Source organism: Paenibacillus alvei DSM 29, assembly GCF_000293805.1.
In the GTDB taxonomy this organism is placed as follows: Bacteria; Bacillota; Bacilli; order Paenibacillales; family Paenibacillaceae; genus Paenibacillus_B; species Paenibacillus_B alvei.
In genome coordinates, this window is sequence record NZ_AMBZ01000010.1 from 115,344 (window position 1) to 173,014 (window position 57,671).

At 47.7% G+C, this 57,671-nt stretch carries 54 protein-coding genes, 1 pseudogene and 1 other annotated feature (1 of these 56 only partly in view); of the genes and pseudogenes, 15 read left to right on the plus strand and 40 right to left on the minus strand.

The annotated features are described in order from the left end of the window. Positions 1 to 63: 63 nt before the first annotated feature. From PAV_RS26200 to PAV_RS26265, 15 genes are all read right to left on the minus strand, one after another. Positions 64 to 3,051 carry an AfsR/SARP family transcriptional regulator gene (locus PAV_RS26200; protein ID WP_005551115.1) on the minus strand — a complete coding sequence of 996 codons (2,988 nt, stop codon included), beginning with the start codon at positions 3,049 to 3,051 and terminating at the stop codon, positions 64 to 66. Next, positions 3,048 to 3,413, minus strand: coding sequence for a hypothetical protein (locus tag PAV_RS36580; RefSeq protein WP_005551116.1), 366 nt, complete (start codon positions 3,411 to 3,413; stop codon positions 3,048 to 3,050). Before PAV_RS36580 ends, PAV_RS26200 begins: the two co-directional genes overlap by 4 nt. Positions 3,414 to 3,516: 103 nt before the next feature. Next, a complete protein-coding gene (locus PAV_RS26205) occupies positions 3,517 to 5,181 on the minus strand; it encodes a class I adenylate-forming enzyme family protein (protein WP_005551117.1) in 1,665 nt (554 codons plus the stop codon). Next, on the minus strand, positions 5,150 to 6,331 hold the full coding sequence (locus PAV_RS26210) for an acetyl-CoA C-acetyltransferase (RefSeq protein ID WP_005551118.1): 1,182 nt from the start codon (positions 6,329 to 6,331) through the stop codon (positions 5,150 to 5,152). The genes PAV_RS26205 and PAV_RS26210 overlap by 32 nt, the downstream gene beginning before the upstream one ends. Positions 6,332 to 6,638: 307 nt before the next feature. Beyond that, entirely contained in the window at positions 6,639 to 8,618 is a 1,980-nt protein-coding gene (locus PAV_RS26215; RefSeq protein ID WP_005551119.1) for a methyl-accepting chemotaxis protein, read from the minus strand. A gap of 247 nt (positions 8,619 to 8,865) precedes the next feature. Beyond that, on the minus strand, positions 8,866 to 10,515 hold the full coding sequence (locus PAV_RS26220) for a putative polysaccharide biosynthesis protein (protein WP_005551120.1): 1,650 nt from the start codon (positions 10,513 to 10,515) through the stop codon (positions 8,866 to 8,868). 143 nt (positions 10,516 to 10,658) lie between these two features. Beyond that, positions 10,659 to 11,144 carry a DUF456 domain-containing protein gene (locus PAV_RS26225; RefSeq protein ID WP_005551121.1) on the minus strand — a complete coding sequence of 162 codons (486 nt, stop codon included), beginning with the start codon at positions 11,142 to 11,144 and terminating at the stop codon, positions 10,659 to 10,661. Between the two features lie 45 nt (positions 11,145 to 11,189). After that, positions 11,190 to 11,924, minus strand: coding sequence for a Cof-type HAD-IIB family hydrolase (locus PAV_RS26230; RefSeq protein ID WP_005551122.1), 735 nt, complete (start codon positions 11,922 to 11,924; stop codon positions 11,190 to 11,192). Positions 11,925 to 12,177: 253 nt separating this feature from the next. Then, positions 12,178 to 13,062 (minus strand): metal ABC transporter permease, encoded by an 885-nt coding sequence (locus PAV_RS26235; RefSeq protein ID WP_005551124.1) that lies wholly within the window; start codon positions 13,060 to 13,062, stop codon positions 12,178 to 12,180. Continuing rightward, positions 13,059 to 14,012 carry a metal ABC transporter permease gene (locus PAV_RS26240; RefSeq protein WP_005551126.1) on the minus strand — a complete coding sequence of 318 codons (954 nt, stop codon included), beginning with the start codon at positions 14,010 to 14,012 and terminating at the stop codon, positions 13,059 to 13,061. The genes PAV_RS26235 and PAV_RS26240 overlap by 4 nt, the downstream gene beginning before the upstream one ends. A gap of 5 nt (positions 14,013 to 14,017) precedes the next feature. Next, the gene (locus tag PAV_RS26245) at positions 14,018 to 14,788 is read right to left on the minus strand and encodes a metal ABC transporter ATP-binding protein (RefSeq protein ID WP_005551128.1); all 771 of its coding nucleotides are present in this window, start codon (positions 14,786 to 14,788) and stop codon (positions 14,018 to 14,020) included. A 48-nt stretch (positions 14,789 to 14,836) separates the two neighbouring features. Beyond that, on the minus strand, positions 14,837 to 15,835 hold the full coding sequence (locus PAV_RS26250; RefSeq protein WP_005551130.1) for a metal ABC transporter solute-binding protein, Zn/Mn family: 999 nt from the start codon (positions 15,833 to 15,835) through the stop codon (positions 14,837 to 14,839). 281 nt (positions 15,836 to 16,116) lie between these two features. Next, a complete protein-coding gene (locus PAV_RS26255) occupies positions 16,117 to 18,081 on the minus strand; it encodes a peptidoglycan D,D-transpeptidase FtsI family protein (protein ID WP_338010919.1) in 1,965 nt (654 codons plus the stop codon). Positions 18,082 to 18,320: 239 nt separating this feature from the next. After that, positions 18,321 to 19,499: a transglutaminase domain-containing protein gene (locus PAV_RS26260; RefSeq protein WP_005551133.1), complete on the minus strand. Its 1,179-nt coding sequence runs from the start codon at positions 19,497 to 19,499 to the stop codon at positions 18,321 to 18,323. Next, positions 19,496 to 19,936 carry a hypothetical protein gene (locus PAV_RS26265; protein ID WP_040736937.1) on the minus strand — a complete coding sequence of 147 codons (441 nt, stop codon included), beginning with the start codon at positions 19,934 to 19,936 and terminating at the stop codon, positions 19,496 to 19,498. The genes PAV_RS26260 and PAV_RS26265 overlap by 4 nt, the downstream gene beginning before the upstream one ends. Before the next feature lie 147 nt (positions 19,937 to 20,083). On the opposite strand from PAV_RS26265, the gene PAV_RS26270 reads away from it, so the two are divergent. Beyond that, positions 20,084 to 21,262: an MFS transporter gene (locus PAV_RS26270; protein ID WP_005551135.1), complete on the plus strand. Its 1,179-nt coding sequence runs from the start codon at positions 20,084 to 20,086 to the stop codon at positions 21,260 to 21,262. Positions 21,263 to 21,744: 482 nt separating this feature from the next. Beyond that, complete coding sequence (locus tag PAV_RS26275; protein ID WP_040736939.1) at positions 21,745 to 22,095, plus strand: toprim domain-containing protein; 351 nt, start codon at positions 21,745 to 21,747, stop codon at positions 22,093 to 22,095. Between the two features lie 4 nt (positions 22,096 to 22,099). Here PAV_RS26275 and PAV_RS26280 read toward each other — a convergent pair whose 3' ends face one another. The 3 genes from PAV_RS26280 to PAV_RS26290 form a co-directional block, all read right to left on the minus strand. Beyond that, the gene (locus PAV_RS26280; RefSeq protein WP_005551138.1) at positions 22,100 to 22,699 is read right to left on the minus strand and encodes an SCO family protein; all 600 of its coding nucleotides are present in this window, start codon (positions 22,697 to 22,699) and stop codon (positions 22,100 to 22,102) included. A 64-nt stretch (positions 22,700 to 22,763) separates the two neighbouring features. Further along, entirely contained in the window at positions 22,764 to 23,696 is a 933-nt protein-coding gene (gene cyoE, locus PAV_RS26285) for a heme o synthase (protein ID WP_005551139.1), read from the minus strand. Between the two features lie 156 nt (positions 23,697 to 23,852). Next, entirely contained in the window at positions 23,853 to 24,143 is a 291-nt protein-coding gene (locus tag PAV_RS26290; protein ID WP_005551141.1) for a hypothetical protein, read from the minus strand. Positions 24,144 to 24,257: 114 nt separating this feature from the next. Between PAV_RS26290 and PAV_RS26295 the strand changes: the two genes are divergently transcribed. After that, on the plus strand, positions 24,258 to 25,241 hold the full coding sequence (locus PAV_RS26295; protein ID WP_005551142.1) for a metal-dependent hydrolase: 984 nt from the start codon (positions 24,258 to 24,260) through the stop codon (positions 25,239 to 25,241). 172 nt (positions 25,242 to 25,413) lie between these two features. Here the strand turns inward: PAV_RS26295 and PAV_RS26300 are convergent, their stop codons facing one another. Further along, complete coding sequence (locus PAV_RS26300) at positions 25,414 to 25,632, minus strand: alpha/beta-type small acid-soluble spore protein (protein WP_005551143.1); 219 nt, start codon at positions 25,630 to 25,632, stop codon at positions 25,414 to 25,416. Between the two features lie 120 nt (positions 25,633 to 25,752). Here PAV_RS26300 and PAV_RS26305 point away from each other — a divergent pair, with 120 nt between their 5' ends. Next, positions 25,753 to 25,953, plus strand: coding sequence for a DUF5325 family protein (locus tag PAV_RS26305; RefSeq protein WP_005551144.1), 201 nt, complete (start codon positions 25,753 to 25,755; stop codon positions 25,951 to 25,953). 28 nt (positions 25,954 to 25,981) lie between these two features. Here PAV_RS26305 and trpS read toward each other — a convergent pair whose 3' ends face one another. Next, entirely contained in the window at positions 25,982 to 26,968 is a 987-nt protein-coding gene (trpS, locus tag PAV_RS26310) for a tryptophan--tRNA ligase (protein ID WP_005551146.1), read from the minus strand. Between the two features lie 64 nt (positions 26,969 to 27,032). Beyond that, positions 27,033 to 27,320 (minus strand) — a binding site (T-box leader). 219 nt (positions 27,321 to 27,539) lie between these two features. Here trpS and PAV_RS26315 point away from each other — a divergent pair. Both PAV_RS26315 and PAV_RS26320 read left to right on the plus strand, forming a co-directional pair. Further along, entirely contained in the window at positions 27,540 to 28,505 is a 966-nt protein-coding gene (locus PAV_RS26315) for an aldose 1-epimerase (protein WP_005551148.1), read from the plus strand. A 147-nt stretch (positions 28,506 to 28,652) separates the two neighbouring features. Continuing rightward, complete coding sequence (locus PAV_RS26320) at positions 28,653 to 28,886, plus strand: alpha/beta-type small acid-soluble spore protein (protein ID WP_005551150.1); 234 nt, start codon at positions 28,653 to 28,655, stop codon at positions 28,884 to 28,886. Between the two features lie 132 nt (positions 28,887 to 29,018). Here the strand turns inward: PAV_RS26320 and PAV_RS26325 are convergent, their stop codons facing one another. Then, the gene (locus PAV_RS26325) at positions 29,019 to 29,417 is read right to left on the minus strand and encodes a hypothetical protein (protein WP_005551152.1); all 399 of its coding nucleotides are present in this window, start codon (positions 29,415 to 29,417) and stop codon (positions 29,019 to 29,021) included. Positions 29,418 to 29,655: 238 nt separating this feature from the next. Between PAV_RS26325 and PAV_RS26330 the strand changes: the two genes are divergently transcribed. After that, positions 29,656 to 30,912, plus strand: a complete 1,257-nt coding sequence (locus PAV_RS26330) for a methyl-accepting chemotaxis protein (protein WP_005551154.1) — start codon at positions 29,656 to 29,658, stop codon at positions 30,910 to 30,912. Positions 30,913 to 31,060: 148 nt separating this feature from the next. On the opposite strand, the gene PAV_RS26335 is transcribed toward PAV_RS26330, so the two are convergent. Together PAV_RS26335 and PAV_RS26340 are read right to left on the minus strand one after the other, a co-directional pair. Further along, positions 31,061 to 32,245, minus strand: a complete 1,185-nt coding sequence (locus tag PAV_RS26335) for an MFS transporter (RefSeq protein ID WP_005551155.1) — start codon at positions 32,243 to 32,245, stop codon at positions 31,061 to 31,063. Positions 32,246 to 32,310: 65 nt separating this feature from the next. Then, positions 32,311 to 34,101, minus strand: a complete 1,791-nt coding sequence (locus PAV_RS26340) for a M3 family oligoendopeptidase (RefSeq protein WP_005551156.1) — start codon at positions 34,099 to 34,101, stop codon at positions 32,311 to 32,313. Positions 34,102 to 34,232: 131 nt separating this feature from the next. Here PAV_RS26340 and PAV_RS26345 point away from each other — a divergent pair, with 131 nt between their 5' ends. Together PAV_RS26345 and PAV_RS26350 are read left to right on the plus strand one after the other, a co-directional pair. Beyond that, the gene (locus PAV_RS26345) at positions 34,233 to 34,412 is read left to right on the plus strand and encodes a YycC family protein (RefSeq protein ID WP_005551157.1); all 180 of its coding nucleotides are present in this window, start codon (positions 34,233 to 34,235) and stop codon (positions 34,410 to 34,412) included. Beyond that, entirely contained in the window at positions 34,409 to 34,639 is a 231-nt protein-coding gene (locus tag PAV_RS26350; protein WP_005551158.1) for a hypothetical protein, read from the plus strand. The genes PAV_RS26345 and PAV_RS26350 overlap by 4 nt, the downstream gene beginning before the upstream one ends. 91 nt (positions 34,640 to 34,730) lie before the next feature. Here the strand turns inward: PAV_RS26350 and PAV_RS26355 are convergent, their stop codons facing one another. Then, positions 34,731 to 35,426, minus strand: coding sequence for a DUF2225 domain-containing protein (locus PAV_RS26355; RefSeq protein ID WP_005551161.1), 696 nt, complete (start codon positions 35,424 to 35,426; stop codon positions 34,731 to 34,733). A 105-nt stretch (positions 35,427 to 35,531) separates the two neighbouring features. Then, entirely contained in the window at positions 35,532 to 35,921 is a 390-nt protein-coding gene (locus tag PAV_RS26360; RefSeq protein WP_005551163.1) for a globin domain-containing protein, read from the minus strand. 537 nt (positions 35,922 to 36,458) lie between these two features. Between PAV_RS26360 and ylbJ the strand changes: the two genes are divergently transcribed. Together ylbJ and PAV_RS26370 are read left to right on the plus strand one after the other, a co-directional pair. Then, positions 36,459 to 37,742, plus strand: coding sequence for a sporulation integral membrane protein YlbJ (gene ylbJ / locus PAV_RS26365; RefSeq protein WP_051135233.1), 1,284 nt, complete (start codon positions 36,459 to 36,461; stop codon positions 37,740 to 37,742). Positions 37,743 to 37,862: 120 nt separating this feature from the next. Beyond that, positions 37,863 to 38,699: an NAD kinase gene (locus PAV_RS26370; RefSeq protein ID WP_005551167.1), complete on the plus strand. Its 837-nt coding sequence runs from the start codon at positions 37,863 to 37,865 to the stop codon at positions 38,697 to 38,699. Between the two features lie 136 nt (positions 38,700 to 38,835). On the opposite strand, the gene PAV_RS26375 is transcribed toward PAV_RS26370, so the two are convergent. Further along, positions 38,836 to 39,441 (minus strand): YutD family protein, encoded by a 606-nt coding sequence (locus PAV_RS26375; RefSeq protein ID WP_040736942.1) that lies wholly within the window; start codon positions 39,439 to 39,441, stop codon positions 38,836 to 38,838. Between the two features lie 259 nt (positions 39,442 to 39,700). Then, positions 39,701 to 40,603 (minus strand): annotated as a pseudogene (gene lipA / locus PAV_RS26380) (lipoyl synthase); the annotation flags it as partial. Positions 40,604 to 40,761: 158 nt separating this feature from the next. On the opposite strand from lipA, the gene PAV_RS26385 reads away from it, so the two are divergent. Next, positions 40,762 to 41,859, plus strand: a complete 1,098-nt coding sequence (locus PAV_RS26385; RefSeq protein ID WP_005551172.1) for a M23 family metallopeptidase — start codon at positions 40,762 to 40,764, stop codon at positions 41,857 to 41,859. A gap of 166 nt (positions 41,860 to 42,025) precedes the next feature. Here the strand turns inward: PAV_RS26385 and yunB are convergent, their stop codons facing one another. The 9 genes from yunB to PAV_RS26430 form a co-directional block, all read right to left on the minus strand. Beyond that, positions 42,026 to 43,009: a sporulation protein YunB gene (yunB, locus tag PAV_RS26390; RefSeq protein ID WP_005551173.1), complete on the minus strand. Its 984-nt coding sequence runs from the start codon at positions 43,007 to 43,009 to the stop codon at positions 42,026 to 42,028. A gap of 99 nt (positions 43,010 to 43,108) precedes the next feature. Further along, positions 43,109 to 43,507 carry a DUF3021 family protein gene (locus PAV_RS26395; RefSeq protein WP_005551175.1) on the minus strand — a complete coding sequence of 133 codons (399 nt, stop codon included), beginning with the start codon at positions 43,505 to 43,507 and terminating at the stop codon, positions 43,109 to 43,111. 3 nt (positions 43,508 to 43,510) lie between these two features. Continuing rightward, positions 43,511 to 43,966, minus strand: a complete 456-nt coding sequence (locus PAV_RS26400) for a LytTR family DNA-binding domain-containing protein (protein WP_005551177.1) — start codon at positions 43,964 to 43,966, stop codon at positions 43,511 to 43,513. Between the two features lie 319 nt (positions 43,967 to 44,285). After that, positions 44,286 to 45,887 (minus strand): S-layer homology domain-containing protein, encoded by a 1,602-nt coding sequence (locus tag PAV_RS26405; protein WP_268599806.1) that lies wholly within the window; start codon positions 45,885 to 45,887, stop codon positions 44,286 to 44,288. A 269-nt stretch (positions 45,888 to 46,156) separates the two neighbouring features. Further along, positions 46,157 to 47,008 carry a hypothetical protein gene (locus PAV_RS35585; protein WP_193373016.1) on the minus strand — a complete coding sequence of 284 codons (852 nt, stop codon included), beginning with the start codon at positions 47,006 to 47,008 and terminating at the stop codon, positions 46,157 to 46,159. Between the two features lie 101 nt (positions 47,009 to 47,109). After that, positions 47,110 to 48,549 carry a fibronectin type III domain-containing protein gene (locus tag PAV_RS35590; protein ID WP_005551182.1) on the minus strand — a complete coding sequence of 480 codons (1,440 nt, stop codon included), beginning with the start codon at positions 48,547 to 48,549 and terminating at the stop codon, positions 47,110 to 47,112. Between the two features lie 407 nt (positions 48,550 to 48,956). Further along, positions 48,957 to 49,127, minus strand: coding sequence for an alpha/beta fold hydrolase (locus tag PAV_RS36585; protein WP_238555926.1), 171 nt, complete (start codon positions 49,125 to 49,127; stop codon positions 48,957 to 48,959). Between the two features lie 291 nt (positions 49,128 to 49,418). Next, a complete protein-coding gene (locus PAV_RS26425) occupies positions 49,419 to 50,252 on the minus strand; it encodes a TrmH family RNA methyltransferase (protein ID WP_005551183.1) in 834 nt (277 codons plus the stop codon). Further along, on the minus strand, positions 50,249 to 50,917 hold the full coding sequence (locus tag PAV_RS26430; RefSeq protein WP_040736995.1) for a potassium channel family protein: 669 nt from the start codon (positions 50,915 to 50,917) through the stop codon (positions 50,249 to 50,251). The genes PAV_RS26425 and PAV_RS26430 overlap by 4 nt, the downstream gene beginning before the upstream one ends. Before the next feature lie 282 nt (positions 50,918 to 51,199). On the opposite strand from PAV_RS26430, the gene sspI reads away from it, so the two are divergent. The 3 genes from sspI to PAV_RS32780 all read left to right on the plus strand — a co-directional run bounded on the left by sspI (position 51,200) and on the right by PAV_RS32780 (position 53,525). Beyond that, the gene (gene sspI, locus PAV_RS26435) at positions 51,200 to 51,394 is read left to right on the plus strand and encodes a small acid-soluble spore protein SspI (protein WP_338010920.1); all 195 of its coding nucleotides are present in this window, start codon (positions 51,200 to 51,202) and stop codon (positions 51,392 to 51,394) included. Positions 51,395 to 51,580: 186 nt separating this feature from the next. Next, entirely contained in the window at positions 51,581 to 52,648 is a 1,068-nt protein-coding gene (locus PAV_RS26440; RefSeq protein ID WP_005551185.1) for a MerR family transcriptional regulator, read from the plus strand. Between the two features lies 1 nt (position 52,649). Then, positions 52,650 to 53,525, plus strand: coding sequence for a class I SAM-dependent methyltransferase (locus tag PAV_RS32780; protein ID WP_005551186.1), 876 nt, complete (start codon positions 52,650 to 52,652; stop codon positions 53,523 to 53,525). A gap of 26 nt (positions 53,526 to 53,551) precedes the next feature. Here PAV_RS32780 and PAV_RS26450 read toward each other — a convergent pair whose 3' ends face one another. From PAV_RS26450 to PAV_RS26465, 4 genes are all read right to left on the minus strand, one after another. Beyond that, complete coding sequence (locus tag PAV_RS26450) at positions 53,552 to 55,138, minus strand: peptide chain release factor 3 (RefSeq protein WP_005551188.1); 1,587 nt, start codon at positions 55,136 to 55,138, stop codon at positions 53,552 to 53,554. Positions 55,139 to 55,382: 244 nt separating this feature from the next. Then, a complete protein-coding gene (locus PAV_RS26455; protein ID WP_005551190.1) occupies positions 55,383 to 55,841 on the minus strand; it encodes a hypothetical protein in 459 nt (152 codons plus the stop codon). Positions 55,842 to 55,964: 123 nt separating this feature from the next. Further along, entirely contained in the window at positions 55,965 to 56,954 is a 990-nt protein-coding gene (locus tag PAV_RS26460; RefSeq protein WP_005551192.1) for an ABC transporter ATP-binding protein, read from the minus strand. Then, on the minus strand, positions 56,951 to 57,671 hold the 3' portion of the coding sequence (locus tag PAV_RS26465; protein ID WP_005551194.1) for an ABC transporter ATP-binding protein. Its footprint extends 293 nt past the window's final position; only the last 721 of its 1,014 coding nucleotides appear in the window; its start codon lies off the right edge, out of view; its stop codon occupies positions 56,951 to 56,953. Before PAV_RS26465 ends, PAV_RS26460 begins: the two co-directional genes overlap by 4 nt.

Consider the following 57,671-nt stretch of genomic DNA (forward strand, 5'->3'; position numbering starts at 1 on the left):
GCACATTTGCTGTTCGCTTTATCTAGTCATGTAAAACAAGCAGTATTCAGCAGCAGTACCCTCTTATTCATAGGGAAGCCCGCCCGATATTTCCAGAATAAGCGCTTGGATATCCTTCATCGGCTCAATGCCAAGTTCTTCTTCCAGCGCCTTGCGGCACTTCTGATACCAGCGCAAAGCTTGATTGCGATTGTTCATCTGCAAATAGCAAGCTATCAAAATCCGATATGCCTCTTCCCAGCAGCGATCCTTACCTACCATCGACTCTGCCCATCGGATGGCCTTGTCGAACGTGTGCATGGCAGCATAATGGCAGGACAATCTTTCTGCCCCGCGCATGAACAGCACCTGAAGCCGTTCTCGCTCCTCGATGCACCAATCCTCATATCGCCGTTCAGGCATATAGTCTCCTTCATAGAGAAGGAGCCCTTCTTCGAGCAGTCCAATCGCCTGCTCTGCTTCATCCGCTTCAAGTCCTTGCTCGATTAATTGCTCGAAACGAGTCGCATCCATTATCCACCCTGCGTTCGGATTCAGTTGGTAGGTCGTTCCTCGCCTAATGATGTAATACGGGGTTGAACGAACGCGACGATGCGGCTCCAAGGCGGTATTCAATGCATTAAGCGCTACCTTGAAGTCCCGATTGGCCGCCTTCTCTTCCGCTTGGGGGAATAACGACTCCAATAATTCCTCCTTCGTCAGCGGGCGATTACGTCTAGTCACAAGAAGCTGGAACAACTCCTTTGCTTTCCCTCGCTGCCAGTCCTTGTCGGATAATTCAATATCGCCAAGCTGAACCGCGAAGTTGCCAAGCGTGTGGATATACAGTGTATATCCAGGATGGTACGTAAGCTGATCCAATCCCAGTTCTGTCAGCAGCATAGATGCATAGGAGCGGCCTATATCAAGCCGAACCGCCTCAATGAGCAGTGGTATAAGCTGCTGCGTGTCACTAGGCCCGAACAAAGTACGACGCGTAATAAGAAAAGCGTAGCCTTCTCGCTCCGTCCGTGCCAAAAAGCGCTCCATTGCGACCGCAAACTTACTGTTCTGCCCTGTCCGATACGCACATAAGGCCAGCCACATCTCTACGGCGGCACTGCCGAATCCATCCCCGCAAGCAAGGAAGCGCTCGCTGCACTCACGGAATACATCCTCTGCCTCTGCATACCGATTCGCATTGAACAGTCCCATGCCCATGCTTAGCCGAATGAGCGAAGTAAGCCAGCCATCGTTGGCATATTGTGTCTTTTCCCACGCGTGATGTCCGTACCGCAGTGCCGTATCGGCGGAACGGGCCCGGCCGAACAACAGACACAGCCCCATGTACGGTTCTGCACTGCCGCGCTTTACATCAAGTCGTTCCATAATGGACAATGCCGCTTGGTAGCAGTCTGCAGCCACTTTTGCATCATACTTGCCGGTCAATTGTGCAGCATGCCCCATTCGCATCCACCCGCAGGCTTCAACGAAGGGCGCCTTGAGACGAATGCCCTGCATCATCCCCGCTTCCGCAGTCTGCTTCGCCGCAATCGGCTCGCCGCATATACTGCTAATCAGCGACAACAGCAGGTCGATCTCACGATGTGAGCGGGACAGCGTCTTCGAATGGTAGCTTAGACCACGGAACAGCGAGCCCTGCTCCTGCTCCATCGCCTGGGCCTGCATCAGCCTCGCCTTCGCCTTATGCAGCCTGCCTGTACGCAGGAACAGCCTTGCCTCCAGCAGCCAGTCCCTTCCCTCTGTGTGAATATGAATGGCACGGTCATACCAGAGCTGCGCCTCCGTACCTCTGCCCGCATTAAGCATATTTTCAGCCATCAGTGTATATAAACGACCTAAACGCTCACACTCCCCGGTTCGCACTTTCCTGCCTGCTTCATGGATAGAAGCTCGCAAGTGAACACTTTCAATTCCATTTATTTGCGCAGCACGCCCTCCATAAAGCGACTCTGCAAGTGCAATGGCTCGCTCCAGCAGCGGCTCTGCCTTGCCAGGCTGAATCGTATCCAAGAACAAGAGAGCCTGCCCTTCAAGCGCCATCATCTGAACGATACGATTCCCGGCACTATCCGCCTCATACTCCGCTATGCGATATTGGACAGAGGCCTCCTCATACTGGCAGCGGTAACGCAGGATGTCCCCATGGAGCACATGCAAATAAGGATGCCTGCGCATCGTACGCTCTGGAATCGTCAGCAGGGATGCATGGACAAATTCCAAATGACCTCCCTGAATCAGCTCTTCGCCCCCATCCTGCAGCAGAAGCGCCGTCTCCTCGGCATCCTGTAGCACCATTGCCTGCGCCATCGCCAAATCATAGCGGCTGTGCGACGCGAAAATGTGGATCGCCTGCTTCGCCAGTGATACGTATCGGTCTTGCTGTCTTCTGAGTTGATCCAGCAGGAATTCACGGAACAATGCATGGTAGCGAAATTGTTTGTCGTCGACTGCCGTCAGGAAGCCGCCTCCGCATAGATCGGACAGCAGCGCGTGCGACCCGCTTCTTCCGCATACAGCATCACACCACTCGCCTGTAAGCTCGTCAAAGATGCTCGTCTCCAGCATGAAGGCGCGCATCGATAAGGATTGCTTTTGGAACAGCTCCAAGGCAAGGAATTGGAACAACTCCTCCATCGTATCTCTTGGCGCCCGCAGAAGCTCTTCCAGCGAGCCATTGGAAGACAACTGCCGCTGCCATATGAGCTGCACTGCAATAATCCAACCCTCCGTCTGTCTATATATCCGCTCAAGCTGCCGCTTAGTAAGCGGGTATCCATAATAATCACTATAGAGTACATCAATTTCTTCTTCATTGAATGCAAGCTGTTCCTTGCCGATTTCCAGCACATGACCTCGGATGCGCAGTGCTGCAAGGCCATCCCACTGCGGTCTAGCGCGTGAAGAGATGACAATGCCCAGCTTGTCGCAATCCGGCAAATAGGACACGACATACTGCATCCACTCGTCAACGCTTGTATTCGGCTCGACAAGGTGGTAATCATCAATGATAAGCACCGTTTTCTTTGTAAGCGATACCAATTCATTCAAAAAATATCCGCCAATGCAATGATGTCCTCACTGCTGTTCCGATTTCCGCCGCTATGCAGCTCAGCAAGCAGCGATTCCCCAAATTCAGAAACCGACTGCCGCAACGTATAAATGATATGGGAAACAAATGGGATGAAGTCGTTATCTTGAGGAGATGCTCCGTACCATGCATACGTCATGTCCGAGGAGCGCAGATAGGCAGAGAGCGCCGTCGTCTTGCCGAATCCCGGGCCAGAGGTCAATATTGTAAGCGGGAAGTCCATGATGCGGGATAATACCTTGGCAAGGCGAGGACGATGGAGCAGCTGCTTCTTCAGAGGGGGCGGCATTAATTTCATTTTCAGCACGCGGCCTTCTTTCATGCAGAACCTCCAATTCCTCCATTTTCCAATGTTGTCCTGACTATTGTATCATAGTTGCATTCGCTTCAAGCATTTTTACAAAAAAATGAGCGGCTGACCTCGGTCAACCGCCAAACCATACCTTCATTTCCTTTTTGTCAAGCTTGCCAACCACCGTCTTCGGGAGCTCTTCCGCGAGAACGAATCGCTTAGGCACCTTATATTTTCCAATTCTCGCTAGACAGAATTGCTTGAGCTCTTCCTCCGTCAATTGCGCAGCTTCTCCCGTACCGACCGCAGCCACGACAACCTCGCCCCATTTCGGATCTGCGATCCCAAGCACCGCAGCCTCCAGCACCTTCGGGTGACTTTCGAGAATCTGTTCTACTTCAAGCGGATACACATTCTCGCCTCCAGTAATAATCATGTCTTTCTTTCTGCCCACAATATAGTAATAGCCTTCCTCATCCCTTCGGGCCAGATCCCCAGTCAAGAACCAGCCATCCCGCATCGCTGCCTCTGTAGCTTGGGGATTGTTCCAGTAATGAGAGAACAAGTGACCACCCCGGAGTGCAAGCTCACCCACTTGCCCCTTTTCCAGCACATAGCCGCCATTGTCTATAATTCGGGCTTCTCCAAGCAGCATCGGCATTCCGACCGATCCCGGCTTTGCCCGCGCTGCTCCCGGTTCTATGACGAAATTGTTCGGGCCAGTTTCTGTCGCGCCATATCCTTCTTTGAAGGGCAACCCTCTGGCATGGAATGCTTCATACACCGGGAGCGGACATGGAGCTCCGCCAGAAAGGAAGGTGCGCATATTCGGGAACGTCTCATTTTGAAAAGAGTCGCATTGGACAAGTAGATGATACATCGTCGGTACCATCAACACGATCGTACAGCGCTCTTCTCGGAGGAGCCGAACCATATCATTCGCTTGAAAGCTTCGTACAAGCACAACCGTCCCCCCAGCCATAAGCATAGGGAGAGTCAGCGCATTAATCCCTCCTGTATGGAACATGGGCAGGATGGTTGCCGTGACGTCCAATTCGTTCAATTGCCAGCTGATCACGGTATTCGCCGCATTCCAAAATACAGAGCCATGTGAGAGGACAACCCCCTTTGGCTTCCCCGTTGTCCCTCCGGTATAGATCATGAGCCACGGATCGGCAAGGAGGATCGCGGCCTGCGCAATTGCCTCGCCAGGCTGTACATGCTCAACTGTTGAGACTCCGACGGCAATCTCTGCCGCAGCTTCATCCATAGTCTTGTCCCCTGCATTTACACGCTGCTCGTAACTAACGTCGGACTGTGCATACAACGGAATCGATACATCCAAACGTTCAATTGTATCCCCCTGAATAGCTTCAGAAATGACAGCAAGCGAAGGATCAGTTCCGTCATAGAGCAGCACCTTGGGAGAGCAATCGCGTACAATTTCATTAAGCTCTGATTCGGCAAGCCTCCAGTTCATCGGAACGGCAATCGATCCAAGCAGCCGGCAGGCAAGCAGTGCATCCACCATTTCCACTTGATTCAGCAGCAGCACAGCGACGCGATCTTCTGCACCGACACCATGATGCTGAAGGACAAGAGCCAGCCGCCTTGCGCGAAGGGCAAGCTCCCGATACGTGCACCGCTCCCCCGTATGAACATCTACAACTGCGATTTTATTCGGCGTCTTCTCACATCGATGCTCGAACCAGTATGCGGCGCTGTCTCCTTGTTCAAGGAATCGCCCGAGAACTTGACGTTCATGTTCAGCCCCGTTCGACGATGACTGCGACACCATGACCGCCTCCTACGCAGAGCGCAGCCGCGCCGTATTTCACATTTCTCCGTTCCATCTCATGAAGCAGGCTCACGAGCACTCTTGTTCCACTGGCGCCGATCGGATGGCCGAGAGCAATCGCCCCGCCGTTCACATTGAGGTTCTCTGTATCAATGCTCAGTTCCTCGGCAACAGCCAGCACCTGTGATGCAAAAGCCTCGTTAATCTCGAACAGTTCAATGTCCTGCATGCGAAGTCCCGCCTTCGCAACTGCCTTTTTCAGAGCCGAGACAGGCCCCAACCCCATCCATTCCGGCTCCACGCCAACTGCCGCGTAGCCGCGAACAATAGCAAGCGGGGACAGGTTCCGCTTCACACCTGCTTCTGAGCTGCACAATACAACTGCCGCGGCCCCATCATTGATACCTGATGAATTGCCTGCCGTAACTGTTCCATTCGCGATGAATGCGGGCTTCAGCTTACTTAACGCCTCAAGTGTCAGCCCATTGCGAGGGTGTTCATCTATATCCACTATCCGGTACGTTCCCTTGCGTTCAGGCACACGAACATGAACCAGTTCCGCCTCGAATTTCCCTGCACGCATTGCAGCTTCTGCACGCTGTTGGCTGCGCAGCGCATAGTCATCCTGCATGTCGCGCGTAATCTGATAGCGCTCAGCAAGCCGCTCCGCTGTAACGCCCATCGGCTGCTTTAAGAAAGCACAGGTCAGCCCATCATGCAGCACGGTATCCAATAGCTCGCCATGCCCATACTTATATCCCTGTCGCGCTTGCTTCAGAATGTAAGGGGACTGCGTCATATTTTCCATGCCGCCGGCTACAACGATGTCCGCATCTCCTGTCCGGATATTCTGCACGCCGAGCATGACTGTCTGTAAGCCGGAGCCGCAGACAAGGTTCACCCCTGCGGCAGGCGCATGAATCGGGATACCTGCCTGCAACGCAGCTTGACGTGCTCCATTCTGCCCAACGCCAGATTGCAGCACCTGTCCCATCCACACTTGATCCACCTGTTCCCCCGCTACGCCAGCGCGACTGCAAGCTTCTTGAATCGCAATGGTTCCCAATTCCACTGCGGTAACCTCTCGATAACTCCCTTGAAACGATCCAATCGGGGTGCGCGCTGCACCCGCTATCCACACCTCATTCATCTGTTCCACCCCACGTTCAGGACTTGGATTGACGCTTGCTAGAGCAGGTCAACAACATATTCACAACTCAGAATTACATGCCATTAGTCATTAGACCGTGCATGAAACCTGATTTTGGATCGTGCACCCGCAAGCCTGTATATCCACCATTTCCAGTAAACGCGATAGCAGTTACAAATCAGTTGCATGGAACAGATTTCCCATTCGAAATAACAAAAAGCACCTGACCCGCAAAAGCGAGTCAGGTGCCGTATCAATGCAGTATTTCATTCTCGTTCCAATTATCAGGGGATCCCCATATCAACAGTTATGCCTTGAATCTAGCAGCAAGCTGCTGCAAATCATCGGCAATCGTAGCAAGATGGTTGGCGTACGAAGCCATTTCCTGCATGGCTGCATTTTGCTGCTCGCCCGCCGTCGCTACATTTTCCATCTCAAGCAGCGTCGTATTTGTCATTTCACTTGCTTCATCGAACGAAGACACTATTGTGCCATTAGCTTGAGCAAGCTGTGTGCTCATTTGAGCAATATGAGTTAACTGAACGTTCATTTCATCGACTGCTGCGAACATATCGGCAAAGCTGCTCGTCACTGTCTTCGTGACCTGCTGACCTTCCTCTACGGAAGCTGAACCGTTCTGCATCGCAGACCATACTGCTTCAGAACGCTCATGCACATGCTGAATCATGCCTGTAATTTGTCCTGCAGCCTCATTGGTCTGCTCTGCCAGCTTGCGGACTTCGTCAGCTACTACCGCGAAGCCCCGTCCATGTTCGCCCGCATGCGCAGCCTCAATGGCTGCATTCAAGGCAAGCAGCTTTGTTTGCGCGGACAATTCTTGAATGAATACGACAATGCGGCGAATATGCTGCGATTGCTCCATTAGCTGTTCTGTCTCATTTTTAGCCAGCTCTGTATGCTCCGTGATGGCATTCATTTGCGAGCGTACATTGCTCAATGCCTGCTCGCCTCGCACTGCCCATTCACTCATATCATTAGCAGCCTCGGAGGACAGACTTACCAGCTCAACAACTTCCTTCAGTTGTCTTCCTGATTGGTGGGCATCGGATCGTACTACCTTCAGTCTATCATTCAATAGTGACGATTGGGCTGACACCTCTTGATAAGAAGCTGCAACCTGCTGCAGGGAAGCTACATTTTCCTCTGTATTAGCAGAAAGCTCCTCAGCAGAAGCGGCAACTGTCTCGGATACTTCGCGAATACGCAGCAAGACATCGGTCAAAGACTGCGCCATTCGATTGAAGTTTTTCTCCAAACTGCCAATCTCATCACTGCGATTCGATTCTTTAATCCGCTCTGTAAAGTCGCCTGCTGCAATTCGTTCCGTCAATTGCTGCACACGTACAACTGGACGAATTATGCTCGTTACAAATCGCCATAAAAATAATCCCATTAAAGCAATAAGCACCGCAAGGAAAATCGAAGCGATGAGAAAGATGTTATTCGCTTGACTGTTAATTTCCGACAATGCGACAACAGATACGATGTTTAATCCCATTTTGTTCCGTTTATCGTAGCTGACGAACTCATTGCGGCCGGCCGCATTCGACTTATAAGAACCGTGGTCGTTTGCCGTTACCAATTCACCATATGTTGCTTCATCTAGAACCGTTCCCTGCTTGTATACCGGATGCGTTACGACCTGATTATCCTTGTCAACAAGGCTGATATAACCGCTTTTTCCTACTTTGTATCTCTCTACGGCCTTGTTAATCCGATCGATTGCCACATCAATGGCAACAACCCCGTTCTTCTGTGGGAGCTCCTGAGCGAACGTAACGACCAAATCATTCGTTATCGCATCGCGATACGGCTTTGTTACAATGACTTTGCCGCCGTTATTCATTGCCTGCTGATACCAGCCCCGCTTCTTCGCATCAATCGTCTCATCACTGTCATTAGAACTGTGTATGTATTGATTATTTACGAAGACATATGCCGCATAGATATTGTCAATATCTTTGGCAGTATCCAGCATCCGCTCACGGATCCAGTCCTTCTGTTGCGACTTCTTGCTAATGCTTTCAGCCAGACTGTTCACCGTATAGGCATTCGAATCATACATGTCATCCAACATGCCGACAATAGATTCGGTAGCCTCATTCACTTGATTGTAGAACATGTCCTTCGTATTGCTAGCTGCCGTTCCTGTTAGGATAATAATAAGAATGATCGTCGGAACGACAATAAATAGTGCAAGCAAGCATATTATCTTTTTGTGCAAGGAACGTTGTATTCCTGCAGTCCATTGAAAAGTCCTCTTCATGCTGACTCTCCTTTACCGATTCTCGTTGGCAAAATACGTTTGGTATATCGGTATAAAACGGTAAAAGATTAATACATTGTTACAAAATCAGCGCATGGTAATTCACACCAAACTTCTTTTGGCTTAAAATAGCAGGGTTTGCAATCTCGTGAACAAAGCCAAATATAAAAAAGCCCATTGGGAGCGATGTACAAAATATGCACATTCCTCCCAATGGGCTTATCATGCTTTTATAAATGAATATGGACTATCCTCGTTCTCCCTGCAATCTCATTAATGGTCGCAGTACCTTTTGAACCGCACGCGGATACCCAGACAATTCATCATATCGAATTACACGGAAGGCAACTAACCCAATTACAAATAAGGCCACGACCACGACAGCTACGATTCCAGCGGTAAACATAAAGGCCAGCTTAGCCGGCAATATGCTTACCAACTGCTCTCCCAGCCATTCGCAGGCATACCCGACTCCACCTGACAGCATAATTGTTAGCAGGAAGCCTATCCAGCTATTGCCCAGCACGGAAAACGGAACAACCTTCTTCATGACACGAAGATTGAGCCACGTAATGAGCAGGAAGCTTAATGCAGTTCCCCCAATAATTCCGTAAATGCCGAAGAAATGAACAAGCGAGAAGCTGGCAATAAGCTTGATAATAATACCTAATGTTACACTGATCATGGCGATATAAGGTTTGCCAAGACCAATTAGAATCGAGCTTGACGTCATCATCGTTATCTGGAAAATCGTGCCGAGCGTTAATGCCGCGATAATTCCTGCGCCGTCCAACGTACTGAACAGGAAGCCGTTCACGGAGTATGCCGCTACCGATAATGCCAATACGATCGGCATGCCGCTCAATACAGAAATTCGCATCGCCAGAGTTGTCTGCCGCTTCAAGTGAACCATATCCCGCTTTGCGAAAGCCGCGGAAATAACCGGGATGAGCGACGTGCTTAACGCTATCGCCAGTATTGGCGGAATGCCAGCGATCGACTGTGCGCGCTGACCCAGGATACCATACAGATGCTTCGCCTCATCTAATCCTACTTCTGGATTCAGCAATGGGATCGTTATGGAAGTATCAATAAAGTTAACAGCCGGCACGGCAAGCGATGATAATACAATCGGTACGGACATGGCAAAAATGGAACGGAAAATATCAGTAAGCGGTACTTTCTTCGCACCTCTGCGCCGCGCGCGCACGCCCGCTTCGCGATCTGCCTGCCGCAGCTTGCGCAAGTAATACAGCATAATGATGAAGGCACCAATGCTTCCCAATACTCCGCCGAAGGAAGCTCCAGCTGCGATCCATTCTTGGGTCTGCCCCGTACTCATCAATATATAAGCAAGGCCAATCGCCGTAAAGACACGCAAAATCTGTTCTACAATTTGCGATACACCGCTTGCCTGCATCATATTGCGTCCTTGCGTATAGCCGCGCATCATGGCAATGACCGGGAACAGCAGCAGCGCTGGGGCCAGTGCGCGAATAGCAAGTGCGGCTTCCGGCAATTGAATCATGTCCGCATACACGCCTGCAAACGCGATGAGCAGCAAGGTTGTGATCACACCAGATATGAGACCGAACAGCAGTGCAGCATAATAGACCCGCTCTGCTTCGCGCACCTTGTTCAGCGCATAGCGTTCGGATACCATCTTACTTAATGTGCTCGGGATACCCGCTGTCGCTATTGCAAGTATCATCAAATAGACTGTCTGTGAGGCAGCAAAAGAGGCGTTACCCACAGAACCGAGCATATGCTCAAGCGGAACGCGCTGGAATAGCCCTAAGACGCGAGCGACGAGGGTAGCCGCTGCAATAATGAGCGTTCCTTTAATAAATGATTCCTTTGCCAAACGTTTCCCTTCTTTCTGTATGCTAGCCCGCATCCTTATCAGTCCGAACATACTTCATTCATTTCTATTCATCGTGGCAGCTGCCACTATACCTTCACCATAAAGAAGGAAAAAGCTGCTCCATAAGACAAGCCCTGTCTCATTCAGACAGCAGCCGTCTTATGGAACTTTTACTATTAGAACACAAACAACCAGAGGAAGAACAGGACAATCATCACGATTTGCAGCGCAAATTTGACGACAATACTTGTAAATAGACCGACAACCGCCCCGATGGCTGATTTTGTCGATCTTTCCATACTCGCTCCTGTTATGATCTCTCCGATGAACGCGCCTAAGAGAGGCCCGAGAATAAGACCGAACGCCGGAATGACGAATGGGCCAATGATGACCCCTATCGTACTTCCGATGATCGATGCTCTTGAGCCTCCGAACCGCTTGACGCCCCAAGCATTGACAACGTAGTCGGCTATAAACAGCACGGCTACAATCAGCGTCTGAATCGTCCAGAACCAGAATCCGAATGGTTCAAAGCTAATGCATAGTCCATACACAAAGAATGCTGCATAAATTGCCAGCGCACCAGGCAAAATCGGATAAATTGCCCCTGCCATCCCGACAAGGAACAACACAATCACACTAATCCAACCAAAAATAACCATCCGTTCCACCACCTTGCACGAGGATAACCGCTCGTGAACAACCTTTTACAGCAAATACTCTTTAATCACTTGAGCAACACCATGCTCGTTGTTCGTTCGTACGACGACATCCGCAGCTTGCTTTACTTCGTCCTGCGCATTTCCCATTGCTACACCAAGCCCAGCGGCTTGAATTGCCGCCATATCATTCAAGCTATCCCCTACAGCAACCGCTTGGGATATGTCGCAGCCTATAAGCTCGCATACTGTCTGTATCCCTGTCGCCTTATTAACGCCGGCAGGGTTAATCTCAATATTATGCGGCGAGGAATTCGTCAATTCCAAGCCTCCCATGGCACGCAGCTCGCGCCAGAGTATTTCGCGCACATGATCGTCTTTTGTAAAGTAACCGAACTTGAGCCATTCCTCCGCTTCAATATCCGCTCCCCAATTCTCCTTGTTGTACAGCCGTTCCGTCGAATATGCCCAGAACCAGACATCATGCTCTTTAGACATCGCGTACATGCGCTTGATGGCCTCGCGATCCAAAAGATGGCGCAAGTGCAATTCACGAGGATTTTTCCACACTTCACTTCCATTCACTGTGATCATGGGAGAATCCAATCCCAGTTCTGTCGCATAAGGAAGTGCGTTAACGAACGCACGGCCAGTGGAGAACATAACCGTTATTCCCGCATCGCAAGCACTGCGAATTGCATCGGAATTTTCCTTCGAAATTCGCTGATCATCATCCAATACCGTTCCATCCATATCGAGAGCCAATAGTCTATATTTAGTCATCTCATCCGTCACTCCTGTCCCTGATGCGTTCTGCTTCAGACGAGTTGTGATTCGTTATTTGTCGAAGCTTGTAACACTAATGTCATTCATTGTCATGCACAAAATTTGCATAACGACATTGTATCATACGGAGGCATTTACAACAAAGAATTCCTTTCCTTCACCTGTGTCGATTCAGGCATTCTTTTTCTTGCGAATATAACAAAAACACCCCCATCTCCGAATTCAGGAGCAAGGGGGTGTCTACAGGCAGCTACATTGCCGTCATCTCAGCTATGCGGCGGCGCTTCAGCAGTCGAGCAAGCATGCCGTGAGACGGGGACAACACAAAGGCAAGCACGAACAATGCACCAGCCACCGTTACCATCATCCCTGCAATTGAGGCATCCAACAAGGAGGACAAATAGTATCCCGCAATTGCGCATATAATCCCAATCGCCACACTGTACATAATCATGAGACTCAGGCGCTCTGTCAGCAAGTAGGCCGTAGAAGCCGGGACGATAAGCATGCCGACGACAAGGATAGCACCCACACTTTCAAATGAAGCCACCGTCGTCATGGACACGAGCCCCATCAGTAAATAGTGGAACAGCACGACCGGAATGCCGCAGGCAATGGCCATCGCCGGATCGAAAGCACATATTTTGAATTGCTTATAGAACAGCCCGATAACGAGCAAAATCACAAGCAGTGTAAAGCCGAGTATCCACACTGCCTTTGGCACAATGTCAATGCCGAACAAAGTCATCGTATTCCAATGAACATACGCAATTTCACCAAAAAGGACACAATCCAAATCCAGATCCACATTGCGTGCATTCAAACTTACGAGCACCACTCCAACCGCGAACAATGCGGTAAACACCACACCGATCGATGCATCGGATTGGACACCGTTATGCTGGAACAGCTGAATAAGAAATACAGTTAGTAATCCTACTGCGGATGCGCCAAGCAGCATGATGAATGAGTCACGCGAGCCGCTCATTATGAATGCAATGACGATGCCCGGGAGAACCGAATGACTAATTGCATCCCCAATCATCGACATTTTGCGAAGTACAAGGAAGCAGCCCAATATGCCGCAAGTTGCAGCCACTAGCGCTCCGGTTAGTATAATCCATAGGTCTGTCACAGAGACGCCTCCTTTCGCAATCGAGGTTCCGTCTCCTCCAGACGGATTCGCTCCTCCATCCGAATCGTTTGATGATTGCGGATTCGACGAATCCATTTCGCAAGCACACCGCGGCGCGGTGCGATTATTACCGAGCAGCAGAAAACAAAGGTAGCAGCCAATACACTGAGCGGGCCAGTAGGCAAATTGCTCGTCGTCGTACTAACTAGCGTACCGATAATACCACTGACCGCTCCAAACAACCCGCTTAGCAGTACCATCAATCCGAGCCGATCTGTCCAATAGCGCGCAGATACCGCAGGCGTAATCAACAGTGCCGCAACAAGCACAACGCCAACCGCCTGAATGCCAACAACGACAGCAATTACGGTAAATAACATGAGCAGCTGCTCCAGTACGCCGACCGGAAACCCAAGCCCGCGCGCAAATCCTGGATCGAAGCTAAGCAGCTTGAACTCTTTAAACAACAGGCTGCATGCAACAATGATAAACACCGACACACCCGCCATTGTGTACACATCACTTTGTATCATAGAGGCCGCTTGTCCAAAAAGGAACTTGTCGAGTCCGCTTTGGTTCCCATAGCTGGAATGCTGAATTTGCGTCAGCAATACAATGCCTACACCGAAGAACACCGACAGCATGATGCCCATTGCCGCATCCGCTTTAATGCGCGTATAGCGCGTCACAACCGAAATCCCCGCTGTCGCCAGCATCCCGGACAAAAAAGCGCCGAAGAAGAATAATGGCAGTGACTTGACCCCTGTCAGCATAAAAGCAATACATATGCCCGGAAGGGCAGCATGGGCGAGTGTATCTCCAACCAAGCTCTGCTTCCGCAAGTAAGCAAAGCTGCCGACGATGCCGCTCATCAGACCGAGCAGCAAACAGCCAACGAGTATCCATTGCGTATTCGGATCGCGCAGTATATCCCAAGATATTCCGAACATTGTACTCACCTCGATCCTACCATGACGGCGCCCGCATTTTGATCCAGCACGGTAAGTCTGCCGCCATAGGTTTGCTGCAGCATGCTTGTGTTAAATATTTTCGCTGTTTCTCCACATGCAACCAATTCCACATTCAGCAGCATCACCCAGTCGAAATATTCCTTCACCGTTGCCAAGTCGTGATGAACAACGAGAACGGTTTTTCCCTGACGCTTCAATTCATTTAATAACGTAATGATTGCCTTCTCCGTCATCGCATCCACACCGACAAACGGCTCATCCATAAAGTATAAATCCGCATTTTGGGCAAGCGCCCTTGCTAAAAATACACGCTGCTGTTGACCGCCGGACAACTGGCTAATTTGCCGATCCGCAAAGTCCGCCATCCCTACCTTTGCTAAACAATCCAGCGCGATCGCCTTCTCCTTCGCCCCCGGACGCTTGAACCATCCTAAGTGACCGTAGCGGCCCATCATTACGACATCAAGTGCATTCGTCGGAAAGTCCCAATCCACAGATTCACGCTGTGGGACATAGCCTACCCGTTTGCGGCTTTCCGAATAAGGTTTGCCGAATATGCTCACCTCTCCGCTAACTCTAGGAATCAGACCGAGGACGGATTTGATAAGTGTCGATTTTCCTGCACCGTTCGGTCCAATAATACCGATCAAATTGCCCTCCGGTATCGTAAAGCTCACATTGCGTAAAACTGGCTTCTTCTGATAGGCCACAGTCAAGCCGCTCACGCGAAGCGGCGAGTTCCCCTTCTCTTTCATTCTTATTCGCTCCTCTCCTGCTGCGTTATCCAATTGAAGTTATGTACATTACTTCAGCGCATCCACAATCGTGTTGACGTTAAAGCGAACCATGCCAATATAAGTACCCTCTTCTGTTCCAGGCTTGCCCATTGCATCCGAGAACAATTCGCCGCCAATGGCGACATCATGTCCCTTTTTCTTCGCTCCTTCAATGACCGCTTCAATCGCCTTCTTCGGCACGCTGGATTCAATAAATACGGCCTTAATCTTATTGTCTATCAGATAATCGCGAAGATCGGATACATCCTTACTTCCATACTCAGATGCTGTACTAATTCCTTGAAGCCCCATAACCTTCATACCGTATGCCTTGCCAAAATATCCAAACGCGTCATGTGCAGTAACGAGCACACGGCTGCCTTCCGGAATTTCTGCTATCCGCTTGTGCACATACGCATCAAGCTCCTGCAGCTTGTTTACGTACGCCTCTGCCCGCTGCTTATATGCTTCAGCATGTGCTGCATCGTATTCAACTAGCGTGTCACGGATGACCTCGGTCGCCTTGATCCAATTTTGTACGTTGAACCAAATATGCGGGTCATGCGATTGAGCTAATGTCGGATCCGCCAGCAGCTCAGTTTCTGGAATCGTTTTGGAGACAGGAACCGTCGTCTTGCTGCCGCTCATTTTCTCCAAAATATCGACCATCTTGCCTTCCAAATGCAAGCCATTGTAGAATACGATATCCGCATCATCTAGCTTCTTAATGTCCCCTTGCGATGCCTTGTATAAATGAGGATCAACCCCTGGTCCCATCAGACCAATCACATCAACGCGCTCACCGCCCACTTCCTTCACTGCATCGGCGATCATTCCAATTGTAGTCGTTACCTGAATCGGCTGATTTGTATCCTGCTTATTTACATCTTCCTTCTTGCCTTCGCTTGTACTGCTGCACGCAGCCAGACCTAAAGCGACGCTCAAAAACAATATGGTCATCACCAATCGCTTTAACGCCGAGTTCATTTTGAATTTTCCATTCGGTCTTACCACTGTCTTCGCCATCTTTTGTCCCTCCCATATGATAACCTGCCACTTTTTGTAATGATTACGTTTATCAATGATCATGTTTAATATACACAAATATGTTTCCTTAATGCAACTATTTTTGTATAAAAAAATTCTTTCCCCAAATAATCATTTTTGCAAAAAGAAAAGACTTTTCCTTATCGTATGCAGTGTATGCCTCCATCGGTGACACCATGTACGATATGAAAAAGTCTTAAAAAAAGGTTCAATACGTTCGGACTTCTAGCTCTTGTCCAAACGCATGAACCCCATTTCGTTTATTGATTATTTCCGCTCTCATCCGTAGACTCATTAGCTGCATTATGATTCTTCGGCTTCGGCGTTCCAGTCAAACCGTATACTTCATCGTACGCATCGAACATAGCACGCGCGATCGGCGCTGCTCCGTAGGAGCCGTATCCACCTTCCGGCACGACAACAGCAACCGCAAGCTTCGGCTTATCTGCCGGCGCATACGCGATGAACACCGCATTTTCCAATGTTTTGCCCGCTATACTTTGCTGCGACGTACCTGTCTTTCTGTAAAACGGGTAAGGGAAACCATCGAAGCCATGAACGTTAACCTTGGACATCCCTTCTTCGACAACGCGCCAGTTCGTATCGTCGAACTTTGTTTCGTTCAACACTTCACGTCCGAAGGTTTTTACTACCTTGCCATCGCCATCCGTAATTTTGCTTACGAATTGCGGCTTAATGCGCTGGCCATGGTTCGCTAAGGTAGCAGCATATTGAGCAAGCTGCAAGGTTGTATACTTCCCTTGCTGTCCAAAGGAGGCATATACGAGTGCGGACTGTGCGTTATTGCGCTCCGCCTCCACCAGATAGTCCTTCAATCCGGCGGATTCACCAGGCATACCGCTTTCCGTCTTCACGCCGAGTCCGAAGGCATCCATATATTTATCCCATAACTCTAATCCATTCCGGTCAGAAAGGGAAAATAGCTTTTTACCGATCATATCGACCATAAAGGCGTTGGAGGATACCTTAAGGGCCTTAGCAGCATCCATATAACCGTAAGAAGTTCGACTCGAGTTCCATACCTTCGTCTCATAACCTCGGCGACCGAACTCCCCGTAGCCCTTATCATAGTATTCTGTCCATGGGCCAAACAGGTTTTCCTTCAGACCAATGAGAACGGACAATGGCTTCATTGTAGAACCCAGGTATACAAGTGACGTAGGATGGCGTCCGCGCTCCTTGTCATCATTGTATGGTCCATAAACCTCGCGAATAGCTCCGTTACCCATGAAATACTGAATCTTTTCATAGTCCTCACTGCTAATTTGACCGTTCCGCCATACGTTCGGATCATAATCCGGCATACTAGCGATCGATACAATATTACCTGTGTCCACTTCCATCGCCACCGCATAGCCAGTGCGTGCATTTGGTGCATACTCGGTACGGTTTGAGGAATTGCGAATCTTCTCCAGCGTTTTAACGATGGACTCTTCTGTTGCCTTTTGAATGTCGCGATGAACCGTTAGATGTATATTATTGCCGCGTTCCGGCTTCGTCAGCTGCATCGGCCCGATAATACGGCCCGCCACGTTGACCGGGAACTTCTTCACCCCGTTTAAACCGCGCAGCTCGTTCTGATACATCAATTCGATGCCATCGACGCCAACATCCTCGTACTCCAGATATTCCTTTTCTGTAGGAAGTTTTTCCTGATTCTCGTACTGTTCCTTATAGAACGGCATCCGCTCGCGAACGCCCTTGAACTTCTTCAAGTAACCGACCGTCTGCACGGCTATTGTATCCTTATCATAGTTGCGGACACTATCCTCGACGATGTCGATTCCTTTGAATTGCGCCTTATGCTCTAAGAAGTAGGCGACTTCTTCCTTCGTCAAACCCGTCTTGATCAGTCGAGGAACGAAGACAAAGTTCATTCGTCCACCCAAGTCCATTCGTTTTAAGATTTCCTCTGCCGTTAATGGCTTATCCTGCGGACTGCCCAGCTTTTTGAAAATCTCCTCAAGATCCTTTGCAAGCTGTTCTACTTCAGTACGGTTCTTCTTCTGCTCATCCGTCATGTTCTTGCTCGGATCCCCATAATTCTTAACCACATTGAAGTAGAGCGATTGTGATGCAGTGGAATAGGCAAGTCGCGTATTCGAAGCATCATATATGGTTCCCCGAAGCGGCGGTATCGCGGTTTCCCGAAATCCCAACTGAGACTCCTTCTCCTTCAGGGCGGGGCCTTCAACGAACTGCAAAATAGCCAACCTTACAATAAGCACGGTAAATATTAAAAACGTAATAAAAAGAATAAGTTCAACCGAAACGAAAAGGTACGTCGGTTCTGTACTTCCCGCTTCTGCGGATCATCCGCATGTGGATGACTCAATGCCAATCATCCTTTCTTGCTAACTTTTGCTGTACAATCTCATTTATTTTACCATACTAATTTGCCTATATTCAAAGGCTCTGCAGCTTCAATTTATATCGCAATGAATTATCTTATCGTCAAAGGCTTATCGGGAATGTGAGTGGCATCGAATTTAGGAGGATTGAACCAATCTCCTGATGATGCCCATGTCGCATCGAGCGGTATCCATTTTTTCTTTTCACTCAACCACACCTCATTCCAGGCATGTGGACCGTAGCCGCCATTTCCGTTATATCCGAGACCGGTAACTACCTTGACTTGGAGACCTGACGAGCGAGCCATAACCGCATATAGACGCGCATAATCGATGCATACGCCCTGCTTGGTTGCAAAGGTATCCTCTGGCGTCTGCTCCTTCCATATTCGCTTCGTCTCATACTGCTTGGCCTTGTCCCAGTCGTACTGAACCCGGGAACCAACCCAATCATACAAGCGCCGGGCCTTCTCTTCATCCGAGTCAGCTCCCGCTGTCACTTGACGCGCAGCCTGCTTCACATCAGAAGAAATCTGATTATCAATCACTTCATATCGGCGCTGCAGCAGTTCGCCCAGCTCCTGCCCCATTTGAGAAGTGAACACAGGCAGGCTCTCTGTAATCAACGAACCAGCAAGCGGCTCGATCACTTGGTTCGCCACTGTCCGATAAGCGGAAGAGGATTGAATGATGTCACTGGCCTTCGTAGCCGGCTGCAGCGCAACATAGACGAACAAAACCATAATGATAATAAAGGCACGTACGCCGCCAATTAAAGCGCCAATGGCACCTCCCGTTAACCAATTGGCCACGCGGCTTATTGCCAACATGACACCAGAGCGAGAAGATGAGCTGCCTTCCTCTTGCACAGAACCAGAAGTCCCATCCCATAACACTGCCATGAGCCAACCTATAAGTCCTCGGACAACCATGTAGACAATACCAAACAAGATCGCAAATCGCAGAAGTGCGAAGTCCCTTATCCCTGTTACTAACGTATAATAAATTCGCTCCCACCAAGCCAATGCATGGGAGGGGATTTCAATACTCCATTCTATGAATTGACGCTGTACAATAGGCGACAGCCACATTGCTGCTGCGAAAGATACCATGAGCGAAACAATTGTGCAGACCGACTGAGCAACAAATAGAAAGAGGTGACGCATGGACCCCGAAGCGCCTCTCGCCACCCCTTGAACTGCGGATAGAAGCACGACCGCAAGCAGCACCAGCGTTATCGCGTTCCATTCCCATTGCAATCCGGTACTCATTTGTTCTGCTTCGCTTCCTTCACGAACTGGCGAATCGTTTCGTTCATGCTCCACTCTCCTAGAGAGACTCCATTGAACGACAGCTTCACCTTATCACTATTGGGTGTTCCTGTAAGCTCCAAATTCGGCGACTTTACCGTATAAGTACCATCCTCATTGCTCTTGAACGTCGCCTTCTTCGCTTCTTCCATCATGGAGGTGAGCGCTTGATCCTTCAGCTTTTGCACCGTTTCATCCTTCACAGTTGTTACTGCGTTATTCACATCATCCCACGTAATTCCGCTGTATACAGCAACAGCAGCGACAATCACGACAACAAGCGCCCATTTGATCATCGTTTTCACGAAGCTAACAATTACGAGCAGTACGATGAGTGCAATAAGGAAAACAAGCCAATTTTGCTTAATAAATTCAAACCACATTTCGAGTTGACTCACTTCTTCGATCACCCTTTCCAAAGCGTATTATACATCATTCCCATATGATGTAACAGTCAGACCCGCCAGCATCATCAGCCAAATTCGGGTACTAAGTTCGTCCGATATGACGTACAAGTATACCATAGCGATCTGGAGGTGACTGGCTTGCGTTCTGTCTTTTGGCTCTACTTGTTTTTATTCGTTGCGTTTTTTGATTTGCATGCGCAATACCCGATTCTGACCCCATTTGCAATTTCGCTTGGTGCCGCTCCATCCTTCATCGGGTTAATGATGGGCATGTATTCATTCACCCATCTTCCTGGCAACGTCATGGCCGGTTATGGCGTCGACCGCTTTGGCAGCCGTATCTTCATCGTGTTCAGTCTCATTGGAGCCGGAATCATCCTCATGTTGCAGGCTCATGTCGTCAATCCGTGGCAACTGCTGATTCTGCGCTCGATTAGCGGATTTGTACTCGCGTTCCTCTCCCCTGCCTGCTTATCCTTGCTTGCACGCATGGCACGCGATCATGTTCATCAAAGCAAGCTAATGGCTGGCAACGGGCTTGTTCATACACTTGCCTCTGTGGTATCTCCTGCCGCTGGTGCTTATCTCGTGTCCAAGATTGGCTTCGTCATGGCATTCCAAGCACTGGGGATTGGCCTTATTCTTGTAGGAGCAATGGCATGGCTGTTTATTCGGGATGTACAGGAGAACTCCTTCTCTAAGACGACAACACCAAGCGTCCCTACGTCAACAATAGCCCCATCACCTGCTATTCCATGGCGCTTTTACTTTATGCCGCTTGCCATCGCCTGTTCGCAGGGCATTTTATTTTTCGAACTGCCATTTATGACTGACGCACTTACCTCCATTATGAAGACAGGCGTACTATTCTCGGCTGTCAGCCTCGGTGCGCTGCTTACGTTAAGCATGCTGTTCTTGAATCAATACTCGGCTTATATGCGCACATGGATCGGCTCCTTTTCATTAGCGCTTCTGTTCTTCGTCCTTGCGGTGCACTGGCCTGTTCCTCTTCTTGTCACCTTATTTCTGATCGGCATGACGAAAGGAATTATTTTACCCGCTTTGTCTGCACACCTCCTGCTGTTGAGTGGCGGTGCTAGATATGGAAGGATCTTTTCCATCTTATCGATTGCTTCTTCCATCGGATCCTTCATTGGACCTATGGTTGCCGGTCAGCTTCGCGGTCATGTATCCCCTTATTTCATAGCCTTTCTCGTGCTCATGCTGGCTGTAACGCTGCTACCTCCAGGCAAGCAAACAACTATTGGCAAGCCTATCCATAGCAGCCGACCGCCAACAACACGTCCAACTATATAACGAATCGAGTAAATGGAGCGCTTCACCCTGTTGCAGCTTGATTACTTCATACAGCATTCGCCCATATTCTCATATATGGGTGAATGCACAGAACAGGATTGTTCCGCTAACATACAATGATTATGAGAAATGACTACCGACGAAAGCGGGTGAATCAAGATGGGTAATTATGTTGAGCCTTACGGTGGCCCAGGGCTGAGATTCAGTTCATGCTTCTGGACAGCAACCACCGTAATTCTCGCCCTATTCATCCTGCTCGTCATCATTTTGCGTGCTCCTCTGCTGTAACCCCCCATCTCGCTCTCTCCTTATACGGCTTGCCTACGGGCAAGCCAATTTTGTTATGCGGCATTCCTCATGGCACTGCAACGGATTTCATCTTTCGTGGTACACTACTGTTAGCCCGAAATCATCCGGCTGATCTTTTCCTTTATCAGACTCGGATATTTTCCGTACCGCTTTATGGAAAGAAGGTGAACACGATGGAAATCGCCCTCATCGTTGAAGGCAAAAACGACCGCAGCCGCCTACGCAGGCTGTTGGCTAACGAGGTGGACATCATGTGTACATTTGGAACACTGAATACCGAACGAACGGAGAAGCTGCGAATGCAGGTTGGGGATAAGCCCGTATACTTATTTATGGATAATGACTCCTCCGGGAAACGCATTCGTGCTGTGCTTCGAGAAACATTTCCTGATGCAGAGCATCTATATACGCGCCGAGGTTATGCAGGGGTAGAAGGAACACCTGATGATTATTTGATTCAGCAATTAGAAAAAGCGGGATTAGACGAATACATCGTGTATCCGGATCTCCCCCCGCTTAGCTAACCAATTACTTAATTAAATTCATAACATCTTCTGCAATCACTTCAGGCGTTGTTCGCTCACGATCATTTGCATTGTACGCTTTGCGAATGTTGCCCTTCTGATCGACAAGTGTGATGACATTCAAATGCGTGAAGTTACCGTCCTGATCCTTCATAACCGCAGAGTCCAACGCTGGCATCATGTTCGCTACGTCCGCTTCTTGACCACGAAGGAAGTACCAGCCTGAGTAGTCAGCGTTGAATTTCTGCGACCACTTCTTAATTGCATCCATCGTATCTCGCTCCGGATCAAATGAAATGGATACAATGCTTGCGTCTTTACCAAACACGCCTTTGTCCTTCAGCAAAGTCTGGACTTCGGACAGCATGAACGTTGTCGGTGGACAGACGTCCGGACAATTCGTGAAATAGAAATAGAAGAGCCTAACCTTTCCGTTCGTACTATCAAGACTTACTGTGCTTCCATCCACATTTTGCATTGAAAAATCCGGTGCCTTTTTGAAATCTTCACGCGGCCAATATAACCATGCGGCAATGACCGCAAATACCACAACCAATGACATTAAGAAGATTTGCAAAGAATATTTCTTCGCCCATTGAGACATCGTTTGTTCCTCCCGGTATGCTCCCATATTGGTCAGGCTGAATTCAAATTTATGAAGTTCGTGATCAAGCTTTCCCCATTGTATCCAAGACAAGAATGAACAAGTGCAGCAACAGCCAATTAATGGAGAATAAGAAATTTCGTTTCGCCCAAGCTTCATCGTCCTTCGCCTTGAAGCCTGAGATGCAGATGTACAACCAAACTAGATTGAGAATTGTTCCTAACGCACTGTAAATCCAGCTAACATATCCATACGCATAGAACAGCCAAGTAACGGGTAGCAGAAGTGCCACATATGGGATCATCTGCTTCTTTGTCCGCTCAATTCCTTTGACTACCGGCAGCAAAGGATAGCCTGCAGCTCGATACTCTTCTACCCGGCGTATACCAAGCGCCCAGAAGTGAGGCGGCTGCCACAAAAATAGGATGAGGAACAGCAGTATTGCCCCGATATCCACTTGACCGGTCACTGACGTGTAGCCCATAACAGGAGGCATTGCTCCTGAAATCGCACCCACGGACGTGCTCCACGTAGATGTCCGCTTCAGCCACAATGTATAAATAACTACATACACAAACATGCCGAGAACGCCAAACCAGCCTGTCAACGGATTCGTCAGCAGGAACAAGACGGATAGACCCGCAATGCCGAGAATAATGGCATACCAGAGTACAACATTTGGCTTCAAGCGTCCTGTCGGAAGCGAGCGGTTGCGCGTTCGCTCCATTTTCATATCGAAGTCTCGATCAAAATAGTTGTTGAACACGCATGAGGATGACATGGTGAGTGCCGTACCAACCATCATCCACAGCAAGGTCACCCATGGAATATCCCACTTGGCGGCCACCCAAAAACCTGCGAACGCAGCCATAAGATTAGAGCGAATAATGCCCGGCTTTGTTAACTGAACAAACTCTTTCCATAAATCCACCCGCATCGGTTCTGGCGACAACGGAACGGAATCGGAAGAAGCCTGATAAGTATATTGTTTATCCAAAATGACCTTATCCTCCTTGTGTAGTACAAACCAAAGCAGAAACGAAGTGTTTCCGCTGTAATTTTCATCATATCAAAAACGTCCAATTGCTGACAATGTATTGCAGCATCGTTCATCATTTTGACAATCTATTGGATCTTCCTCACATTCGAGTAATTATCCTTGCGACGAAATAGATGCAAACTCCCATATATGCAGCTTAGACTTGCCGCCAGGAATACATGCTGTAATCGCATCCCATTCGCTGGAATCCTCCAGTCGAATCCGTTTCAGACGCTTATAATCTTCGGGCGTTGTATTCATCCACTGCTCCACAAAAACGTTCGGTTGATCAGTCCCTTCATATAATACAACTTGTGGAAACTGTTTCAGACGCTCCGTAATTTGCTCTAGATATTGTGCTCGTTGATCCGGATCAACTCGATACTCGACGAATATAATGTTCATTGTTGAATTCCCCCTTGTTTATTAGGTTGCCCCCACTGCATTTACTTGTAAATTGAATTCATGAGTCATATTCTGGTACATAATTGCTCACAATACAAGAGGGTGATTACGAATATGGATACAAGCACACACGCTGTCATTGGATTAGGGCTTGCCGGACTTTCTCATATTGATCCAGCCGTCATGACCCATCCGGCTACGGCTACAGCCGTTTTTTTCGGCGTTCTCCTTGGGTCGCAGGCTCCAGATGCAGATGTAGCGCTCAAGTTAAAGAACAATACTGCCTATATCCGTCAGCATCGAGGCATTTCGCATTCAATTCCAATGATGCCGATATGGGCGCTGCTAATCTCAGGACTTACTACTTGGTTGAGCAAAGGTGCCCTGTTCTGGCATGTGCTGCTGTGGACAGCGCTGGCCGTAGTCATACACGTCGCTACTGACCTGTGCAATGCTTATGGCACTCAGGCTGCTTGGCCCATTACAGACAAGTGGCTGTCCTTTGACTTCATCTCCCTGTTTGATCCAATCATTTTTTCCTCCCACCTCGTTGCTGTTGCCTTGTGGGGGCTAGGTATCGCATCGCCAAGAATTGTGTTTCCCGTTCTGTATGCGCTGCTCGTTGTATATTTCATATGGAGGGCCTCAGTGCACAAGAAGTTGAAGGATCAAATGCTTCTCTTCGATGAAGAATACGTCCCTTCTCAAACGTACACACTCATTCCAACTGTATCCCTTTCCAGATGGAATGTGGTCAAGCCGCTGCCAGAGGGCACATTTCGAATCGGGAATTGGAATCACAACCGACTCCATTGGACGGAGACAGCCTACTGTGATCAGCACCCTGCGGTAGAGGCATCAAAAGAGCATCCTGCTGTCCAGGCACTGCTCTATATTTCAAAATATGCTTGTGCGACAGTAGAGCCAACGGGCTATGGGTATGCCGTCCGCTGGGCTGACGTCAGGTATAGGCATCGCAAGCAGTTTCCTCTTGTAGCAGTTGTCATGATGAACGCCAAGTATGAGACGCTTGATTATTTTGTCGGGTGGTTGAACAAATCCCATACCGGCAAGCGGTTTGGATTGGAGTACGAGTAAAATAAAGTTTTTGGTAAATCAATGTGAGGTGCAGAGTGCTCTGTGTAGACAGAAGGCTATGCACTTTCTTTTTGTACTTGTGTTTTACGATTCCGATGTTTTCAATTGTTCGCAAATAATAAAAGGCTACCCCGCACGCGCGCAGGGTAGCCAAATCATTAGTGCATTTCGATTAGCGGGAACCACCGGAAAGCGATTGTTGTGCCATTTGCACCAAACGCTTCGTCATGTATCCCCCGATAGAGCCAGTGTCACGGGAAGTGTAGTTCCCGTAGTAGCCGTCTTGTGGAATTGGAACACCCAATTCCTGAGCAATTTCGAATTTCATTTGCTGCAATGCAGCAGTAGCTTGAGGAACAACCAAGTTGTTGGAGCCAGAACGATTAGACATAGGTGAATCTCCTTTCGCAATTAGGCGCTTCTAGTTGTGCAAGCTTGCAAACTTATTTTATCCGGCCTTCAAAATGTTATACTTATCTGTAACATTATTTTGCGAAAAGGAGTCATCCCTATGAACAAATGGTTATCTCTATGGTTCGCCTGCTCGTCAATCGCACTGCTAATCGCAACAGCCATATCCATCAGCCACAGTGTCTGGCTTGCTCTCCTCTTTACTGCGCTAGCCATCATCAATATGGGATTAGGCTTCATTGTAAAGGCTAAGCTTCGTCGTCGAGGAGCCGCTCAACAAGAGCGTACAGCAAACCAGTAAGGCTTCAAGGCCGTTAGTCCGTTCACATTTACTGCGGGAGAACAAAGCCCATCCGGCGCTTCACTTCCGTCAAAGTCTGCTCTGCCGCTTCACGTGCTCGCTCAGCACCACGACGCAGCGCCTCGTGATGTTCACCTGTGCGTCTTACCTCATGATAGCGGGCTTGAAGCGGCTCGATGAGCGCAGCTACATGCTCTGCCAAGTCTTTCTTGAAAGGACCGTACATTTGCCCTTCGTACTTCGCTTCAATTTCTGCAATAGACATACCAGCAGCGTGAGCATAAATGCTCATCAAGTTGCTGATTTCCGGCTTATTCGCAGGATCGTACTTCACAAGCGCTTCAGAGTCCGTCTTCGCACGGCTGATCTTCTTGCGAATGACAGCTGGATCATCTAGCAAGGCAATAAAGCTTCCAGGGTTAGGATTGCTTTTGCTCATTTTCTTGGAGGCATCATCCAATGACATAATACGCGCCCCTACTTCTGGAATATAGGGTTCAGGCACCGTCAGGAACTCGCCGAAACGCCCATTGAACCGGGCAGCCAAATCTCGTGTAAGTTCCAAATGCTGCTTTTGATCATCGCCAACAGGAACAAGGTCAGCTTGATATAACAAAATATCTGCAGCCATCAATGCCGGATATACGAATAATCCCGTACCTACTGACTGCTTGCCTTCCGACTTATCCTTAAATTGCGTCATTCGCTCCAGCTCACCCATATAGGAGAGTGTCGTCATCAACCATCCAAGCTCTGCATGCTGATGAACATGAGATTGCAGGAAGATGTTCGATTTGTTTGGATCCAGGCCAGCTGCAATATACAAGGCAGCGACAGCCTCTGTCTGCTCCCGCAGTTTTTCCGGCTCCTGTGGAACAGTTATCGCATGCAGGTCTACAACCATAAAGAAACATTCATGCTCATGCTGCAGCTTCACAAAATTTTGGATTGCTCCAATGTAGTTACCGAGTGTCAGTTGACCGCTTGGCTGAATACCCGAGAGTACGCGTTTCATCACGCAACACTTCCTTTTCTACAAAATATCATTCTTCCTAGAACGCAAAAAAGGCCCTTCATCCGCAAGGGACGAAGAACCGTGGTGCCACCCTAATTCGCCTGCATATTCAATGATACTGCACCCTATCTTACGAGCACAACAAGGAAGCATTCATCAGCAATTGCCGACTTCCTCTCTGCAAGCCTTATACTCAGTAACGCTGAGCTGCGGCCATGTCTACTTCATGTATTTCACAGGTTCAACATAGCTTTCCGAGGCCCATTCCACCTATGCATTCGCGTCGGTTCACAGCAACCACCGACTCTCTGGAGCTACCGCATAGCGTACTTGCCCTCATCATCAATTTCTTTGTTTTCGATTTCGATCCTCACTTATGCGAGCTCTACATAACTAAGAATTAGCCATAAGAATAGCGAAGATTTATCGATTTGTCAATCAATCTCCAGTCTATGCCATGTCTTTGGCAATTCTCCACCCTAATTTAGCTTCAATGACTTTCAAGCATGAATTTGCTATCATGAAAAGTAACTAATCATTACATAACTCCACGAGTAAAGGGGCAAAACGCATGTACCAAATAACGAAAGGCACATGGAACGAGTATGAAACCGTCATTTTGCATAGCGACACACTTGAGGCAACCTTGCTGCCATCGCTAGGCGCTAATCTCATTCGGTTATGGGACAAAGTGCTTGAACGCGACATACTGCGTACACCAGCCGAAAGCGATCTAGATTATTATATGACGAAGCCTTATCACTTCGGCATTCCGATGCTTATGCCTCCAGGACGAATCCGCCGGGGACAATTCCAGTATGCTGGCGTCTCCTATCAATTCGATCAAAATACAGCCAACAACAACCATATCCATGGACTCCATCGCTTGCAGTCTTGGCAAGTTGTCCGAGCTGAAGCCTTGGAGGATCGCGCTATGGTCACCGTTCAATTCCACTCCTCTGATGACAAGCACTGGATGGAGCAATACCCTACTCCGCTCCAGTTCGAGCTTACTTATGAACTAAAGGGGAGCCAGTTGACTCAGCAGCTGCAAGTCACCAATGTCGGCGGTCAGGCTGCACCATTTGGCTTCGGGACACATACCTGGTTCCAGCTTGACGGTGAACCGGAACGTTGGAAACTGCAGGTTCCTGTTACAGGTGTGTACGAACTTGACGAGGAGCTCATTATGACAGGGAATACATTGCCGCTTGGCGATAATGAACAACTGATTGAAGGAATGAACTTAGAGGGGACCGACTTCGATACCGTGTTCAGCATTGGGGAGCATAAGCCTGAAGCTTGGCTATCCCGCGAAGATGGATACCGCATTCGTTATACAGGCAACGAACCATGGTTTAAACATTGGGTGCTCTATACGCGAGGCAATGCCAATGAGATTATTTGTGTGGAACCTTATACATGGCTTCCTGATGCACCTAATCTTCCGTTCGGCAATGATGTTACGGGCCTAATAGAACTCGAACCGAACAAGCCGATTGTTCTTCAATTGGAACTTGAAATTCAGCACCCATAAATGGGAGCGTGTCCGAATATCAACTCACTTTCCGCCATAATGCCAAGTCATCCAGACTTGGCATTATTTACATTCCAAAACGATCACTTCCTCTCGCATATTTCACCTCTATCTCTCCATAATAACTATCACAAGGAGGTGAACAACATGCCAAATCAACAACAAGGAAGCGGAAGCCGCAGCAACAATCTCGTTGTTCCTCAAGCAACAGCAGCTCTTCAACAAATGAAATTTGAGATTGCTCAAGAATTGGGTATTCCAATTTCCCAAGACGGTTACTACGGTAACTATACATCTCGTGATATGGGCTCCATCGGAGGCTACATCACAAAGCGTCTTGTGCAAATTGCTGAACAGCAATTGGCTGGTCGCGCTCGCTAATTATAGCTGTTGAGATTGTAAAGCTACACCCATACTTAACGAAAAAGCAGGAGCGTCCTACTTACAGTAAACTGTCGGAAGGTACTCCTGCTTTGTAGTTGAATAAAGCATTTGTTTTTACTTTTTATTTCATTAGGATACATTTCTGTAAGTATGTAAACTATCTTCCTTCTTCTCCAAAATATGAACCATATTGTAGTTGGATTCAAACCATGTGCTAACTTGCAACTCACCATGCTTCACCGTAAAGTCGTACACAATCTCGCCGTGCGTCCAGTTCTTCTTATGCTTCAAACTCTCAATAGCTGTTTGTAAAAATTGGGATACTTGCTGTCTCGTTAATCCTTGTCGAACCGGCTTAAGCTCCCCACCGCAGCTTTCTAAAGCATCGTGCTTGACTCCGAATTTGCCCACAATATCATTGCGAAGGCACACTACAATTGTCCCACCTGTCAGGCCAATCAGTTCTGATTCTAATTGGTCAAAAACTAGGCTGATTTGCCTAGCCAATGGCATTGAAACAGATTTCATTGATTGATTCCTCCCTTTCTCACAGAAGACAAGCTTCAAATTTTTGGTTCTTTAGTCACAGTATACAGGATTATTTTCCCTTAATCAACACATTCTTACATATCCTTATTTGAACGTTGACGAATTTCGTCTAATCGTGTTGAAATTGCTAACATTTTCATAGACCATCCTCTCCGCCGATGCTATAATAATTCCAAATTCTATATTATGGAATGACAGTGAAAAAAGGAGCGGTCTCATGAACTGGTTCTATCGGTTAAACTTCAAACAAAAGCTGTTGTTCGGCTGTTACGGTATCGTTGGTCTATTCGCATTGGCGACAATAGTCCTACTCCTAGCTGATGTAAGTGTTGCAACCGGCATAATCATTATTGCTATCTTAATCGGCATCAGTTATCCCATCATAAACCTTCTCGAAAACTCATTGAGTGCTCCAATCAAAGACATCGCCCAGTCAGCCCTTCAAGTATCCAAGGGCGACTTCTCCCAAACCCTTACCGTTACGACCAATGATTCACTTGGAGAACTTGGGCATGCATTCAATTCCATGATCATTAAGCTTCGTGAAATTTTGCGGCAAACAACCGATATTACTCGCCACGTATCCGAATCGAGCAGAGAGATGTACCATATGAATCAAAATTTGAGGCTCGTAATGGAACAAGTGACATCTTCATCAAATGAACTTGCAATTGGTGCGACTGAAATATCTGAGGATATTGCATCAATGTCAAATTCCGTCAAGCAAATTGAGCAGAAGGTGGAGTCTTATACACATTCCACGAAGGAAATGAACGATCGCTCCGCTTTCACTGTAGGGCTTGTTACCAAGGGAAGAACCGCAGTAGAGACGCAAAGTGCCGGCATGCAACGCAATATTGAAGCAACTGATCAGGTTGCCTCAACAATCGAAGAACTAGCGAGACAGGCAGAGGGCATTTCCAAGATTACACGAACCATCTCGGATATTGCGGAACAAACCAATTTATTGTCTCTTAACGCATCCATTGAAGCAGCACGTGCAGGTGAACATGGACGCGGATTCGCGATCGTCGCCCAAGAAGTTCGCAAGCTGGCTGAGGAATCGTCTGCTTCGACTAAGGAAGTATTTCAACTCGTAAAAAGCATTGAATCCGGCATCCGCCAAGCAATAACGAATATTCATATCAACGAAGAAGTTGTACACGCTCAAACTGATCTGATTAAAGAAACGGAACGTATATTCCTGGAGATCGTAGACAGCATCCAATTCATCACCGAGCGGATCGCAACCTTTGCCTATGAGAGCGATGCGATGCTTGAAGGCGCTGTTACTATTTCGAGTGCCGTTGAGAACATCTCAGCCATTACCCAGCAATCTGCTGCTGGAACGGAACAAGTATCCGCTTCAATGAATGAACAGATTACATCCGTACAAGCGATGGCCGACGCTACTGAGCAAATGCAGCAAAAGGTCATCCAACTGCAGCGTACCATCCAAGTATTCAAATTCTAATTTACCCCAATCTATCCGGTGAATATAACAAACGGGGCAGCCTTAAGTAGCATTCTACTCAGGGCTGCCCCGTTTTTATTATGATTCCATTTCCCTGCCCTATCGCCATCAGCCTGTTAGGGTAATTTCCTGTCCATTTACATCAATGTTAAATTGCTGCTTCTTGTTCAATTGCAAGTCTACGCTGGCGATCCTTGCGGATCCATAACATGAACCCCACCGTTCCAAGAAGGGCAAGAATGAAGCCAATGCTGTACATGACGCCGCCGCCATACGACTCCTGCAATGCTCCCCCAACAACTCCTCCTGCCAATCCGGACAAGCCAAAGAACACCATACCAAGCATCGATTGTCCTGTAGCTGCTAATTTCTGCGGAAGAAGCTGCACTACGAATTCGATTGCCAAAGCCCAGAAGCAAGCATACGTAATCGAATGCATTCCTTGCAGCGCGATTAGCATCACCGGCTCAGTCGTGATCGAATACAACAGCCATCGAAGCGCATATAACATGCTGACAACGGAAAGCAATGTCAGCATTCGGTAGCGCTTCATGATTCGACCCATAATGAGGAAGCCAAAAACTTCACTGAATCCTGCAACGGCCCACGCAATCGAGATCTGCCCGGAGGTTGCGCCCAAATCGCTCATATGCAGCGACAATAGCGCATCGTTCATCCGGTGAGGCATCCCAATGACAAAAATAAGAGCAAGCAATACTAGCAAGGATGGAATGGTAAGCGCCTTTTTCAAAATGGTCATATTCACCACTTCATCAGTCTCACTATCCTCATATCTCGGTTCCTTCAAAAAGAACATGCCGACAAAAAAGCTGGACCAAACCGGCAAATACATCCAGAATAGCGAATCCACTCCACCCAGCAAATCGAATACCTGCGCTAGCGTTACAGCCGTAATGGTAAAACCAACCGATCCCCAAAGGCGAACGGCTCCATACGATTGCTGCATTGAATTGGCTATTTTAACTGTTAACGTATCAAGCAAGGAAATCGATGGAAGATAGCAAATATACAAAATCAGAATACTAACCGCGACAAGGATACGATCCGTTGTCAAAAAAGCTAATGACGCTGATATTCCCAATACAATCCACAGGCCGATCAATAGGGGGCGAACCTTTCGGATGCGGTCGCTAATCAGACCTGCGGCAGGCTGTGCAAACATCGCCAGAAAAGGCCCCAACATTAATAAAGTGCCTACTTCAAACGGTTCGAAGCCCCGCTCCCGCAATAGGAGCGGCAAATAAGAAAGCAGTACGGCATTCGTTGAGTAAAACAAAGCATGGAACAGCTTAAGAAGCCTAGTTGATGTCACCAAGTTGTTTTCCTTTCTATTTAAGCCTCATTTAACTTGCACGGTCTATCCATTGTCACTCTAATTTATTCAGTCATTTGCAGGAACAATTCCACGTCTTGCAATGTTACATCTATCGCCGATTGCCAGAAATCTGGCTTCGTCAAATCCACGCCAAGGTGCTTCTGTGCAAGATCTTCTACCGTCATTACCGCTGTATCTCTCAGCAACGCATCATATTTCGCTGCGAAGGACTCGCCTTCCTGCAATGCACGCGCGTATAATCCCGTACTGAACAAATAGCCGAATGTGTATGGGAAGTTGTAGAACGGTACACCAGTCATGTAGAAATGCAGCTTGGACGCCCAGAAGTGCGGGTGGTATGAATCCAATGTACCACAGAACGCTTCCTTCTGTGCTTCTTCCATAAGTGAGCACAGTTCCTCTGAGGACAATACGCCTTGCTTGCGCTTCTCATAGAAGCGAGTCTCGAACAGGAAGCGCGCGTGAATATTCATGTAGAACGCAATCGAGCGTTGAAGCTTATCTTCCAACAGCGCCAGCTTCTCCTTCTCGTCCTTCGCCTGCTTCACCGCTGAATCTGCTACGATCATCTCTGCAAATGTGGAAGCCGTCTCTGCCACATTCATCGCATATTCCCGTGCAAATGGAGGCAAGCCTTCCATCACATGCGTATGATAACCATGTCCAAGCTCATGTGCAAGCGTGGACACGTTCGATGGTGTGCCAGCATAAGTCATGAATATACGCGTTTCCTTGCTTACAGGCATTGATGTACAGAACCCGCCTGGGCGCTTGCCAGAGCGATCTTCTGCTTCAATCCAGCGCTTTTCGAAAGCATTCACTGCGAATTCAGCCATGCGTGGACTGAATTTCTCGAATTGCTCTACAATTATACGCGCGCCATCATCATAAGAGATTTTCGATTGCGTGCCGCCAATTGGCGCTTCTACATCACACCATGTGAGTTTTTCCACACCAAGCAGCTTAGCCTTGCGCTCCAAGTACTTCACAAACGCTGGCTTGTTGCGTGTAATGGTTTCCCACATAGCATTCAGCGTCGCCTGCGACATCCGATTGTATGCAAGGGGCTCCTTCAACACATCTTTCCATCCGCGGTTCCCATACAGTTTCAAACGGAAGCCTGCAATGCGGTTCAATGCGTCTGCACAGTAGTCTGCACGCTCTCCCCATGCCTCTTCCCACTTCATAAACATGTCCTCACGGACCGAACGATCAGCATCGGACAGCTTGTTGTCAGCTTGTCCTGCTGAAAGATGCACCGTCTCCCCATTCTCTTCATGCGTGATACGGAAATGGGATACAATTGTATTGTAGTTGGCACTCCATCCGTGATATCCGTCCGTTGCCAAATCGCCTACAAGCGCTTCCTTCTCCGGCGACATTTTCTCTTTTGCCCATTCACGGCGTTCAGTCAAATTGAAGCGAATTCCTTCAATTTCAGGCAGTACAACGAATTCAGACCATACTTGCTCATCCATGCCGCGCAATAGCTCATCATACAACGTATTTAAAGTTACCATTCGGGCACCGATGGAACGTACACGATCCGATAATTGAATCGCTTTCTTATCCTTCACATTTTGTGCCGTCAAACAGCCTATGTAAGCACCAGCCTCACGCAACTCTATAATCAATTGCTGCAGTTGCTCAGTCAATTTGGCAAGCTGTTGCGCCTCTTTAACAGATTGAGGTATCGCCATTGCCTTAAGCTCATTCGTGATCGAAGCAATCTTTTGCTCACTGGATGATAATGAAGCCTTCAGTGCTTCAGATTCTGATCCACCTTCAAAAAAGACATCCAAATCCCATGTTTGACTTAACGGTTGTTTCATCGTGCACACACCTTTCATTTGGCTTAATTTGTCCACCCTATTCAACCTTGCAAAGTTTGAGTTTTGCATCTTGACCGTGTATAACTAAACTATATCAAAATCATATGAACTCGCATAGGGAGGATCGTGAGATGAGACCATTACCAATCTCCGCAGACACCGCTGTCAAACTGTCTAAGGCACTTCATGTTCCCTTAGAGCAGCTCATGCATATGCCGCAGCACATTCTATTGCAAAAGCTTGCTGAACTCAATAAAGCACAACAGAACCCTTCTGATACAGACAAATCACCGGAGAATACCACGGAATGATACCATTTGAAAACACACTGCCGTATGATCATGTCATGGGTGACCTGTACGTGTCTTCCTGTCCATTCTGTCATAAAGACAATGTCCTTCTCCCAATCAAGCCAAGTGAGCTTCCGGATATCCATGACGGCAAGAAAAGGCTCCTTGTATTCCCATGCTGCCGCAACCGTCTCGTTATTGTTGATGCAGACAGCGATTATTTACTTGCAGATCGAGCTATTCGTTAATTTCAGACGCTGAGAACAAGACAAAGACGCGTATCCATGCCAGTTGTGCCGGATACACGTCTTTTTGTCTATTCATCCATTCGGCGATCAATTATGTATTTTGTACGTCTTCGGTTCCTTCTCTCATTTCCTCGCGGATAAGGGTCCATTGCTCTCTGGCAGCTCGGATCATTGCCGCATCCATGATTCGTTTGTCGTGGATAATTCGACTGAAACATTTGACTGCCTCATTAAATTCACCTAATCTGCGATGCAGCTCTCCAATGATATAAATAAGCCGCGCATCATTTTGATCCCGCCATTCCTGTTCAAGCACTGCAACGTAGGCTTCAAGCGCGAATTGCAAATATCGTCGTTCTTCCACCACATCATTCCGATATCGATACAACCAAGCAATATGATGAAGGATGCCCGCGACCACCCGATGGCTCTCCCCAATAGTCTGGGCAGTTAACAGCGCAAGCTGGTACGTTGCAAGCGCATCCTCCCAAGTACGTTCGCCACCGTAATCGTGAGTTGTCCACTGCTTCGCAATGCGTTCCTCGAATTTCTTGCGCTGCGGTTCATACCAGTGCTTTAACGAATTTTCTGTGGATGCACATCCACATGAAGGACATACCCGAACCACATAATAGTCCGGATTTACCTTCCCGTTATCATAGTGCGTACAAAAGTCACTGTCGATGAGTGTAGGCTTCTTGAAGCGAGGCCGTACACGCGAGGTGACAAATACTTGCTCACAGTAAGGGCATCCTACCTTTACCGTAAACAGCGGTTCAACCTCCATAAATCGTTCCTCTTTTCTGCTGATCGATTATGTCGAGTCATACGAAGTCCATTGAAAACGACACCATTATGGAATACATGAGCCGTTCTGTTAAGAAGCAACAAATCAGGCCTCGTCATTCGTATTAATAAAATGATAGGCTGGTCCTGACAAGCGATCTATGACCATTGTCGCAAGCCCTGGCTCCATATTTATTTCATGAAGCGCTTCCCGCATGCAGCCTAACCATGCATCTGCGCGCTCACGCGTAACCGGAAACGGCAAATGCCGCGCCCGCATCATCGGGTGCCCGAACTGATCTGAATAGATCGGAGGTCCTCCAAAAAACTGCGTCAAGAACATAAACTGCCGTTCCATTACAGGTTCAATATCCTCTGGGAATAAAGGCGCAAGCAAAGGATGAGCCTGAACTCGTGGATAGAAAGCTTCAACCATCTTCCGCACCGTTGCCTCTCCACCGATTGCCTCATATATCGATTGACTATACCGTTCCATAATCGCTCCTATCTATTCCATGATGCGGCTGCAACCAGCAGCCGGTACATAGGCAATGAAGTAGTCCATGTTCAACACTTTATTACAAACGAGCAGAAGTTTCAATCAATTGAGCGATGAACACATAAATAAGAACACAAAAAAACGCTGAGCATCTGTTCAGCGTCCGGACGTAGCGGTATTATATTTTCTTACTTAACATTTACCAATCTTCTTCTGGAGATCCCATTAACGACTCTCGAATGACATATACAAAAGCACATACGAGGATGCCTGCGATAATGCTCATTCCAATCACCCCTAACGATCGGATACGCATAATTCATCTTTCTTTATTTTAGTGTACCATAATGTTTCCCAAAAAAACACGGAGAAATGCAAGCGTTTCCTTTACGTTTTGATTACAGAATGAAGACAAAATTGTATCACGGCCGCAGTGTTCGAAAGGAGAACTGCATGATTGTTGCCCCTTCATCATATGTTGGTATAGCAGTGGTCGTCCCATTGACTGAACATAACAGAGGGAGTGAATTAGCAATGAGCCGCCCGCGGACAAGCTCCTCCATGCTTATCACGTTCATCGCAGCAGCAATTAGCATGTTTATTTTATTGATGATGATATATCCAAATACCGTTTTAACCGCTTCTACACGGGGATTGGCCATATGGTGGGACGTTTTGTTCCCTTCCCTGCTCCCATTCTTTATTATATCCGAGGCATTGCTTGGTTTCGGCATTGTACACTTCATCGGCACGCTGCTCGATCCAATTATGCGCCCAATGTTCCGTATTCCTGGAATTGGCGGCTTCGTGGTTGCGATGGGGTTCGCTTCCGGGTATCCTGTTGGGGCTAAGCTAACGACGCAATTGCGGCTGCAAAAGCTAATCTCCCGTGAAGAAGGAGAACGTCTCGTTGCCTTTACTACTTCATCCGATCCTATTTTTCTGATTGGTGCCGTCTCCATTGGCTTCTTCGGCGACGCTCGGCTCGCCCTCACCATCGCCCTTGCACATTATGGATCCGCATTCGTCGTTGGGCTGCTGATGCGATTTCACGCTCCGCAAGCTCCAATGACTCCATTAACATCATCAACCGAACTTACTGCACCTGACGGCCAGTGTACAAAGAGATCTTCCATACTGATTAGAGCGTTCTGGGCCATGCATGTGGCGAGGCAGAAGGATGGCCGCTCCCTAGGAACGTTATTGCAGGAGGCTGTTACCTCTTCCTTGAAGCTTATGATCGTAGTGGGCGGTCTCGTCGTATTCTTCTCCGTCGCATTGGACTTATTAACTGTGATTGGTGTTATGCATACATGGGAGGCAGTGCTCCAATGGTTCCTTCGAGCCGTTCACCTGCCCCCTTCTTTATCCTCTGCCTTCTCCGGCGGAATATTCGAGGTTACACTTGGGGCTAAGGGGGCTGGAGCAGCAGGCTCTGCCGGTATGCATGCACAGGTGGTTGCTGCTGCATGGATACTATCATGGGGCGGACTGTCTGTGCATGCACAAATCGTCAGTATTATGAACCAGTGTGATTTAAGATATATGCCGTTCTTGTTGTCTCGGCTTGTCCACAGCTTACTTGCAGCACTTGCCGCCTTTATTTTATATCCGCTGCTGCATTTAAGCACCGTGCAGTCTCTGCTGCCTGCTTGGCTTTCGAGCTCCCGCCACTCCATGCAAACATTGAAGATATGGGATATGGCATGGTCAGCTACGCAGACCGGACTTATGACTGCAACAATTTTGATCGGCTTATTAAGCGCTGCCTCTGCAGCTATCGTACTGCTTCGATATATGCGCCGAACCAGCAAATAAGATGACCTTGGCACTGATTAGATGAAATGGCGATTGTATTCCCGCTGTAGAACGTATAATATGGAATTGGATATACTCGTTATAAATCTTAATGAATAGCAGTGCAAAGGAGCCAACGCCTTGAAGTACGCAGTAATGAACCGGGGAGACGACGTATCAGCCGCATTGGCCGATACGTTCCACCAACTGGCCAACGCTCGGGGCCTAGTCCGTGATGATGACGAACCGAATATTGTATTGTCTATAGGCGGAGACGGCACGATGCTTCAAGCGTTCCACCGATACATCAATCAGCTTGATCAGCTGGCATTCGTGGGCATACATACCGGCCACCTCGGATTTTACGCCGATTGGAAGCCAGATGAAATTGAGATGCTCGTACAGTTGATCGCAGAAAATCGATCTCAAGACCAAATCTCACCGCGCATCGTCAAGTATCCGTTAATTGAATTGCAGTTAGACGCAGATGACTCCGAATACTGCAAGACATACATCGCCTTAAATGAATTTACGCTTAAAGGGGTAGAAAACACGCTCGTCGCACAAATTGATATTAATGACGAGCTGTTCGAAATGTTCCGCGGAGATGGGATATGCGTGTCTACCCCATCAGGAAGCACAGCATACAATAAGAGTCTTGGCGGCGCTATGGTGCATCCTTCTATCGCATCGTTACAGCTTGCTGAAATTGCGTCCATTAACAACCGTGTGTACCGTACACTCGGTTCATCGCTCATTTTGCCAAAGCACCATCATTGTGACATCCATTCCCGAAAGAAGCAAAAGCTGCTCCTTACGGTCGATCATATCAACATACCGCTGGAGCAATTGCGCTCCATCCGCTGCCGGGTCGCTGATCAGAAGGTGACATTTATCCGATATCGTCCGTTCCCATTCTGGAATCGGGTAAGAGAAGCCTTCCTCGGTTATGATGAGCACGGCTGCTATAACGTATAGATCTCGACTTCGATTCCCGCTGTTCTGTTGGAACGGTGGGGCATATTTGTATTCTAACTTCGTTGAAATATAAACGGCACCCCTATTCATTTCTAATGAATAGGGGTGCCGTTTATAGCTATGATCTTCTTCGTTTTTAGGAACGCACTTCTTTAGGCGTGCGTTCTCCCCGCTCTGCCCGCTCCTTCGGTTCCGCAGCCGCCCTAGGCTGCTGACCAGAAGGATTCGCTGCGCCGCCCTTGCCATTATTCTGCTTGTTGCGGTTGCGAGAATGACGAGGCTTGCGCTCAGATGAGGATGGCTTTTGTACAGGATCTGTCACCGCATCTTGATTAGATTGCTTCGGCTGCAGCGCGATTCCTTGCTTCGGTTGCTGCGGCAGATCCTCAGTAGGCGCTTCCAATGCTGCTGCACCTTCCTGTTCTGCTTCATCTCCTTGCTCGCCAGCCGTTCGCACACGGGCATCCTTATTGCCTACCTTCTCCAATATGAAATAGGCACAGCCAAAATTGCAGTATTCATTAATGTAATCCATCATTCCGGACAGGGCCGTATCCTTTGTGGATTTCGCATGAGTGTCACGGAAGAAACCTTTGAGGCGAAGCTGATTGTAGCCCCAATCCCCTAGAATGTAATCATACCGTTCCAGTACTTCACTATAACGCCCCTTGAATGCTTCTGGATTCCATGCGTTTTTGTACTCATGAATGACTTCGTACGATCTGCCTCCAATTTGAATCACGTCCGTGATTCCCCCTTCCCCTGCCATAGCAGGCTCAAGCACGAACGGAGGAGCGCGCTTTATCGAGGTTGTTTCGAAGAGGCCTGCATGCTCCTCTCATCCCGATTGCCACTGCCTTCTCCTTATAAGTATCGCAAGCTGCACTCATAAGGAGTCAGGGTGTTTCGAGTAGATCCAATCTTCTTGCTGCTGGACATCGGCTTCTCGAACGGGCACTCATTAGGCGAACTCCGTCTCATACCCATCGACTCGCCGCTGCTTATGCTTGTGCGGTCATTGACTTATGAGCGGACTGGACTTGTTCATGCGCATGGTAGGAACTGCGTACGAGCGGTCCCGATTCCACATGGCTGAACCCACGCTTCAATCCTTCGTTCTTCAGCTCTGCAAATTGTTCTGGAGTGTAATATTTCTCGACGTACAAGTGCTTCTTCGTCGGCTGTAAATATTGCCCAATCGTCATGATGTTGCAATCAACGGCACGAAGATCGTCCATTGTCTGCAAAATTTCATCCCATTCTTCTCCTACACCAAGCATGATGCTGGATTTTGTAGGAATGTTCGGCTGCATTTCCTTTGCACGCTTCAACAATTCGAGTGTACGCTCATACTTCGCCTTCGCACGTACACGGTCGGACAACCGTTCAACCGTCTCGACGTTATGATTGAGTATGTCTGGCTTCGCATCCATTACCAGCTTAAGCGCATCCCAATTGCCCATGAAGTCGGGGATCAGCACTTCCACACTGCAGAGTGGCAACCGGCGACGAATCGCACGTATCGTCTCTGCAAAGATCGATGCTCCTCCATCTTTCAAATCGTCTCTGGCTACGGATGTAACGACACAATGGCGCAAGCCCATGCGCTCTGCAGCTTCTGCTACGCGTTCTGGCTCCTGCAAGTCCAATTCCGTCGGCATGCCGGTATTAACCGCACAGAAGCGGCAAGCACGAGTGCAGATGTCGCCCAAAATCATAAACGTCGCCGTGCGGTTCGCCCAACATTCATAGATGTTCGGACAACGTGCTTCCTCGCATACAGTGTGCAACGTTTTGGAGCGCATCATGTCTTTGATCTCGGAATAGTTCTCTCCCGTAGTCAGCTTGATGCGTATCCAATCTGGTTTCTGCTTCTGCTCTCTCGTTTTCATGGAGTCTACCTTCCTTCTTGTTCGCTTAACCTTGACCTAATTCTGTATTATACCATGAACCCTTCAAAATCTATACCTGCGTGTCCATTGCTTGGATAAAAAGGCCATTTACGCACATTCTAACATTAAATCGACCTTTTCAGGTATGGAATAAGGAGGAAATTTGCGTCATGAGACAAGCTCCACCCTATATATGTGCAGGACTTGCCTTGTGGATAGGGCTAATAGCACCATTCTCAGCAATTGTAACTCACGCAGCTCCGTCTAATTCAGAGCAGCTGAAAAAGCAATCCGGACAGCATTCAGGGATTGAAAAAAATTCTAGTCAATCATCGGCTCCAGAAGGGGCTGTATGGAAAGAAAGACGCGATTTGTACGAGCAAATATCGATACTGACCGGAATCCCTTGGTACCGCTTAGCTGCCATCGATCAGTATGAGCGTGCATTGACGAAGGCAAACCCAAAGCAGCGCAAGCATCCGGACAGACTCACAGGCATATATGTTGATCCGCTTAAATGGGTTGGCATGATGAATCCAGACATAAACGATAACAATCCTAAATCCATCTCTTTATTTCGTGGAATCGGGCGTGATGGTTCCGGTGACAAGCGTGCGGATTCCACGAATGATGTGGACTTGCTGTATAGCGTCGCTTCGCGAATTGGCGCTTATGGACCGAATGACGAAGATTTTGGCAATGGACTGTGGAATTATTATACAAATCCACGCGCGGTTCAGCGTGTCCAGCAGTATGCGCGAATTTTCGAGCATTTCGATAAATTGGATTTGTTCGAGTACACCTTCCCATTGCCTCTTGGAAGCTCCTACTCTTATCGAAGCACCTTTGGAATGGGACGGCATTACGGGGGATACCGTATTCACGAAGGCACCGATATCTTTGCCGGGTATGGTGTGCCTGTGCGCAGCACCTGTTACGGCATTGTCGAGGTGAAGGGCTGGAACCGTTACGGCGGCTGGCGGATCGGCATACGCGATCTGAATAACATTTACCATTACTACGCCCACTTGTCTGGCTATGAAAAAAACATTAAGGTCGGCGATATCGTTACCCCTGGACAAACGGTAGGGTGGGTCGGCAGCTCAGGCTACGGCAAGCCAGGGACATCTGGCAAATTTCCTCCCCATCTCCACTATGGGCTGTATCGGGATCGAGGGCTTGTGGAATATGCATTCGATCCATTCCCGCTTCTGTATCAATGGGAACAGTCAGACAAACGCAAGCGGATGAAATCTAATCGGCGTTAATGAAACACCTTATATGGAAGCAAAAGGGCACACCTGTCGACTGATGCCGATGGAACGTGCCCTTTCTGTTAGTGATTTCACTTCACCATATGTCGCGATGTTCGCAGCCGCCATTTTCTCCGATATCTTATACGTTTCTTCATTTGGATGCACCAATGTTTCAAGACTAGCCTTCGTGACCGCCTTGCTGTACCTCACCGGTATCAGCAGGAGCTGGCGGGGCATGTGGTTCTATTTGTGCAGGAACAGTTATTCCTCCCTGTTTGCTTCCTAAGCTGCTACCGCTCCCTACACTGTTTGGAATCGACTGCATAGGCAATGACAAGGCAGGAGCCTTCTCTCGATTCGCTCCCACCGGCTGCCCCTTTCCGTCATAATAGTACATCGGAACATCACCTACGACGAGCAGATAAGAAATAGGGATTTGCGTCTCAACCACTTCTGGTTCCAAATCAAAAGGAATAACGATCGCAACTTCTTCCGTTACTTTAATATACACCTCAACCAATACCATATTGATGCCAACATCCATTGGGCGGGTATTCAGTTCCACCTTAACCGCACCTTGCGGCTCCATCTTAACCGGAATCCGCGGGCCAAAGGATGCGATCAACGGGCTGCCCAACGCTTGACCCAGCGGAATCTTGTCACTAATTTCATGGATGTTTTTTAGAGATGATTCTACGATATCCACTGTTTCTGAGGTAATTCGCATATGCTCGTTGTAATTGAGAACAAAGCTCGTCACCTTGCCGCGAGAATCTGTCTTCCACTCAATAAGCTTATCCAGCTCTCTTCCCCGCATCACTTGATCAGTAATCGCTCGATTAATGGCCTGCGTCGCAATTTGCTTCACACGAATTTTGGCCAAATGCATAAGCGGCCCCTTTACATTTCGATCTACATAGACGAATAATTGCACCGTCAACAGTGTAAAAATCACGAGCGCAATAAAAAAGGCTCTACGCTTCCGCTTCGGCTTCGATTGTCTGCTGCTCCATCCTGAAGCGCTCTTTGCATCTACTTGAACCGCTGTAGACCTGCGTGGGCGCCACCCCGATGCTTTCCATCCTGTGCGACGTCTGCTCCAGGAAATTTTCGGCCATCTCCATCGCCGTGCGCGGAACCCGCTCGAACGCCACCTGTTCACATCCGATTCCCCCTTCCGGTCGGTGCAACGAGCAGCCTGTACGTTTTCAGTGTATGCTTGCCCCGAGGAAAAAAGAAGAAGCCGTCTGAGCGAACACGCCTATTTCAACTGTTTATTGATCTCATCGCATATCTTTTTATAACGATAGTGATCAATCGACCAGAATACTGCAAAAATGAGCAGCCCCACTCCTAAGTTGCGGACAATAGCCTGCCACTCCGAAGTTAGAATCAACGAAGCTCCAATAAGGATACCTATAATAAGGAATATTTGAAGCGCACTCTTCCACATATACGGTATTTTCTGAATCGAATACACATAGGAAGTGAGGCCGGAGCATATACCAATGCCTATACAAGCTGTCCAATATTTCATAAACTCAGCAAACGCATAGGCTACAAGCTCATTCTCCATGGTTGTAAACTGCCATGCCTGTACATACATCACCAGACTGCCCATCAGCATTCCTAACATCATAATCTTCCATATTTTAGGCATCACTTATCCCCCCATAATTTTGTGCCGAAGTGCCTTAATGTATTGTCTTGAAATGTATACGGACTCCGCACCATCCCTCAGCTTAGCTAGAAAAGGGGTGCCCAATGTCGGCTCAATATGCGCAATATTGCCGATGTTGAGAATGACCGATTTGGAAATGCGCATAAATCGATCCTGCGGGAGCTGCTGCTCCAACTCATACAGGCGAAAGCTAAGTCGGTACTGCTTCCTGCCTTGAACCGCATACACATAGTCACCCTGTGTCTCGAAATAGGAGATATCTTTTACATCCAGCACATATTGCCGATCCTCATCTGTTCCGATCATGTGCCGAAGCGTGGACTGCTGCAGCAACTGAATTTGTTCGAGCAGTCGCTGTATTTCTGCATCCAGCACACGGCTTCGAATGATGATTTCATCTTCTTCAATGCTCTCATCGATTTGAACCCTAATTTTCATCTCGTCCCCCCCTTCGACATCATTATATAACGGAGATCTGGGAAATTGAGGATAACAAGGGTTACTGATTACATTCCTTCGATAAGTGGTTAAAGTAAAGGGGTGATCCTATGCCTGCATTTATAAAAAACAACCTGTAAATGGATCATTTTCGTAATCCATCATGCAGGTCGCAATTTCACTTTATATTATTTCATCTTGATAAATGCATATTTGTACTCTATCTGGCCTTATGTATCATAATCCGATGAATAACACCAAAAAGAGAGCGTATATTAGTACACTCTCTCCTTACTAAAAATAAATATTTTCTCATTTTCTAAAATTGCAAATTAGAGTATTTCCACTGATTATCTAGGGCCTTCCATACATCATTCGTTTCAGCTCCCACATACCAGTAAGCGAACCCAGCCACATTGCGGCTGCTTGCCATTGCATACTTTGCAGCAAGCGAACGGCTGTCCTCCGCCCAAACTTGATGTCTTGCCCCGCGCTCTATGAAATCTGCTACGTATTGCGATGTCCGGTCATCCCACTTTGTCTTGCGCGTGCGCAGTAACTCTCCTTGCTCAATTAAGGTTAGTTCACGGGAGGTTACGCTTTTTCCGCTTACCGTCCAGTCCCGTGAATAGAAGGGGAAGGCGGTTATCACTTTATGAGACGGCACTGATTTCAACAGCTTGTCGAGTGCTCGCTGCAGCCATGGCAAAGAAGACACAGAACCCGCCGTTGGCGCTCCGTCCCAATGCTCATCGTACCCCATTAGCACCATGTAATCCGCTGATTTGCCGAGAGCAGCATAATCGAACGCCTCCGTCCAATCTGTACCCAAATCAGGAGACACATCGATAGACAAAACCGCATTATTTTGATGCAGCTTAGCAGCCAATTCCGACACAAATGCAGTTAAGGCCTGTCTGTCCTCCGGACGAACATTTTCAAAATCAAGATTCAAACCATTCAGTTTATACGTCTTCACAAAACCGATAAGCTTCGTAATAACTGAGGTCTTCTTCGTCGGATTGGTAAGCACTTCATGTGTCAGATCCGCATTGAAACGGTTCCCCACAAGCGCCCACACCTGCTTGCCATTGTTCTTGGCCCATGTCAGAAGCGTCTTATCTGTCTGATCAGTCACCGACTCCTTGGCATCGAGGAAATACCATCTTGGTGAAAGGGTATTAACGGTTGATCCGGACACTTTCGAGATATATTGCTGAGTCGTCAGCTCATGCTTCCACCCCATCTCAATTCGCTTCGGCGGAGCTTTTGTCAATGCTTTCGACCAATCCGGTCGCTGAAGAGCTCGATTCAATACAACAGCCGTTTCTTGACGTGTCAATGAATCATTCGGTCGAAATCCTTCCTCGTCACCATTCATCAGTTTCAGCTTTTGCATGACGCTAACATACGGTTTCGCCCATTTCGCAATTTGAGAGGCATCTGGATAGGACAACACCCCAGAATCAGTCTTTGCAGATTGCTTAAATGCACGTACGATAATCGCTGCGGCTTCTTGCCGGGTTACGGCCTGCTGAGGCTGGAAGCTCCTCTCTCCTGTTCCCTCCACCAAATGCAGCAATGAACCAGCTTGCACAGCCCCATAATACCAAGCGCCGCGCGTAACGTCATCATAGGCTGGAATATCGCTTGCCACGGGCTGCAGGTTGAACATTCGATTGACCATCGTGATGAATTCTGCCCGGCTCACAGATCTCTCCGGCTCATATAATCGGTTACCGGAACCCGTCACAATGCCTTTCTTATACAGATTGATGATATCTTGCTGTCCGTAAAGCCCAGTAATATCATCGAAGGGCAGTCCTGTGCTTTTCGACTCTCCCCATGCCAGACCTCCGGTTATAAACATAGCGGCAATAGCTGTTAATATGACAATTTTACGTCGTAGAGTCACTTCCATAGCCTCACTTTGCTAGAGATAAAAGATGATATAATGCGCTATCTTCCATCCTAGCAAAAAAAGACTTTTTCATAGATACTAAAATATTGGAAATTCAATTACATATTTGTATGTTTATAGGACTATACTACGTATGAATACGTATTTCCTACATAGAAAACAAGGAGTAGATCTCATATTAAACAAAAAGAGCCACTCGGGAGATAGTCTCCTTACATGGCTCTGTCACTATACAACATTCACTATTGAATTATATAAACTAAGTATTATTAATATTCTTCTTCTGGATAATGCGGCTGCGGCTTATTTTCATTCTGATTTCCAGTTTCTTTGTCTGGGGTCGATCCGTCAGTGTCATATCCATTGACTTCAAATGTAATAATCTTGTCGAAGAAGACATAATCTTTCCGGTTCTTGAATGGCCCTTTATTATTGTTATGCTTGTCAAATGCGAACATAACCTTTCCGTTTCCAGAAGCACGTCCTTCGTACCAATTGATGAATGCTTCTACTTCCGCCATCGACAGGTCGTATTCCTTTTGAATACCGTTGTTTAGCGTAATGAAAAGCAGTGCACGGCTGCCAGGTTCATTGTTACCTGGATCAGGATTTGTAGGATTTGTAGGATTTGTAGGCGTTGTACCGCCAGACTTCGGAGTTGCAGATGCTTCATTGGATACTGAACCTTCAAATGTTCCGTATAGCGAAGCAACGATATAATAATATGTTGTTCCGTTGGTAACAGATGTATCTGTATACGTGTACGTACTGCTCGTAACAGTAGCAATTGATGCATACGAGCCACCTGCAGTTGTACTCCGTTTTACATTATAGCCCGTAGCGCCTTTAGCGACGTTCCAATTCAGAACAACTTTTTTGTCGCCACCAGATGCAGTTAATTGAATTGGATCAAGAGTAGGCTCCTCTTCGCCTGTACCGAAAACGTTCCATTCGTAAGGATAAACAGTAGCCCCTGTTTTTGACTTTAGAACGACTGTTGACACATTTTTAATTGGTTCAGGAAGAGTTTCTACTTCCTTATTTTTAGTGGCATCGTAGGCAAGTAGAATATTATTTTGCTCATCATACAATTCCAGGGTCACTTCACCTTGAGCATTCACAATAAATGAAGATATTTCCTTAGGCATTTTAAATGTATACCAAACATGTTTACTCTTACCCAGTGATGTATAGGTGGCTTCCTTGTTATCTGTTATTTCTCTTATTTTTCTTTTGTATCTCCAATAACTGGACCTGCGTTAATTACTAGACTATCCAACAAACCACCGGTGTATTTTGTTGCTGACGGCATGATGCTGCTTTCCGGAGAGTTTTTACTTTCGCCAGCTTCATTAACTGCTGACACAACATAATAGTAGGTCGTTCCGTTTATTACAGACTTATCCGTATAAGTTGTACCACTAATATTGGCTACAAGTAATGCATACGGGCCACCTGATGATGTTGCTCTTTTCACATTGTAGAATTTTGCAGCTGTTGTATCCCAATCTAGCTTAACAATTTGATCTCCACCGTATATCCAGTTAATCTTCGTTGGTACTGGTGGGGTCGAAGGCTTTCCAAATAAATTCCATTCATAAACATAAGCAGTCCCCGGTTTCCCTTTCACTACTACCGTTGACACGTTTTTAACTGGTGTAGGTAGTGTCTGAACACCGTTAATATGTAATGGAGTATAGGAATATAACAAATTGTAGTTGTTATCATAAAATTCAATATCGACACTATTATCATACTTTATTACGACTGAATTTATTTCTGTTGGCTTGTTAAAAGTATGCCAAACGAAAGTCTTATTGTTAATGCCAACATATGTTGATTCATTGTTATCCGTGATTTCTTTTACTGTGCTTGTTGGATTGTTAATGCTTGTCCCCATATCGATTGCAAGTCCGTCAAGATAGCCACCGGTATATTGCGTCGCATTTGGTTTAATATTCTTCTGCGGTGAATTAACACTTTCTCCCGCTTCATTGGCTGCAGTCACTACATAAAAATATTCAGTTCCGTTAGTCACTGTGTTATCGGTGTACGTTGTATCAGCTATATTACTTGCCAACAAGGAATACGGGCCACCTGATGATGTGGATCGCTTTATATTGTAAGACTTCGCTGCAGTAGATACCCAGTCCAATCGAACAAACTTATCCCCACCCTGAATCCAGGAAATCGTTGTAGGTGAAGGAGGTGCTGATGGTATTTCGAATAGATTCCACTCATAGACATAAGCAGTAGCAGCAGATTTCAATACAACCGTAGAAACATTTTTAACTGTTGCAGGTAGTGTTTGAATACCATCAATTTTTAACAGGCTATAATTTGAGATCAGATTACTTTGATCATCATAAAATTCAACAGTAATTGCACCGTCATATCGCAAAACTAGTGCATTTATATCCTTCGGAGAAGGGAATGTATACCAAGCTAAGTTTTTCCCCCCCATCGAAATATATGACGAGAGATTATTATCTGTCGCTTCCGTTACTGGTTTCCCTTGCCCAATTGCAGGCCCGACCTGAACTGGCAGACTATCCAATAGTCCACCCGTAAATTGATTCGCTGCTGAAGCTTTAACAGGACTTAATACAACGAGTCCGATGATAAAAGCTAGCATGAGAATTGGCAATCTCATTTTTCTCATTTCTGTTCCCCCTAGTTATAAATAAGTTAGCTCCATCCTCCATCCACCCATAGCCAAGTTATTTGTATTTTTATGTATTTGTTTTGCTATGAATTTAACGAATGGGATTAGCAGGAAGAATATATCACAATTTCCCCTCCCTACACCAAACAGTAATTAACAATCAAGGGGGATAATTCATATTTATTTTCCTTGTTCTCAAATTCTTCAAATCTATCACGATCATTTCACTTACTGTGTGTGAAAGAAGAACAAAAACCACAGAAGGTATAATTCTGTGGTTTTTGTGATTTGTTAGCAGCAAGAATTATATAACACCAGTGTATAAATCACGGGAATAAAATAATTAGTAATGAGGCAAAAGCAGCTATGCCGTCACACTGACTATGCTCGTTGGACCGCCGATTTTAGACCAACGAGGTGCTAGTCGACACTTCAACAAGAAAGGAAATGACAGCCTCATTAAATGCTGCAGCGGAATCCGCACTGAAAATATGTGCGGCGCCCTGAATCTCAACATAACGCGCATTCGGAACACGATTCGCCATGAGCCGGTAAACAGCAGCTGGAGGCGACATAAGATCCCCGCTATGAATAAGACGGGCATGGAAAGGGAGCTCATGTGCATGAATGCATCAAAGCCAACAATCCCCTCTGCCACATCAGCGAGCGATTGTCCATCGGCCGTTGCTGCTAATCCGTGCCATATCTAATAAGTCTTCAGTCTTTTCCGCCTTTTGTTTTTCAATAAAAAGGTTCACTCAATCCGTTTTTACGGCTTGAGTGAACCCTTATCTATTGTCGCTGTTATAAAAGGTCTTATACTATCTTAAAAAAGTGTCCCGTAACTAACAAATTTAATGACTGGGTTACCCCGAATAATGACGCTGTCGCATTGCCTCATACAACAGAACAGTGGTAGCCATCGCGACATTCAGCGATTCCGCTTGTCCGCGCATCGGAATAATAATCGTGTCATCCACTAGTGTTTGCACCTGCTGTGACACTCCCTGTCCTTCATTGCCGACGATTAGCCATGACGCATGGCGATAGTCGTAGCTATAGCAAGAATGCGTTGCCTGTAAGCTGGTGCTGGCTAGACGAACTCCATGTGCTTGCGCCGCAGGAAGCAGCTCCGTCAAGTCACCTTCCACCACTGGCAAATGAAACAGCGAGCCCATGGTCGAACGAATCGTCTTCGCGTTATAGAGATCGACGGTTCCTTTGCCAATGACAACACCGTCTGCACCAACTGCATCTGCAGTTCGAATAATCGTTCCGAGATTGCCTGGATCCTGTACGCCATCCACAACCACCACCAACGAATTGGGCGACGCCAGCAAGCTGTCTACAGAAGCGGAGGGTTTGTGCGCGATTGCAATGACAGGCTGCGGAGTTTCCGTATCACTGCATTTGCGGATAATGGCATCCGACACCGCAATCCATTCGGTATTGTTGCCTCGACCTAAGGGAGACGCATTTTCAGCATGATTATGGAACGACTCCAGCTCCTGCGGTATGCCTTTCTCCAAATCATAAGCAACAACATCCACCTGCAGCCCAGAGCGCAGCGCTTCTTGAACAAGGTGGATCCCTTCTACGATGAACAAGCCTTCACGGTTGCGGTGCTTCCGTTCTTTTAGTTGTACCCAGCTTTTCACCTTATTATTTTGTATCGAAGTAATGCTCAATGATTCTCTCATGATTCCGAAAATGCCAGCTCCATCGTATTCAAATGATCGTTCTGTCCGATAATGACAAGCACATCTCCTTCTTTTATGCGATCCTCTGCATATGGAGAAATGTTCGTCTTGCCATTATTTTTAATCGCCATGACGTTGCATCCATACTTTGCGCGGATATCAAGCTCCTTCAAGTTCTTGCCGATCATGAGCGGCGTCGCGCGAATCTCGACGATGCTGTGATCATCCGACAGCTCGATATAATCCAAGATGTTAGGCGATATCAGATTGTGCGCAACGCGCATCCCCATATCTCGTTCAGGGAATACAACCTTATCGGCGCCAATTTTGCTTAATACTTTGCCGTGCAGCTCATTTTGAGCTTTGGCTACAATCGTCGGCACACCCAAATCTTTCAAGATAAGGGTAGTCAATATGCTCGCCTGAATATCTTGCCCAATTGCAACGACGACAACATCGAAATTGCGGACGCCAAGCGCCTTTAACGCATCCTCATCTGTAGACTCTGCAGATACCGCATGTGTAACCATATTGGCAACATCCTGTATTTTTTGTTCACTTGAATCAATCGCCAGCACTTCAAATCCCATCTTGCTTAAGCTTTTCGCAACACTAGTGCCGAAACGCCCCATACCGATAATGGCAAATTGTTTTTTGGCAGCCATAGGTTCACCTTCCCCATTTTCCGACAACATTCTTATAACCTCCATTATAGCATGCCCATCTCTGCAGGTGAAACGCCAATCCTTCCACGTATGAGTGTCCTGTACTCAGGGAACGTTAAAATATGAAGCTGGCATGTTCCGCAATGTATGCTTAGTGGCGATCTGGATGAGCTAAGATATAACTGCTTATACGCCATTCCATACAACGGCGGAATAATGAACAGCAGCACGCGAAGGAAGGAGAACTGCCAATGGCTGTCACATTGAATTTGCGTCAAGCAATTGTACAAAAGTAAAAATAAGCCAGATGAAGATATCGTCGATATGATTGAAGGCTCCATCGATTATGACGAGCGCGCATTGCCCGGACTTGGCGTATTGTTCGAAATGATCTGGAAAGCAAGCAGCAGCGAAGCTCGTCAACAGTTAGTCGACACACTTCAGAGCAAGCTGAAAAGCGACCAAGCTGCAAAATAATTCATCAGCATCATATTTTCTATTTTTCGACAATTCCATTATGCATGCCCCACATGAAAAAGACGCAGAATTCGTAAAGCTCATCCCCCGAGTTTTATGGTTCTGCGTCTTTTTTACATATCGCTTTACATTGACGCTGCGTCAAACGCTACAATGAATGCATATCGAAGCAAGGAGCTGATGCCCATGAAAATTCAAGAAGCCGCGGAGCAACTCGGTATGACCACGAGGGCAATACGCTTTTATGAACAAAAAGGACTGCTGCCTCCGCTCACGAAAGAACAAAATGGCTATCGCATATTCAATGAAACTGATATGAACCGGCTACGAACAATAGGGGCTCTTCGCGAGATGAATTTGTCAATTGAGCAAATTCGTTGCTGCATTGATGATGCGATTCTAGGAAATATGGAATCAGTCCGTCCCTTCTTATTAGAAAAACGACAAGAGCTGGCTCTGCAATATACCGAGCTAAAGCGACTCATTAATCAGATTGACAAGCTTCTCAATTATCAAAATGAAAATTCGAATCAAGGAGAGATGATGATGGGCAGACTGCATGCAATTGGCGAGCAATCACGACAATACCAGAAACTGCGCAGTGATTGGAGCGATCGTTGGAATTTTGATAAGCAAGCAACACATTATGATAAGCTAGTGGCGAATGGTACTGGGCCGTTGGATGTACATGCAAATTATGAAGATATCCTTGATCGGGTCTGCCTAGAAGCCAAGCCGAAGCCAGGCGCACAAGGGCTGGAGATTGGCGTCGGCACCGGCAACCTTGCAGGCCGCTGCGTCAATCAAGGGGCGGAGATGACGGGAATTGACCAATCAAGCGCCATGCTGGAGCGATGTCGGGAAAAATGGCCGAACATTCGGCTGCTGCAAGGCAATATGTTAGCATTGCCGCTGGCGGATGAGGCATTCGACTTTATTGTGTCAACCTATGCGCTGCATCATGTAACGGATGAACAGAAGGAAATTGTTCTGGCGGAAATGTGCCGTGTGCTGCAGCCAAGCGGGCGCATCGTTATCGCAGATTTAATGTTCCGGGACGACGCGCATCGCGCCTCCTTCATTGAAGACTTGAAGGAAGCAGAAGACTTTGAAGGCATTGAGGCAGTTCATGATGAGTATTTTGCCGATCGTTCCAGACTGATTGCTTGGTTGGAAAACCATTCCTTTGAAGTAAAGGCAGAGCAACTGAATCATTTAATTCATTTGCTTGTTATTTCGAAAGGAGAAGCATAAAGTGCCTACCAATCCGTCAAAGGATCATATTCCTAACCCAAGCCAACAGGATGCAGCCTTACAACAAACGAACAATAAGCAGATTCAATCCGCCATGTCTAATAACCCCGATCATAATAACATTTATGCACAGCAAGCGGCTGATTATGACCGCATGATCCATTACGAGGACGATGAACTCGAGTGGAAGTATTCTGTTCAACAGGTGCTTGCAACGAAGCCTTATGATCGGATTGTAGAGCTTGGTGCAGGAACAGGAAGATTTACGCGTGTTGTATTAACAGAAATGTCCAACAAGGAATGGCCAAACGGTTCCTATATCGCGCTGGACGCCTCTACGGCAATGCTAGATCAGTTGAAGAGCAATATAGAGTGCGATGCATTTTTAGGTAAAATTACCGCTCCTACAGCCGCTAAGTTGCACATACAAGAGGCTGTGCACCACAAGCTGCCTCTAGCTAACCATTCTGTTGATCTGATTGTAGCTGGCTGGACGGTTTGCTACGGGGTTTGTGAACTCAATGATCGTGAGCAGCAGGTTGAGGCTATTGCCCGCATCATGAACGAACTGACTCGCGTGCTGTGTCCCGGTGGCCGTATCGCAATATGGGAGACACTTGGGACGGGTGTAGCCGCTCCTGCTGTTCCAGCTTCTCTGCAAGTCTATATACAAGCATTAGAAGAACAGTACGGGTTCCATCGTACAGAATTGTCCACTTCCTTTCGCTTCCCCTCGATGGAGGAGGCCAAGTACATCACGAATTGGTTCTTCGGCTCCACTGCCTGCGATCTGCTTACACCAGATATAGATGGCAGTGTCGTACTTCCATCCTACACAGGCCTTTGGGTCTGGGATAATAATATAGCCCGCCATTGATTTGGCGGGCTTTCACTTTATTCTCTTTAAGGAGCTGTCTCCATAAACTTCAAATCTGGCATTTTATCCATAGCCGTACGCATCGCATACTCATTTTCGAACAACGCGACAAAGTTGCCGTTCTTGTCCTTGACGAGCTGTGAATTGATACGGAACTTCGCAGGATCAATATCCTTTGGATTTCCCGTTACCCATCTTGCAAACTGATAAGTGAGGCGCTGCAGCAACACATCAACACCGTACTCCGCCTTCATCCGATATTCGAATACCTCGAATTGGAGCTGACCGACTACGCCCAGTATCGTCTCGTCGAATACACCCGTGGAATGGAATACTTGAATTGTACCTTCCTCAGTCAACTGATCGACGCCTTTTTGATACTGTTTATGTTTCAATGCATTTTTAACCGTCACTCGGGCAAAAATCTCAGGAGAGAAGGTTGGCAGCTCATCGAACACCACTTCTCCGCCTTGACTCAGGCTATCTCCAATCCGGAAAATGCCCGGGTCGAACAGACCAATAATATCGCCTGGGAATGCCTCCTGCACGATATCCCGATCCTGGGCAAGGAATTGCTGCGGCTGCGCAAGCTTAATATCCTTGCCTGCCCGTACATGCTTAACGGACATCCCGCGCTCGAATTTGCCGGAGCAAATGCGCAGGAAGGCAATGCGATCCCGATGTGCCGGGTTCATGTTTGCTTGAATTTTGAAAATATAGCCCGTAAACTTCTCGTTCGTTGGATCAATTGAACCTGTTGTCGACTGACGAGGCGCTGGCTTCGGAGCCAACTGCAAGAAGTTCTCCAGGAAAGTCTGCACGCCGAAGTTATTTACGGCACTTCCGAAGAAGACTGGCGTCAACTCACCGCGTTTTACTTTCTCGTAATCGAACTCATCGCCCGCTACATCTAATAGCTCCAGTTCTTCGCACAATTGATCATGCAAATAGTCGCCTGCAATTTGGCGAATTGCCGGATCGTTATAATCCTCTACCTTCTTCACACTGATCTTCGTGTTATCGTCCTGGAACAGCTCGACTTGGTTCTTCATGCGATCATATACACCGCACAAGCCGCGTCCCATGCCAATCGGCCAGTTCATCGGCACAGAGCGGATACCAAGCACTTGCTCGATTTCTTCCATCAATTCGAACGGGCTGCGACCTTCGCGGTCGAGCTTGTTAATGAATGTGAAAATCGGGATACCACGCTTCGCACATACTTGGAACAGCTTAATCGTCTGTGCCTCAACACCCTTCGCTACGTCAATCAACATGACAGCAGCATCGGCTGCAGTCAATGTACGATACGTATCTTCACTAAAGTCTTGGTGACCCGGTGTATCCAAAATATTAACGCGATGTCCGTTATAATCAAATTGCATAACCGAAGACGTAACCGAGATACCGCGCTGCTTCTCGATTTCCATCCAGTCACTCGTTGCATGCTTGCTCGCTTTGCGAGCCTTGACCGTACCTGCGAGACGGATGGCGCCCCCGAACAGGAGAAGCTTCTCTGTCAATGTCGTCTTACCAGCGTCTGGGTGAGAAATAATCGCAAAGGTACGACGCTTCTCTACCTCTTGCGCTAATTGTTCGGATAATTTACTCATATCGTTAGCCCTCTCATCACAAAATCACGTAAGTCCTATTGTAACACAAAATACGCCATCCTATAAATGGGTTGAAGCGAACAACGTGCAAAAGAATATGAGATTTTCCCATAGTGCTCGTCCTCGTCGTCTTACATAGACCATTGCGACCCCTCATTTTTTCCTGCCCTTCCCATATAAAAAACCGCCTTCCTCTCCCATGGAGAAAACAGGCGGCTCTGATTTAATAAATCATTTTTTTACATTATGATTGCGCAAGCAAAGCACGGACGGCAAGCGTTACGATGTTCAAGCCATCTGCTGCTTCTCCCTCATCCACGACCGTCCAATTCAAGGCCAATGAGGAGCGAAGCGACTTTATATCTTCCATACTCAGCTTCAAACCCGAAATTCGTCCCATTTCTTTCGTGTAATGCTCTCCCTCTTGCAAGCCAAATCGCTCCTGCAGCCATACCGATAAACCATTGTTCGTATTAAATGTCATCCGATACCCCACTGCAATTGCTTGAGCGAGAGGCTCATCATGCTCGTTCGCATAGAATACAAAATCGTCAAACGTATACCACTCTTCATTAATCGCTATAAGTTCGCTGACATCCCCTGTACGTGCTGCATGCAGCAGTTGATCATCGGTAATGCCTTTACGACGAGCGCGTTCTATCATAATGGCCGTATTTTGGGATACCCGATTCTCCATAGACATCTTTTCCACTCTCCCTCATCGCAAATTGGCACCAATTAACAAATATTTTACATTATACCATACTAGCTATGGGATACCTATTGCCTATCGTAATTGCTATACGAAAACTAACTTCAACAGCATTTACGCTTGACCATCATTTAAATGGCAAGCCGCGTAGTGCCCAGGAGAAATTTCGCGCCATTTTGGCTCCTCCTGACGGCAGCGTTCAGTAGCAAATGGACAGCGTGAGGCAAATTTGCAGCCCTGTATCTCTGCCAACGGACTTGGCAAATCACCTTGCAACATCGAGATCGATGATCCCGCCTGTATCGGATCCGGAATAGGAATTGCTGACAAAAGCGCCTGGGTATACGGATGCGCAGGATGGTTGTACAGCTCATCGCTAGGTGCGACCTCTACCAGCTTGCCCAAGTACATCACGCCAATCCGATCAGAAATGTGTCTTACCATGGATAGGTCATGTGCTATAAACAGATATGTCAGTCCGTACTCCTCTTGCAAATCCTCCAGCATATTGACCACTTGAGCTTGTACCGACACATCAAGCGCCGAGATCGGCTCATCGCATAGAATGAACTCAGGTCGCACCGACAGTGCGCGCGCAATACTAATCCGTTGACGCTGGCCGCCGCTGAACTCATGCGGATAACGTTCTGCATGCTCCGGCTTAAGACCAACCTTCTCCAACAGCGACAGTACCGTATCACGCTGATCCTTCCGGTTTACTACGCCATGAATCGCCATTGGCTCACTAATGAGCTGCGTAACGTTCATGCCCGGATTTAGTGAGGAGTACGGATCCTGAAATATCGTCTGCATCCGCTTGCGAAACGGCTTCAACTGCTTCTCGTTCATCGTCGCGATGTTATGACCGTCGAACAACACTTCGCCTTCTGTCACATCATATAGTCTTACGATCGAGCGGCCAGTCGTCGATTTCCCGCAGCCAGACTCCCCGACCAGCCCGAACGTCTCCCCTTTATAAATGTGGAAGCTGACGTCATCCACTGCCCGCAGCACTTTTTGAGTGCGTCCAAGCAGTGATTTGGAGGCAGGAAAATATTTCTTCAATCCGCGCACATCCAGCAGTACTTCGTTCTTCTTGCTCATTTCGCAGCCCCCTTCTCCAACCGTTCCAGACGCTCCTCTTCCTCCTTCTGTACGAGCCAGCAGAGCGAGCGATGCCCTGGATCTGTCGTCACGACCGGCGGCATATGTCGGCATTGCTCCATGGCAGAAGGACAGCGTTCCATGAATGGGCATCCTTCCGGCGGATGAAGCAGATTCGGCGGCGTTCCTTCAATCGTGGCCAGACGTTCACGCGTTCCGGTCGATACTTTCGGAATCGAACGAAGCAGTCCCTTCGTGTATGGATGGCGCGGCCGTTCAAAAATATCCTCAACCGTGCCCTCTTCCATAATCAATCCGCCATACATGACGATAACTCTTGTACATACTTGGGCCACAACGCCCAAATCATGCGTGATCAGAAGAATCGAAGTACGCGTTGTATCCCGAAGCTCCTTCATCAAGCCAAGAATTTGCGCCTGAATCGTAACGTCGAGCGCGGTCGTCGGTTCATCTGCAATCAAAAGCTCAGGCTGGCAGGAAAGCGCCATGGCAATCATTGCGCGCTGACGCATACCGCCGCTGAATTCATGTGGATATTGATCGATCCGCTGTTCGGGAGACGGGATACCGACCTGACGCAGCAGCTCGATTGCCCGCTTTCGCGCCTCGCCCTTCGACAGCTTCTGATGGCGCTGCAGCACCTCAACGATTTGCGCGCCTACCTTTACAACCGGATTCAACGACGTCATCGGATCT

Excerpts from the sequence above, each read along its gene's own strand:
- PAV_RS36580 (WP_005551116.1), bottom strand. The coding sequence starts at position 3,413 with ATGAAAGAAGGCCGCGTGCTGAAAATGAAATTAATGCCGCCCCCTCTG.
- PAV_RS26205 (WP_005551117.1), bottom strand. The coding sequence starts at position 5,181 with ATGGTGTCGCAGTCATCGTCGAACGGGGCTGAACATGAACGTCAAGTT.
- PAV_RS26210 (WP_005551118.1), bottom strand. The coding sequence starts at position 6,331 with ATGAATGAGGTGTGGATAGCGGGTGCAGCGCGCACCCCGATTGGATCG.
- PAV_RS26215 (WP_005551119.1), bottom strand. The coding sequence starts at position 8,618 with ATGAAGAGGACTTTTCAATGGACTGCAGGAATACAACGTTCCTTGCAC.
- PAV_RS26220 (WP_005551120.1), bottom strand. The coding sequence starts at position 10,515 with ATGCGGGCTAGCATACAGAAAGAAGGGAAACGTTTGGCAAAGGAATCA.
- PAV_RS26225 (WP_005551121.1), bottom strand. The coding sequence starts at position 11,144 with ATGGTTATTTTTGGTTGGATTAGTGTGATTGTGTTGTTCCTTGTCGGG.
- PAV_RS26230 (WP_005551122.1), bottom strand. The coding sequence starts at position 11,924 with ATGACTAAATATAGACTATTGGCTCTCGATATGGATGGAACGGTATTG.
- PAV_RS26240 (WP_005551126.1), bottom strand. The coding sequence starts at position 14,012 with ATGTTCGGAATATCTTGGGATATACTGCGCGATCCGAATACGCAATGG.
- PAV_RS26245 (WP_005551128.1), bottom strand. The coding sequence starts at position 14,788 with ATGAAAGAGAAGGGGAACTCGCCGCTTCGCGTGAGCGGCTTGACTGTG.
- PAV_RS26250 (WP_005551130.1), bottom strand. The coding sequence starts at position 15,835 with ATGGCGAAGACAGTGGTAAGACCGAATGGAAAATTCAAAATGAACTCG.
- PAV_RS26260 (WP_005551133.1), bottom strand. The coding sequence starts at position 19,499 with ATGAGTACCGGATTGCAATGGGAATGGAACGCGATAACGCTGGTGCTG.
- PAV_RS26275 (WP_040736939.1), top strand. The coding sequence starts at position 21,745 with ATGGAAATCGCCCTCATCGTTGAAGGCAAAAACGACCGCAGCCGCCTA.
- PAV_RS26280 (WP_005551138.1), bottom strand. The coding sequence starts at position 22,699 with ATGTCTCAATGGGCGAAGAAATATTCTTTGCAAATCTTCTTAATGTCA.
- PAV_RS26290 (WP_005551141.1), bottom strand. The coding sequence starts at position 24,143 with ATGAACATTATATTCGTCGAGTATCGAGTTGATCCGGATCAACGAGCA.
- PAV_RS26295 (WP_005551142.1), top strand. The coding sequence starts at position 24,258 with ATGGATACAAGCACACACGCTGTCATTGGATTAGGGCTTGCCGGACTT.
- PAV_RS26300 (WP_005551143.1), bottom strand. The coding sequence starts at position 25,632 with ATGTCTAATCGTTCTGGCTCCAACAACTTGGTTGTTCCTCAAGCTACT.
- PAV_RS26305 (WP_005551144.1), top strand. The coding sequence starts at position 25,753 with ATGAACAAATGGTTATCTCTATGGTTCGCCTGCTCGTCAATCGCACTG.
- trpS (WP_005551146.1), bottom strand. The coding sequence starts at position 26,968 with ATGAAACGCGTACTCTCGGGTATTCAGCCAAGCGGTCAACTGACACTC.
- PAV_RS26315 (WP_005551148.1), top strand. The coding sequence starts at position 27,540 with ATGTACCAAATAACGAAAGGCACATGGAACGAGTATGAAACCGTCATT.
- PAV_RS26320 (WP_005551150.1), top strand. The coding sequence starts at position 28,653 with ATGCCAAATCAACAACAAGGAAGCGGAAGCCGCAGCAACAATCTCGTT.
- PAV_RS26325 (WP_005551152.1), bottom strand. The coding sequence starts at position 29,417 with ATGAAATCTGTTTCAATGCCATTGGCTAGGCAAATCAGCCTAGTTTTT.
- PAV_RS26330 (WP_005551154.1), top strand. The coding sequence starts at position 29,656 with ATGAACTGGTTCTATCGGTTAAACTTCAAACAAAAGCTGTTGTTCGGC.
- PAV_RS26340 (WP_005551156.1), bottom strand. The coding sequence starts at position 34,101 with ATGAAACAACCGTTAAGTCAAACATGGGATTTGGATGTCTTTTTTGAA.
- PAV_RS26345 (WP_005551157.1), top strand. The coding sequence starts at position 34,233 with ATGAGACCATTACCAATCTCCGCAGACACCGCTGTCAAACTGTCTAAG.
- PAV_RS26350 (WP_005551158.1), top strand. The coding sequence starts at position 34,409 with ATGATACCATTTGAAAACACACTGCCGTATGATCATGTCATGGGTGAC.
- PAV_RS26355 (WP_005551161.1), bottom strand. The coding sequence starts at position 35,426 with ATGGAGGTTGAACCGCTGTTTACGGTAAAGGTAGGATGCCCTTACTGT.
- PAV_RS26360 (WP_005551163.1), bottom strand. The coding sequence starts at position 35,921 with ATGGAACGGTATAGTCAATCGATATATGAGGCAATCGGTGGAGAGGCA.
- ylbJ (WP_051135233.1), top strand. The coding sequence starts at position 36,459 with ATGAGCCGCCCGCGGACAAGCTCCTCCATGCTTATCACGTTCATCGCA.
- PAV_RS26385 (WP_005551172.1), top strand. The coding sequence starts at position 40,762 with ATGAGACAAGCTCCACCCTATATATGTGCAGGACTTGCCTTGTGGATA.
- PAV_RS26395 (WP_005551175.1), bottom strand. The coding sequence starts at position 43,507 with ATGCCTAAAATATGGAAGATTATGATGTTAGGAATGCTGATGGGCAGT.
- PAV_RS26400 (WP_005551177.1), bottom strand. The coding sequence starts at position 43,966 with ATGAAAATTAGGGTTCAAATCGATGAGAGCATTGAAGAAGATGAAATC.
- PAV_RS26405 (WP_268599806.1), bottom strand. The coding sequence starts at position 45,887 with ATGGAAGTGACTCTACGACGTAAAATTGTCATATTAACAGCTATTGCC.
- PAV_RS35590 (WP_005551182.1), bottom strand. The coding sequence starts at position 48,549 with ATGAGAAAAATGAGATTGCCAATTCTCATGCTAGCTTTTATCATCGGA.
- PAV_RS36585 (WP_238555926.1), bottom strand. The coding sequence starts at position 49,127 with ATGTCGCCTCCAGCTGCTGTTTACCGGCTCATGGCGAATCGTGTTCCG.
- PAV_RS26425 (WP_005551183.1), bottom strand. The coding sequence starts at position 50,252 with ATGAGAGAATCATTGAGCATTACTTCGATACAAAATAATAAGGTGAAA.
- PAV_RS26430 (WP_040736995.1), bottom strand. The coding sequence starts at position 50,917 with ATGGCTGCCAAAAAACAATTTGCCATTATCGGTATGGGGCGTTTCGGC.
- PAV_RS26440 (WP_005551185.1), top strand. The coding sequence starts at position 51,581 with ATGAAAATTCAAGAAGCCGCGGAGCAACTCGGTATGACCACGAGGGCA.
- PAV_RS26450 (WP_005551188.1), bottom strand. The coding sequence starts at position 55,138 with ATGAGTAAATTATCCGAACAATTAGCGCAAGAGGTAGAGAAGCGTCGT.
- PAV_RS26455 (WP_005551190.1), bottom strand. The coding sequence starts at position 55,841 with ATGTCTATGGAGAATCGGGTATCCCAAAATACGGCCATTATGATAGAA.
- PAV_RS26460 (WP_005551192.1), bottom strand. The coding sequence starts at position 56,954 with ATGAGCAAGAAGAACGAAGTACTGCTGGATGTGCGCGGATTGAAGAAA.